We start from the raw sequence: 57,671 nt of genomic DNA, 5'->3' as shown, positions 1-57,671 counted from the left end.
GGTACCGCTAACCGAAATTGCGCTTACTCCCTGCGCTGCCCCGTTCAGTTTCACGACAAACTGGGATGCAGCGCCAGAGGAAATCGCTGCAAGAGACTTATTGAACGTCAGAGTGAGCGTCGTACCGGTAAGAAGTCCGCTAACCGGGCGGGCAAGGGTCGTATCGGAAGTGTTGGTTACGTCCTTCGCAGTTAATGCCGCCGCTGTATTTCCGGATAAATCCTGAAGCAAGCGAAGCGGGTCGGAATCCCTTGTATAGGAAACCTTAACGCTCTGGCCAACTGCTACCCCTGATTGCAGCGTTAATCTAACATTCTTGCCGCTAATGACAATCCCGTTCACTTGCCTTGGCACATCATTCACCGTTACATAGAAGTTCGACGGATGCGGAACGATTGCTTCATCCAAATCTTCGTTATAAGTCAAGACTACCGCGCTGCCATCCATCGCCGCACTAGAGAACACGGGCGCAACGGAATCGGAACCGATTGTCTGGAATGTCCAACGGTAATCATTAAGTATACCCGGGAACGGGTTCAATGCCACATCCATGATCGCATTGCTAGGAACACGCACAACGTACGTAGAGGCTGTCGCTAGTCCCGCAGTTGTTAATGTGACTCTACGGGGATTCGAGATATCTACAGCAAGCGTAGCCGGAATACCCGTTCCAAGCGCACCCGATACCATCGGATATAACGTTGCATCGATACCCGGATTCAACTGAACCGGCTCGTCGAACAGCATGGATAGTACAGCGTTTGTTTTTACGCTGTTCGTTCCCGTAGCAGGCGTAGTGCTAAGCAATTCCGGGATAGTGGAATCCGATGTGATCTTGAACCACCATGTCGAATAGTCATTCGGGAGGATACCCGCGTATGGATTACCAGACATGTCCGTTATTGCCAAGCTACCTATCTGAACCGCATAAGAAGTATTTTTGACAAAATTACCACATGAACCGTATGCCGACGGAGTAATCGTAATCGTATCCGTCCCTCCACCCGTCACCGAGCTATGGGTAACGGGAATCGAACAGAATACGCCCGTCGTTGCTATGTTTCGAATGACGATCGTTCCGCTGCCCGGTTTGACGGGTTCATTAAATTTAATGCTTAGTCCGCCATTAACAGGGGCCGACGTACTTGCATTTGCGGGAGTTAAGGCCGTTGCAAGCGGTGCGATATTATCTGCACCCGCAATCGTCGTGAAGTTCCAAGACACCGCATCTACGATACCCTCGTAAGAATTAACCCCCGTATCTTTAAGCACGCCTGGATCCATCATAATGTAATAGCCTGTGTTTGCGAGCAATACGCTATTAAAGGCGATACTTATTGTCGTTGTTCCGCTCCCAGTAATCCTGGCAGCATCGCTTGTTATCGCCATATTAAGCGTCTCTACCGTTTCATTCGTAAGTACCTTTTTCAGATAAATGTTGCCATTGGATCCCATAAGCATAGCGGACCCGAATGTCATGGAAGCCGTGAAGGCGCCCGTGTTCACATTCATGCTATTGTCTGCCGGAACCGATGCATTCAGCACGATTGGCGATGTAGTGGTGGAGAAACTCCAAACTGGAGACGGGTACCCATTTCCAACAACGTCCACGAAAGCCGTACTATCTATCTGTACCTGATAGGATTTCCCTGATACTAATCGAATCGGAGGCTGAATGGTGATTACCGTTTTTCCGCTGCCATCCACGATACCGCTTCCTGTAACAGCTGGAGATAGAACGGAAATTAATTGCGTATCTCCCGTATCGTTACGTACGATCCGAATATTACCCGCGGATGCCAAGACCTTCTCGTCGAACGCGATCTTCAAAGCATCCGTAGAAGCAGCAGTCCCTCCGTTAACAGGAGACAAAGCAGCCGTTGGCGCAGTAGTATCGCTTGGTATAACCCCGAAATTCCACGCTGTCGCGCTGTTGATCCCGCCAAATCCTTCGCCTGAACCATTCACGAACGTGTTAGGACTGATCTCAACATAGTAATTCTGTCCAGCTGCAAGCGAGCTTGCAGGATCGATCAAGATGGTACTTGAGCTAGTCGGGTCAATCGTGATATAAGGGCTGCTAATGACATCATAGCTAGCAACAGCGGCATTGGTGTTAGAGTTCTTGATATACACCATGCCACCGCTGCCTTTTAGTATGTTTTCATCGAATCTTATTTTAAGTTTAGCGTTCGCCGGAACTGTCGCGTCGTTATCCGTCGGATAAGTCGACACTGTCAACGGCCCCCCAGGTGCCGCAAAAGATGCCCCGGCAACCCAAAGTTGGGCGAATAGTGCAAGAATGAGAGCGAGTGAAAGAATTCGTTTAAGCTGCAAAAGAAAATACCTCCCGATGAACACACGTAGTAACTTATATTTCGGCGAACAGACCTTAGAAATTAAGGGGCTTGCTTCCTAATCTATGGGATTATTTTCTCTGTTTAAATAAAAACAAGACCCCTGCGTAAGGTTTCCCATTACGGTAAGGGCCTTGTTCAACACTTAATTAAGGGGCAGCAGTTAACGTTACCCATACGATGTGACCATTCCAAGCCTGTATTTTATATTTCCCCGGTACCAGGTTAGCTGTGTTAAATTCAATAATATCGTTAAGATTCGCCTCAGGTACAATCGCCTTTAATCCTCTTCCATCCGCAACTTCATCTTCATAAGCATCAATGCCGCCCCACGTATTTTCCAAAACAAAATAGACGGTAGTCTCCATGTTGACCTTAAACTTTAACACCGTGCCGGCAGGAACGGTTAGGGAATTGTTCGTAACGACAGGATCGATCATCTCGACTTTAACAAAAGAGTTTTTGAGTTGACTGATGAACTCCATATTCTGATATTCGCCATCCAAGGTTTCTACATTGTCTGCGAGAAGCTTGAACTGAAAGCTTTTCCCTAGATATCCGTTGGCAGGCTTGATCACGAGCTTATTCCGCACAATCGTGAGTTGATCCTCATCGATCATAGGAGAAAAACCCGTGCTTCCATAGGTAGACAGCGTTACAGAAGTTTTCAAGTCTTTTCCTTCTACTAATTTAAGGTCTCTATTAAACTCAATTTCGAAGTATTCTTTTTCCGTACCGTAATGAACAAATGAAGTCTGACTTAACGCCACAGATTCACCATCAAGAATCGTAATTTCCCGTCCGTATGAGAACTTCCCATTCGCGTCGATAATGACGATCCGATAATAATAGTAATAGTCGAATCCAGTTAAGGACATTGGAGTTCGAACATTAGCCTGCACTTCCACCTTCTTGGCTTGTCCTGCTTGAACAGCAGCTTCTATCAGGGTTACATCATCATTAATACTCCCCCGTAGAATATAGGCCGTGCCGTTACGCGGACTCGTAACATATACCGTTTGACTTACTGAGAACACTTCGTCATTCAAACCAAAGGTGTACCAAGTTCCTCCGTCATATGGCTGGTGCAGATCTCCGTTGTTTTCTTCGTTACCGTCGTTATTTTCTCCGCTATTATTATTTCCATTAGATGGGGATGGTGCTTGCGGAGCCGTGATCGTTCCCGCAGGCTTGTCCAATCCTCCAATATTAACCGAAACATCTTTAGGCACATTCTCTCCCGTAACGACTTTCTGAGGAGCTTGCTCCATCGATATCCCCGTACTGTTGATCGTAGCATTCTGAATCGTACCCTTGCCGATCAGGCTTGCCGCTGCATTTAAAATCAGATTCAGGATCGAAGCTTCTTTGCTCGTATCGATTGTCGTCCCCGTCGCCGTGGAGCCCAAATTCAAGTTATCCACGGATCCTTGCGGGATCTGAACCAGCAAGCTTTTTGCTTCGATATTTACCGTATCGAAATGTCCGGCCAAGATCACGCGCGATTTCTCCGGCAACGCACTATCCAGGTTCACGCGGTTGATATCCGCATTCCCTTCCGTCTCCACGTTCGCGCCTGTTTGAAGCGTTACTTCTTGGATAACGCTGGTACCTTTGGCAACCAAGCGAACCGTACCGTCTAACTTGTTAACGATAACCGTCACCATGACGACATTCTCTAAATGTATGCTGTGTTCGCCGCCGCCGTAGACGAATGTCTTACCTCGGACGGTAACATTTTTGAGATATACATCTCCATCGCCTACGCCTTTGCCAATAATGAGATCGCCGGCAATATCGAGATTCTGAAGAGAAACTCCCGGTTTATCAATAATGACGCTGCCTTTAACAGCTTCCGTCCCATCCTCCGGACCGAAGGTTCCTTGCTCTCCGTACCAAGTACCGTAAAGATTAAATGCGCGGTTCAAGATACTGATCGCTTCTGCACGAGTTAAGGCTTTAGCAGGCTGGAAGGTACCGTCGACATACCCTTTCATTAAACCTTCTTTCACTAAAGCACCGACGGAGCTTTTAGCCCATGTGGCTACATCCGTAGAATCCTTTAAGGAAAGACCCTCGCTGCCTTGAAGCGACAACAATTGGGCAATCGTTACCGCAGCCTCTTGACGGGTAATCGGTTTCTTCGGATTAAAATTACCTTCTGCGTTGCCTTTCATATATCCCGCTGACACGCTTACTTGTATATCCTTGTAGAACCAGTCCGAAGAAAGAACATCCGAAAATGAAATGTCTTTAACGGATTGATATTGGAAAATTCGGTTGATCAGCGCCGCCCACTCGCCGCGAGTGATTTCCCGCTCCGGTTGAAACTGGCCGGACGTGCCTTTAACGACACCTCTATTGCCCCAAAGGTCGATATCCGTTTTCGCCCAATGCTTGGACACGTCAGAGAATGGAGCGGATTGTTGCTGTTCCACGTCCATCGCATTTTCCGCCGCCGCAACGCCAGAGAACAGGGTCGTGAATAAAACCAGAGTTGCTAATCCTACGCTAAATAGTTTTCTCAATTCCGCTTACCTCCTGAAATTTATTAGTAAAGGGAAATTTTCCCTCCCCGTTCCTACGAAAATACCATATAAATCGACAAACTTCTATACCTTTAGACATATTTAAAGAATGCAAAAAGACCTAAACACCAATTGGGTTTAGGTCTTCGCTATTATTTAGATGAGTTGAACTTATGCCTGAGCGCCTTGTTTAAGGGCTTCTACTCTGTCCAGACGCTCCCACGGAAGATCAACGTCCGTGCGGCCGAAGTGGCCGTAAGCAGCTGTCTGGCGGTAGATCGGACGACGCAGATCAAGCATCTTGATGATGCCTGCCGGACGAAGGTCGAAGTTGTTGACGATCAGTTCAACAAGCTTCTCTTCTTCAACCTTACCCGTTCCGTAAGTATCTACGTTGATGGATACCGGGCTAGCTACGCCGATCGCGTAAGCCAATTGGATTTCGCATTTGTCAGCTAAACCAGCAGCTACGATATTCTTCGCTACGTAACGAGCCGCATAAGCTGCGGAACGGTCAACCTTCGTTGGATCCTTACCGGAGAAAGCGCCGCCGCCGTGACGTGCATATCCACCGTAAGTATCTACGATGATCTTACGACCAGTCAATCCGGCATCTCCTTGAGGTCCACCAATAACGAAACGGCCCGTCGGGTTGATGAAGAATTTGGTATCGGCATCCAGCCATTCGGAAGAAACTTCCGGATAGATGACGTGCTCGCGAATATCGTTTTGGATTTGCTCCAGCGTAATATCCTCGGAATGTTGCGTCGATATAACGATTGTATCCACGCGAACCGGCTTACCGTCTTCGTATTGAACCGTTACTTGAGTCTTGCCGTCCGGACGCAAGTAGTCAAGCTTACCGTTCTTACGCACCTCGGACAAGCGACGAGACAAACGATGAGCTAGAGCAATCGGGAGAGGCATGAACTCAGGTGTCTCGTTCGATGCGAAACCGAACATCAATCCTTGGTCGCCTGCACCGATATCTTCGTTCTCTTGTTGAATATCTTTGCCGTCACGGCTCTCAAGAGCAGCGTTAACGCCTTGCGCGATGTCCGCTGACTGTTCGTTAAGGGAAGTCAACACAGCGCACGTGCTGGAGTCGAAGCCGTACTTAGCACGGGTATACCCGATTTCCTTAATCGTGCGACGCGCAATCGCGGAGATATCGACATAATCCGCTTTACTGCTGATTTCACCGATAACAAGTACAAGTCCAGTTGCTACCGATACTTCGCATGCTACGCGGGCATAAGGGTCCGCTTCCAAGAACGCGTCCAAAACCGCGTCCGATATTTGATCGCATATTTTATCCGGATGGCCCTCAGTGACCGATTCGGATGTGAAGAGATGCCGTCCTTTAATCGACAAAGTCTCCAACCTCCACATATAAAAATCAGCCTATTCCCATTGGAAAAGGCTGTTAAGATAAACCTTCGATAAATAATAATACCGGAATTGTCGAGGGGTGTCAATGTACGGCAGCCTACCCACCAAGCTATATAATTGTTTGCTGCGCTTGGCTAACCAACCTTTTGGTAATGCCTCCGCCTAGAGCCCCTGTTTCCCTGGAAGTCAGATCTCCATAATATTGTTTCCCATAATTAGAGGATGATATGCTACCAAGCTCACCGGCAAATTCCGTATCGAATCCCTCGCCGCTGAAACCGCTAATCGGTACACCGAGTTCCGCAGCAATCTCAAATTTCATCTGCTTCAGTGCGTTTGCGCATTCCGGTACAATCAGCTTATTTCTTCTCGCCATAGTATGAAGAGCCTCCTTGAATTGTGATGGACCTAGTATGTGCCGGGTCACCCTAATCAAGGCGTATTACATTTTGGGACTTTGGGGAAAATGTAGGAGACATCAGCCGACATTGGATTGTTTAATTCAGCTATTTCACTTTCACGTCGAATTGGTAAAGAGCCATTCCTCAGCCCATAAAAATGCTGTGAGGAATGGCTCTCCAATTCGTAAATCATGTAATTAGATAAACTCTACGTAGGACAGGAAATGCGAAAGCATTACTGCAGCTTGCGCACGATTCGCAGTCTCTTCACCTGACAGTTCACCCTTAGAACCGCTAATAATACCTGCTTTTACTGCTACAGCCATATCAGCTTTTGCCCATCCTAATTCGCTTTTGTCAACAAAGGCGCCAAGCGCTTCATTAACTTCGGCATCGGTTAGAGAAAGCTTCTTGCCCGCTATTTGCAGCGCACGCGACAGCATTGAAGCGAATTCACTCCGGGTAGCGATTGCTTCCGGTTTGAATTGACCGTCTTTGTAACCTTTGATGATGCCTGCTTCGAATGCGGCATTGACTGATTCAGCGTACCATGCATCCGCAGCGACATCCGTCAAACCTGTTGCACTGACTGAAGACTTCAGGGCTAATGCACGAGTGATTAACGACGCAGCTTCCGCGCGAGTGATGTTACCTGACGGATCAAACTTACCGTTCGAACCTTCGACGATAAGTTTGTTAGCAAGTAACTCCACGTCCGCTTTAGCCCAATGCCCATTCAAGTCGGAGAACGTTACTTCGGATTCCAATACCGCATAAATGGAGTTCGAACGGCTCAGCATTATCGCTTCGCCATCTTTGAACACCGTCGGGATAAATTTCACCTTATTGGTGATTGGATCGAATAGTACGCCAACGGTTTTTGACGGGTTGATCGTCCCGCTCAGTTTCAATACGCGCTTGACGTATTGCCCGAAGTTGGAGATCGTTACGGACTTGCCGTCATTGCCCTCTACCTTAATCACAAATTCTACTGGCACACCCAGCAATTTCTTGCCAAGTGCTTTGGCGGAGTTTTCAAGGGAGGACTTGTCTCCGTTAGAAACATCCTTGATCTGTACGATTAGCTTCAAATCAGCTGCCGGGGTACCGAGTTCTTCCGCTAATTTGTCAAACGACAAAAGAGATACTGGAAGTTCGTAGTTGCCGAGAGTCGAAGAGAACGTGATCGTCGAACCCGCCTCTGCTTTAATCAGATCGGAAACGTTGATCAAAGCTTGTCCATCCTTTAGTTCCACTGCTACATTGCCTTTCAGTGGTGGCTTCTCCTCAACAGGAACCCCACCGCCTCCACCATAACTGCTAGTGAAGTTATAAGGCCCCGACTCTGATCCTCCGAAACGGTACAAAAGATCATCGTTAGTGTTGGCATTCACGATATGGTGGAAAAAGTAACGGTACGAACTAGTAGTGTACGTATCATTGTAAACCGTACCATATACATCGGTATACACTCCATGGTATACGCTGTCTACGACGGAATACGCATTAGACGTCACATTATCTACGAATCCGTTGTTGCCGTAAGCTTGAATGGTCACTGCATTTCCGAGATTGTGATCGGAATAGACCCAACCCGTTACGCCATCAGATGATTTCGTGACTCCCTTGAACTCCGTTGCGGCATAAGCTGCAATAGAAACGAGAAGCGACAAAGCCATAGTCAAGCTTACCAGTAAAGAAACTTTGCGGATCATTCTATTTATCATTGATTTCACCTCCTCTCTCTAACTGGAATATCCTTCTTGTATGAAAGCAAGTAATTCCTTCATCATTGGCCCACCATCAGGATCCGCTTTTCTTAGTTGTTTCACCGCATCCGGCGAGTTTCCTTGGGAAAACAAAACGGCTTCATACCATCGATTCGCGTTTAGCTCGTCTCGTGTCTTGGGAATTTGACTTACGAAGGGTTTCAATATTTTCTCCGCTGTAGCCCAATCATGGAGCATGGCATAGATTTGTCCGAGAGCCAACATGGATTTTTCCGCTAACTTGAACGGTAGACCTTTGGCTTGGCCCATCGGCAATTGGGAAAGCTTGTTCTTCTGCTTGTCAAAGCGATTGAAGATATCAACAGCAGAATGAAAATATTGTTCCGCTTTTGCCAAGTTATGTTCCTGTTTAGCAATAAAACCTTTTGTAAAGTAACCCAGGATCGCCTGATCGTAAAGAATTGTGTTCCACGGATAGACATCTAAGTTGTTCATAACGAGCTCTTGAGCTTCGTCAATGCGATTCTGTACCTTATATAAGGCTAATTCTGCTTCGATTAAAGTAATATTCTGTTTCTCGAAGAGTTTAATTTGTCCCAATGTCTTTACAGATTCTTCCAAATAAACTTCGTCAGGCTGCCCATCGTGGCGCATAAGCAATGCCATTACTTTAAACGCTGAATATTCTGGGTGATCTTTAGCGTGTTTTATCGCATCGTCGATCCAAGAAAAAGTAACGGATTCCGGCTTCTTTTGCAGCATCGCATTCTGCGCCGCATTAAAAGACGAGTGGCTTTGTATCAGATTCACGGATTGGTATAGGAGAAAGATAGCAAAGAGCAGATGGGCAATCGGCTTCGCAGCATTGGAAATTAACCTAACAGGAACTGGCTTGATCTTCGCAGAAGCTTGCCTTCCAATAGTGCTTACCATCCCCATGACTATAAACAACATACATATCAGATAACCAAAATTCATATTGAAATCAATGGCCGAAGTCATTATTAATACAGCCAAAATGATAATCATTACACCATATTCCGGACTCAATCGGCTCCTATTACGAAACACTCGTATCAATATCCAAACAAGTAAGAGCACAAACGATAAGATTCCGAACATCCCGGTCTCAACAAGAGTCTGGAAAATAAAGCTATGCGCCAAGATGCTTGCGTAGGGATTTGATTGATAAGTATATACCAATGTTTTCCAAGCGCTGCCTCCATAGCCGAATATCGGCTGATGTTGCCACATCTTAATCGAATCCCGGTAAAATGCGAATCTCTCAAGCATACTGTTTTCTTTTCCGTTGATTTTAAGTAACCGCTGCTCCAAGAGATCAGGGAGGAAAGAAATCCAATGAGGTTTTAAGACTAGAATTAAAACGCCAACTGTTGCCGTAAGAACAAAGATCGAAGGGATAATCCACCGATCTCTCGGCTCCCGTTTGCCCAAGTCGTACATCCAATCCGAGATCGAACGGATAATAAGTGTAGCTAGAGCCGCGTACACGATAGCGGAACCAAAAAGTATCGCCCACCCACGTAAACTCGACGACACATCCATGCTCATCTGCAGAGGGCCTCCGATCGTGACCATTAGTCTTGACAGAGGGATTGCCATTATCAAAGCCGATAATCCAAGGCAGCTTAATACCAACTGTTTACGAAAGGGCAATAATAGCAACGTGACTACCAGAACAGGAAAAGCCACGATAAATGCCCCCCTTGAGAGAGACATCACGAACGAGATTATCGTGGGAACTAACAGGAAAGTAACTGCCATTAGTAACCACTTGTTCCGATAGTTCACCCCGAGATAGAGACATAAGCAAATCATTACTAGAGCAAGTGCTCCATAAGCATTTGGATATTGAAAAACGGAGGCGAAACGAAAATCTCCCCATAATGCATCTAAATAGTGGAGATTACCAAACAAATTGGCGTACCCGAAGAATAAAATGAGAGTACCTGAGAGCAGAAACAATCCAATCATCCAATGGATCTTATTAGACAACTTTCTAGCGAGCAAATATACTGCTGTAAGACATAAATAGAAATAGAAATATGTTCGACCGGAATACGAAGAGGGACCGTCGAAAGAAGCTATATAGTATCCTATAGGCAATAACCAGACGATTATCGCTAACGGATCTTGTTGTATCCGATTGTTCCTATCTATCCATGAGGCTGCGGCAAGACAAGCAAACAACATGCCTCCCAGTAAGAAAATCTGGAACAGCCCGCCTTCGAAATTCGCGTTTCCTCCGTAGAACATTCCCTGGTTAAAAGGCATAATCAGGAGAATATAACCAACAATAGTCCAAGCGGCTCCCATAGGAAATAACCGAAGAGAGGATCTGGATGCAAATGCAGCTCGTTTTAGCTCCTTGAGAACTAACTTTGTTGTCACAATAGGGTGCCTACTCTCAACGTTGTCTCCTAGCAATATATCATTAGTCCCATTTTTTTCATAGGTATTTTTTGACATATAAGTTTACTTAATACTGAATAAAGCCGATTTATAGATAAATTTGTCGTATTAGCGAATCATAAAAACCACCGGCAAATATCGTGAAATGCTACAGAGGAGGGATGGCGTTATAGAAAGATTACAGAAGGAAGTATCGAAAAAGTGGAGTAGCCATATTCGAGGACGTGAACTTACAGAAAGTCTCTAGTTCAACTTATACAGTATGTACCGGACCTTCACGTTCAAGGCTTATTACATTATGGGGATATGGGGAAAATGTAACAGTGACGACATATCTCTTCGCTACAGACCTAGCTACTTCGTATACGTGAATGTATAATCTTCCTCTTGCGCCATGATTTTGGCAACAAATGAATAAGAGCTGGCCAACTGCCTGCAAGTACTTTGGGATCTCGAAGGAGGAGATATCCATTCATGGCAGCTTCGTAAGCAAGCAAGAGAGGTAACTTTAGCCACCATGAAAGATCGAAAATCTCATTCTTAACCATCATCAAATACCTGTTCTGATAAGAATGTCTTCGTATCTTAATGTTAATTTGTTTTCGGCTGTTATGGGATCCCCACTGGCGAACATGGAGGCCTTTGGCCGATGGCTCATACCAGGAATTCCACCCAAGTAACCGAGCTCGCCAAGCGACATCAACGTCTTCTTTATATGCGAAAAAATCCTCATCGAAAAACTGCCCTTCGATAGAGGCTTGGTTTATCATTTTCATGGAATATATGGCAGCAGCGCCTGATACTCCAAACACTTCGGATGGCTCAGAAAAATCAGAAGCTAATCTACCCGCTCCTCTTTCCACCGCTTTCCGTGCCCAGTTCATTTCTAATCCTGCTGAATCGATCTGTTGCGGGGAATCCGTTAGAGTCAAACAACCTGAGGCACTACCCGCTTTCGGATGTCTTTCCATACAGGCAACGAGATGTGCAACATAATTCGGATCCAGAACCACGTCTGGGTTTAACACTAGGACATACTCGGAATCTTTAGCCAATAAGATAGCCTGATTCTGAGCTGCAGCAAATCCTTTGTTTTCGTTATTTGCTATCAATCGTACATCGTAACCATTTTTCGTAATTGTTTCTACGGTATCATCCGACGATGCATTGTCGATAATAATGATTTCTAGCCGAGACCATATTTGGCTTATAACACCTTCTAAACAGTCCTTCATATACTTGGCGCTGTTGTAGGTTACTATGCAAATTGTTACTCGTGGCTGATCTTCCATCCGGTTCATATACTCATTTCCTTCAAGAAGGCTCTTAATCCTTCACGCCATGGCCTTAGATCCTGCAATCCATTCTGGCGAATAGCTGAATGATCCAGCACCGAATAGGCTGGTCGTGGAGCTGGACGTGGAAATTGCTCGGTCGTGCACGGCTCTACTTGCATGGATAACCCGCTCTCTTGGAATATCGCTTGAGCAAACTCGTACCAAGTGCAGGTTCCCGTATTTGAAGCGTGATAGATACCGTAAGCCTCCGTCTGTACTAGCTCGATGAGAAAACGGCCCAAATCGTAAGTATATGTAGGAGAGCCGACTTGATCATGAACAACGGATATAGAATCCCGCTCAGTCGCAAGTTTCATCATAGTTTTCACAAAATTATTGCCGTAATTACCGTATACCCATGACGTTCTCACGATAAAATAACGATGACCAATCGACTGGAGAAGTACTTCTCCTGCCCGTTTGGATTTACCGTAGACGGATTGAGGATTCGTATTGTCGTATTCGTTGTAAGGCTGTGACGCCGTTCCGTCGAACACATAGTCAGTGCTTAGGTAACAAAGCTTAGCACCAATCTCGTTAGCTGCAAGGGTAAGATTGCGGGTTCCGATCGCGTTCACGCGATAAGCTTCGTCTGAGTCAGACTCTGCTTTATCAACGGCAGTGTATGCACCTGTATGGATAATGGCGTCCGGACGCACCGCAGCAACCGTTTCGCGGCACTGGGACAAGCTTGTAAAATCAAGATGCTCCCGGCCATAACCGATTATATTTACACTGTCATTACCAAGTCTGACCAACTCTTGCCCTAGTTGACCGTTAGCTCCGGTTACTAACAAAGTAATCTTACCCTCGAACATCTGTTACCCTCCCAACCGTTCCCCATACTGTGTTTCATAATATTGTTGATAGGCTCCAGAACGGACTTGTTCCATCCACTCCAGGTTGTTCAAGTACCAGCGAATCGTTTCTCGAATTCCGGATTCATAATTGTGCTTTGGGTTCCAACCCAATTCATTTCGGATTTTTGTAGCATCGATTGCATATCGACGATCATGACCTAGACGATCCTGAACATAGGTGATTAGCGACTCGGGTTTATTCAGCTCATTAAGGATCGTTTTTACAACTTGGATATTGTTACGCTCGTTGTTGCCTCCGATATTATACGCTTCACCTGGACGGCCTTTTCTAACGACAAGATCGATCGCACTGCAATGATCATCGACATATAGCCAATCCCTGATATTCAGACCATCGCCGTATACAGGAAGTTGCTTGTCGGATAAGGCATTCTGGATCATGAGCGGAATTAGTTTCTCAGGAAACTGATAAGGTCCATAATTGTTAGAGCATCTGGTAATATTTATGTCGAGGCCGAAAGTCTCATGGTAAGCACGCACAAGCAAGTCCGCACCAGCTTTGCTAGCGGAATAGGGGCTATTCGGCTGCAAAGGAGTTTCTTCCGTGAAGAGACCAGTGTCCCCCAATGTACCATACACCTCATCGGTGGATACTTGAACATACTTAGCCACATTGTACTGTTTGGTCAGATCCAGTAAAGTCTGCGTACCCATGATATTTGTGCGAACGAAGACATCTGGTTCTAAGATACTTCTATCCACATGAGACTCTGCCGCAAAGTTTACGACTACGTCTATTCCTTCTTGGAATAGCGGTTCCAGAGCCATACGGTCCGTAATATCAACTTTAACGAATTTGTAGTTTGGATTCGAGTCCACCGTACTCAGGTTCTCCAAGTTACCCGCATACGTAAGAGAATCTATGTTAATAATCTGATCCTGGGGATGTTCCTTAAGAATATAATGCACAAAGTTGCTGCCTATGAAGCCGGCACCGCCCGTAACGAGTAGTTTCATTCTATTTTCACCCTTTATATACGAAATTGATTTCCGCATCGGCTAGTAACGGAAGTTTGGAATCTTTGTCAGAGAGAATAGGTTGAAGTAATGGCCAATCAATGCCGAGTACGGGGTCATTCCAAGCTATTCCTCGATCTTTATCCGGCGAATAGAATTCATCTACTTTATACAGCACTTCTGTTTGCGGAACTAATGTGCAGAAGCCGTGAGCAAACCCCTGCGGCACGAACAATTGGCGCTTGTTTGAGGAAGATAGAATAAACCCTTCCCACTGTCCGAACGTAGGTGATCCCTGCCTGATATCGACTACAACATCGTAAATAGCACCTGCAGCTACCCGCACTAGCTTGGATTGAGCCTTCGGATTCAACTGATAATGAAGCCCTCTTAGAACTCCCGCTTCCGCAGACAAGGAATGGTTGTCCTGTATAAATACACATTCAATGCCATGCTCAGAGAACTGACGAGAACTATAAGATTCCATGAAAAACCCTCGATGATCCCCGAATACTGTTGAGTCAATTAATATCACACCTGGTAATTTAGTAGTCGTAACCTTCATTTTATTACTCCTATCTACATGTTACAGTTTCAATTTGCCGAAATCTTCCCCGAAAATCAGGTCTTTCGCCAGCTCGTTCGCATGAGTAAGCGAGGCGTGTGTCCCCGCGTCCGTCCACCAGCCTTGCAGAATGTCATACTTTAACTGTCCAGCAGCGATATACGCATTGTTTACATCCGTTATTTCTAACTCTCCACGTCCAGATGGCTTCAATGTCTTAATGATTTCAAACACATTGTCATCAAACATGTATATGCCAGTAACCGCATAGTGACTCTTCGGATGACTAGGTTTCTCCTCAATAGATACGATTTGGTCACCTCGAAGTTCAGGCACTCCGTATCTCTTCGGATCGGGTACTTCTTGAATAAGGATCTTAGCCCCTTGGCCTTGTTGAGAGAAGCTCTCCACATAGAGAGCAATGCTATCGGAGAAAACATTATCACCCAAGATGACAACCATAGAATCGTTCCCAACAAAATGCTCGGCTAATCCCAAAGCTTGCGCAATACCTCCAGCCTCGTCCTGTACTTTGTATGTAAACGTAACGCCCATCTCGCGCCCGCTTCCGAGCAGATTGACGACATCTCCCATGTGGTCTTTACCTGTGACGATTAAGATGTCCGTAATGCTTGCTTCTTTCAATTTAGCTACCGAGTGGAAGATCATTGGGTATTTGCCTACGGGCAGCAAGTGCTTGTTGGTTACTTTGGTTAACGGGAACAAACGCGATCCGGTTCCTCCGGCTAGAATAATGCCTTTCATGTGGACACTCCTTATTATTTGCTAGGATTGTATTTTCCGAGAAATAGATTCTTTTGGATTTTAAGTATTAGGATATCCCCTCGTAATGGGCTTATTTTCTTTGGAATCTTTTATAGTGGGTAAGCACGACTTACAGAATTTTCAATTACTTTGGATTCTTTTTTCGGAACAATATATGATAAATGCAAGAACTTATAGGTATCAAATACCTCACTAAATCGTGGATTGCCTTGTTTTAATCCATATGACTATTAATTAAATAGTTTCTTAAGCTTCATACAACTTTTTTCAGCAGAATACTTCACAGTATAAATTGCCAACAATATTTCAATCAACAAATAGTTAGGAAGGTTTTTTTTATTAAATTTGACTTTTTGCACCGATTTTATTTTTCTAAACCCTGATAAAAGCCCCTCAACATAAGCGGCACGGTACCCTTTTCGCAAAAAGTATAAATATTTAATGCTTACACCAATTAATAAATATGGGGAATTAATCAAGATCTGCAATAACGGCATATTCTTATAAATTAGGAGAATATTATTCTGTGCTGACTGTTTGACTTTGAAGTTACTATATCCACCTCCTGTGCTTGCACTCCCGATATGATATATCAAGGCTGTAGAACAATACATATTTTTGTATCCCTCAATAGTAGCCCTATATCCGATATCTACATCCTCTAAGTAAGCAAAGAAAGTCTCATCGAAATATCCGATAATTTCGAGAATGCTTTTACGATAAACTGCTGCACCTGCACAACTGCTAAATATTTTTCTGTTTTTATTGAATTTGTCTATCGATTTACCGTGTCCCTCCTGGAATGCCCAACCAACTAAGCTATAAAAATCACCAGCATCATCAATTTTACTTTTATCATGATATTGAATCATTTTACTTGCACACGAAAATATATTCTCGTCGGATTTAATTAACTTTACCAACTGTTGCAACCAACTTGGAGTAGCGACTGTATCTGAATTCAATAATACTACATACTCTCCAGTAGCTCGACGAATTCCATCATTAACTGCTTTACAAAATCCTAAATTGGTTTCGTTACATATTATCGTGACTGGCATTTTAAAGCATAATTTAAAGTTCTCAATAATGCTCAAGCTATTATCTGAGGATGCATTATCTACTATAATCACTTCAAAATCTTTATATATCTGAATTGCCAAAGAATCAAGACATTCTTTAAGAAATGCTTCTCCATTATAATTAGGAATGATAACTGTAGTTTCAATCATGTAACACCAATACTTGAATCAATGAATTTTCTAAGCCCATTTGCAAAATTATAATACACTTCATATCCTAATTCTCTTTGAGCCTTTGTAATGTCAAGCACGTTATGTGAAACATCAATTGATCTTTCACCAATGTAGTTAATTATAGCTCTTTCACCCAAAACCGATTGAATTTCATTAATTATTTCATTCAAGGACGTGCCAACTCCTGTAGCAATGTTAAATACTGGTACACAATCCTTTTTCACCTTGTAATAAAGTGCCTGATAGATTGCTCTGATTACATCCGATATTTCAACATAGTCACGTGTAGTCTCTCCATCTCCATAAATCGAAATAGGGACTTTATTAATAATATTTGAATAAAACACTGATATTGCACCTACTTTTTTAGCAGGATCTTGCCCCACGCCATATGGATTAGCAACTCTTAATATTACATTCTCCATTCCATATACTTCGTTGTACATTAAACAAATTTTTTCAATTGTCAACTTTGCTATACCATAATTATTAATTGGATTTGTATTGGATTCTTCAATTAACTTTGTTTCTTTACTTGTACCGTAGACTGTACCGCCTGAAGAAATAAATATGACTTTTTTAATATCTAATTTTCTGCAAGCTTCTAATATCTCTATTGTTTTAATGACATCTACTTGGTACGGCGCTAAGAAATCTGACATGGATGATGCTGGGGAGACCGTACTAATCAAGTGAATTACGGCATCTTGCCCCATTAAGAGCACTTCAAAATCTTTTTGTTGAGAGAGCTCCCCCTGTATATAATGAATCCCATCAAACACTTTTGAATTTCCTCGTCCATATACTGTAACATTCAACTCATTTTCCAATAGGAATCTGGCTAGATTGGTTCCAATAAACCCTCCCCCACCTAATAAAAATACATTCTTCACCTACAAAACCTCCAATAATCAAAATAATTCAAAGTATTTTTTCGCGAAAACTTCCATGTCAAACTGCTTAAACAATAACTGTGTATTTTTCTTATATTGTTTGAACTCAACTTTATTGCTTATCATTGTCTCCATTGCATCATGGAGGACGTTAGTATCTACTACCCTATCACTATTTAATTCGATTAATATACCTGCATTATCATTTTCAGAATTCGTTATCATGTTCTTTATATCACCAATGTTTGTTGCAATAACAGGCTTATTATAGGCAAGGTATTCAATAATTGTATTAGGTAGACTTTCCGAAACGTAATAGCTTGGTAAAATACCTACATCAAAAGCTTTTACCCAGCCAATCCATTCAGAGGGTTCAGTAAATTCAGTTACAAAATGAATGTATGGAACAGCTTTATATTTTTCTTTCAACGCAAGAGAGTATGTGCTTTTTCCTACAAGAATAAGATGAATATTGGGATGTCTTTCATACAGCGTCATGCATGCTTGGATACTTTCTTCCCAACCCTTCTCTTTAATTGCCCTTGATACTAATCCGAAGATAAAGTCCCCATTCTTAATTCCAATATCTGGTGTTCTCTTAGTCGAAATTAGTTGTTTTTCATAGCCATAGTAAATTTGATGAAATTTCTCAGGTTCAATATTTCTAACTTTTTCCTCGAAAATTCTTTTGTTCTTGCTCGCAGCATAGACAATATGATTAGATCTTTCAAACATAGGATTAACTAAATTGTTAAATTCAACATCAATGTCTGTTTGATCTAGCATTGCTTCGTAACAACCATGCATGGAGATAACCCAACGAACCTTTGGATTATCACAAACAGCCTTATACGTAATTTTGTCTGACCACCATATGTGAGAGTTAACGACATCAATATCATATTGCGCTATATATCCAGCAAGTTCAACAGGAGATCCAGTACTTATAAGAATCTTTACTTTATTTGAAATCATACTGATCAGCTGCCGATCTGTTTGCCAAGGCCTAGCATTATAGATGTATACGTTTTGATAGTTCGAGAAGAAGTTAGCCAGCCGAACCACGAGCATTTGTCCGCCACCAACTTCAAAATCTGGAGCAACAAATATAATGTTTTTATTACTTTCAAGATAATTTATCTCGCTACTTTTAGTAACGACTGACTGTACCAGATTAGCAAATTTCTTAGCTAGTAAAGGATTATATAATATATTTTTTGATTCAAACCCCTTACAACCTAGCCTCTCATACTCAAGTTCGATTTGCTTCAAAAACTTTTCTCTCATATGGAAAGGGATTTGAAATGTGTTCGAAATAAACATTTTTATATCAATGAGTTCAGAGTACAGATCAGGAGATTGTTCTTTGCTGCTAATTATACTTTGAGTGTGTCTTCTATGAAAATTTAGAACATTAGGATTAAATCCAATTTTCCCTTCTTTTAATACATATACGTATGCGAACCAATCACCACAAATTTGATACTGATTTAATTGATCTTCAATACCACTTAAAGCTGATTTCCTAAACACCACGGCACTGGCATTAGGAATTGTATTTTTAATTCCCAAACCATCAACAATTTCATCTTGTCCTTTATTAATGTATGATTCTAACCATTTATGTTCGCTTAAGTCTTTAGTATATTCATTGTATGAGAATCCTACTTTATGTGAATATTCGTTAACGATCTCAGATTGAGCGTAAGCTAAATTTACGCTCTCATCACGAAAATAAGTAATCGTTTTTTCTAAGAAGTTATACTCACAAAAATCATCAGCTTCAGCTATCCAAACATAATCACCTTGTGCGGCATTTATACCTTTAATCCATTGTTTGAAACATCCGTTATTTTGTTGATTGCTGATTATTTTGTAAGGAATGTGAGTCTTAGATAAAATTTCATCAGCTAACTTCACGCTGTTATCCGTAGAGTTATCATCTAACAATATAATTTCGAAAGGTTCATAGGTTTGATTAATAATACTTACAATTCTCTCTTTTAAGTATTTTTCATAATTATAATTAGGGACAATTACCGATACTTTAAATGGTCTCTTTCTTAACACTTCTTTTTCTTCTTTATATAGAGTTAAGTCATCTCCATGTAATGCCAGCAAAGATTCAACATATTTTACATGGTTATAGGAGGCATCTATTAACTTCTTGCCCTCATTTATAACCTTTTTATATAATGATGGATTATTTAAGTAACGTAAAATCTCATCTGCCATATGATTAACATTAAGGTATGGAATACTGCTGACACCAATATTATTAAGTAGTTCTGGAACACCACCCGTATCTTGAAAGGCTAAGACAGGAGTGTAGTGACTCATAGCGTCAAGTACAACAGTAGGGAAAGGATCTTCTCTGGATGTTAGCAAGAAAAAATCGGCTGCCGCAAAATAAATCTGAGGGCTCTCATTATATCCGATTAAATGGAAATTATCTGAGATTCCTAATTTCTGTGCATCATGGACTAACCACTGAATCATTATGGGATCGCCATGTCCAATCCAAATAAAGTGATAATTCTTCAAATTCTTTTGATTACAAAATATATCCGCTACCTCTAAAAACTTATCCACACCTTTACGCATATCTGCGTAACCGCAACCCAAAATTATATTTGAGTCTTCGGACAGCCCCATTTCATTTAAGAGGTTTCCTTTAAGCTCCGATTTAGAAAAGCTAGTTAAAGATTTACTATATATGCCCTGTGACTGAGTAACCAACTTTATATCTGGGCATTCGAACTGTTCAATAAACTTTTCTCTTACAAAAGTATTAGGAAAAACGATCTTGTTAGCATATTCAATTATATTTTCTGCATTTTTAATAAAATCATAAGCTTTTATTGTTGTGGGAAGTTCATGAATTAATGTGATGTTTTTAATATTTGTTTTCTTTAAGCCCTCTGCTAGTGCACCTGATACAACCGTATTAGAGATTGCTTTATTTACGCCTCGATTGCGCAGCTCATGGAGTAAATCCATTACATTATCTTCATTTTCCAAATATGTCATAGAACTCTGGTTTAAGCAGTAGCAAGCCATAGCAAATCTACTAAATTCGCTTTCAAGAACACCGCTTTTCATAAGGATTACGTATACTTTTTTATTAAAATCCTGCGTTAGAGTTTTTACGATATTTAAAGCAAGCATAGGTGCCCCAACAGGTTGAGCATCGTGTGATATTACTAATATCGCATCCTTATCAATTGAATCCTGCACAGATCTTAGAATTGTAATATTATTCGTTCTATCGTCGAAATGCCTGATTTTTTCTCTCGTTTTTAGCAGAGTATTCTTTATTCCATACTGCCTAATTTCTTTGAAGAATTTCCGCACCAACAGCGGTTGGTTTTTACTAATTCGCTTAATTTTTTTATAATATTGTTTTGCTTTCTGAATTTGATATTCCAGTTTACTAATATGGATAAACTCAAGTTGATGAATTTGGAAACCATCTTTTGGTTTCAAAATAATTAGAATAGACTTTGATTTATTGCGTAACTTATAGAAAAACGCTGAATTGCTATGCTCAAATTTCAATAAAAAGGATTCGTTTCCGCTCTTTAAGTTAATATCTTCATTATTTGCACTACTTGTGATGTGGTAACAAAATTTAACAAATGTTGATTCCGTTGCAAGATCTAAAGAAATTTCAATTGGGTTATTTGAGTCCACTGCATAAAAGGCCTCATTGGTAAAATCATACTTTAGATTTGTTATGGAAGTCACTTTATAACTAGTAGATTTCCGTAATATATTTGATTTTATTTTGTTTTTAAGTAACAAATCGCTTATTTTCTGATTTACCAAACCACTTTGCACGAATCTCACCCTATCGGTTTTATTATTTCATGATTTTTTTCACTTTGGAGCTTAATAGTCTTAGGGGTTTAGTTAGCCCCCATGACTTTGACTTTAATATCGTGTTAAGCAACTCATTTTGTTCTCGTATTGTGGATTCTAGTGTACTAATATTTTCGTTCGCTTGATTTATTTCTCTTCTAAGAACAATATTTTTATCCTTCTCAATTTCAAATTTCTCACTGATTAGACCCAATTCTTTGGATAATGTGGAGGATTTCATTCTTTCATTTTGATGGGTAGCCGTTATTTGATTGAATTCTTTTAATAATGCGTTGTAGATCTCCCTTTCGCTGTTCCGGATAGAACTTTCTCTACTCAACATCTCCGTTGCCATCAATCGAGCAGCAGAATTTTCCTCATCCCTTGTCCTTAAAGCATTCAATTCTGTTTGTATCATCATTGCAGAAAATGGAGATATGATTTCCCCAAACCACATATCGATTACTAACTTATATTTCGCAAAGGATTCCACCACTGTGATATTATCTAAATAAATCTGAGGATCATTTCCACTTAATACTAAATAAGTGTTCCCTATTATTACTCCATTTGTTATATGCAAATTTGTATTACCCTTATCTAGTGAAAAAATGCCGATTTCTTCGCCCAACTCATCAATCCCATAAAGAATAATATCTCGTATTTCAAATATTGAATATCCAATCGATGGATCAATTCGTATCGAATGTTCTTTTGAAACAGGAAGTTCGAACTCATATTTATGAAAAAGAGGGCCACTGTAGATGGTATCCATATTTGAATTAGCTTCTTCAAATTCTTCGTCATTTCTTTTCCAAAAGATTTGTATGCTATCGTTAGTTGCGTATTTAGTATATTGCTCTTCAAGCCGTGCTTGATGCTGCGTTTTAATGTAATTTATTGTTTTATCATCATCAAATAGATCAATGTTGTTTAAGTAATAATTATATATTTCTTTAGTTTGTGAAGAAATCTCATTGCTTTGTAATAATTCTTCTTGAGTAGTGAAACTATGGCGAAGATCGGGTTTAATAAGCCCCTCTACTCCTTCTTTCTCTACGTTGCTAAAAGAGTTAATACGAAGCTTCTTCTGTATCTCTTTTAAATGCCCGAGTGCATCAGATATAAACTGATCATATTGGATGAAGATTCTTTGAGAATCTTGTTTGCTTATCAAGTCATATAATGATGTCAATGAATAGTTATACCAGATTTTCTCAGCATAATCTTGACTAATATCGTCTCTCTTTTGTAAAGATGCCATCACGTCTAATGGATTTCGAAAAACTACAACATAAGCAATATCAATATTCAATTCTTCTAATATTTCCTGCCATAATGGCAATAACAGGCATGAGCGCGGGTCTTTCCAGGCCCATAGTGGTTTGTCAGAAAATTTTTCAGATATTATTGTCTTAATTCTTTCGCGGAAAGGACGAATTAGAGGTGATTTAGTCCATCCTGTCGGTAATGGTTTATCAGTATCCCAGGTAAGCCCAAACTCTTTAAGTATTTTATCCTGTAGAACAACAAAGTCCCCATATTCCCAAAAGCCCTCGGGATTGTTTCCTTCCACTGGGGGCAACAAATCCTTTTCATCTCCCACATACGCGCCTAACAGATTTATCGCTTTTGTAATTACGGAAGTACCACTTCTATGCATTCCTAATATGCAAATCGCTTTAGACTTTGGACTATTCATTACCTAGTCCCCCTTTTAAATCAATTTCTTAGTAACTAATATTGGGCGTTACTCCAAAATCCACTGTAGAAGTAATCAAGCTTCCCTCTTGTTGTAGTATCTTAAATGCAGCTAAATCAATCCTACGGTCCAGATAAACTTCCCCATCATCCGTGATACCAAGAACTCCTCCATTTAAAAAATACATCCCAGCATTCAATCTTGGACTAAAAGTAAATTCTACCTTTATAGTCTGACCTGGTTGGACGAGAGGTATTCCCTCACTTGCCAATGATGTTGCAGCACCACCTAGATCTAATCCACTTATTGTTTTTATCATCATACCAAATCTCACATTGTAACATTCTTGGGTGAAATTTACGTAGTAGCGCCAAACATATCGGCTACCAGTTTTTAACAGATTTACTTTTTCACCACTTAATGTCGTTATTTCCGAATCAAATATCTGAGCACCTCTTGTTTCATACTGAACGGTTTCTATTGGATTTAAGTTTGAGTCGAACATTTCCTTATCATCAGCGGAGTTGCTTCTCTTCTCAATCACCATTACATTAGGTCTATCTTCTGTTACTACATTTCTTATCTCTTCTTTTAGTCGCTCACGTTTATCTGAAGGTGCATATATTAGCTTCTGATAGAGGTTCACGACTTTTTTCGAACGATCTACCAATAGCATCTCTCCAGAATCAATTAAAACAGCACGATCGCACAATTCAATTATGCTGGATGCAGAATGCGAAACAAATAATATGGTTCCGCCTTGGTTCTTAAACTCTTCAATTTTTGCATAACATTTCCTTTGGAACAATTCATCTCCAACAGCTAGAGCCTCATCTACAATCAATACCTCTTTGGGAACCATTGCCTGAACAGCAAATGCTAGTCGAACAGACATCCCACTGGAATAAGTTTTTACCGGTTGATCAATAAAATCACCTATATCCGCAAATTCTAATATTTTAGGATACAGATGGTCTATATGTTCTTTATCCAGTCCGAGAATGGAACCATTCATATATACGTTTTCTCGCCCGGTGAATTCTGGATTAAACCCACTACCTAGTTCAAGTAAAGCAGCGACCCTTCCGTTAACTTCCACAGTACCTTTAGAAGAGTTTAGCGTGCCTGCAATTATTTGAAGGAGTGTGCTTTTCCCTGAACCGTTTCGACCTATAATCCCAATGGTTTCTCCTTTGTATACGTCAAAAGAGATATCATTTAAAGCACTAAATTCTGTATAATAACGACGCTTACCTCTGAACAATGTTTGTTTCAACCGGTCCTGGGGCTTATTGTAGATTTTAAATATTTTAGAAACCCCTCTAACTGAAATTGCAGTTTGTCGTTCCATTTCTACACCGCCGCATCATAACTTAATATCTATAATACATCAGAAAAACCTTTGCGAGACTTATTGAACCAGATATATCCTGCATAAAAGATTAATATTCCGATTGCATATTCAATTATAAGAGAATAGAAATGTGGTAATTGTCCCTGCAGAACGATTAGTCTCATATCTTCTATTACATAACTAACGGGATTAAAAGCGAATAAAAGCTGATAAGTACTAGGAAGCGTTGAGACCGAATAAAAAATAGGGCTTAATAACATCATTGCCTGAAGAATAATCCCTACTATCTGTCCAATATCTCTAAGATAAACTCCCAACGAAGACAAAACCCATCCAATCCCTATTGACAAAAATATTAATGGTAAAAGTACAATAGGTATTAAGATTAATGTCCAATGTATTTCGCGAAACGCAATAAGATTACTAAATATTAATATCAGCAAACTTATTCCGCTATGAATTAGAGTAGAGCCCATAATTGAAACTGGTAATATTTCAAGCGGAAAAACAACTTTGGTAACATAACTCGAATGATTAATTATCAAACTTGGCGCCTTGCCGAGGAGTTCAGCAAATATATTAAAAGTAATTAGTCCACAAAAAATCATTAGAGCGTATTCCATCGTACTTCCATTGTCTGTTCCCCACTTAGCCTTAAAAATTTCACTGAAAACAAATGTATATACTACCAACATCAGTAGAGGATTAATAAATGACCACAATATACCTAAATAGGAACCTCTATATCTGGCAATAACATCCCTTATAATAAATTGAGAAATAAGATTCTTGTGGTACCATAAAGCTTTAATCAATTGAATCGGGTTAGCCACTTCGAACATTCCCTTATAAATAGAATTTGCATTACCTAACTTAGTCTAACTATCTACTTGATAATCTTCTTCTTCATTAGGTATTCAACGATCATCTGTACACTCTCTTCAATAGAGTATTTGTCCGTTTGTACTACAACTTCGGAATCATTGGGTTCTTCATAAGGCGAGCTAATTCCAGTAAATTCTTGCAATATGCCTTCTCTTGCCTTTTTGTAGAGGCCTTTGGGATCACGTTTTTCACATATATCTATAGGGCATTTAATATAGACTTCTATAAACTCTCCCTCTCCAAAAAGCCTTCTAACTTCATTTCGATCATCCATAAAAGGAGATATAAAAGCCGCAATCGAGATAGTACCTGCATCAACGAAAAGTTTCGAAACTTCTCCTACACGCCGAATATTTTCAGTTCGATCAGCTGAACTGAATCCCAGGTTTTTGTTAAGCCCTAGTCGAATATTATCCCCGTCTAAAACATATGACTTTATTTCATTTTCGTAAAAATACTTATCTAATGCATCAGCTACCGTAGATTTCCCTGAACCTGACAGTCCTGTAAGCCATAATACGCAACTCTTATGATTATTTTTATTTTGCCTCATAGCTTTCGAGACACGATAATGTTGTTTAGTAAGCATTGTTGGGCCTTCCATTATCACCAGCGCCCTTTCTGTAATTTTAAGATGTGCTAGTTTTCTAATATATATTCCCCACGAACCAACACAATCAAACCCTTAGTCTGCTTAGGATCCGCCTCAACGCCGCGGCCGCCTCTTGGGAATAGAATCAAATGATTAGCTGCAACCGGCTTACCAGGAGCAATATCCAATCCATCAGTCATATCTGACAAACCATTCTTGTCCGTGCTATAAGCAACAGCTTTACCGCTTCGCACGATTAATTCTCCGCCATCTTCCACGATAACCTTGCTTCCCCATGGAACAGTAACAACCTCTAACTTAGCTGACGCGCCTGATCCTCCTGAGCCTAACTTCTCTATCTCTTCCGCCACTAGCTTAGCAACATTCTGATCTACATAGCTTTTCGTTACTATTGGATCGTCGATATTTCCAGGAGTAGACGTGCTATCAGCCTCTACGGACTGATACCAGCCGATACCTCCCCCGATGATCATTACAATTACAATAAGTGCTGCTAATCTGAGATATTTTGGATTCATATCATCCATCATCCTTTCACATGGATTTAGTGATCTCTCTGTGCTCCCAGAAAAAAGGATGCATACTACACTTCGGACGAAGCTTCGGCGGAATAACGTGGAACATAAGCCCTAGGCGATATCCAAGATATTTAACAGCTGATTCAGCTATCCATCTAGGTATCCAACGCCACATCTTCGGCTTCATAAGTTGATGCATTTGCGTTTTCATAAGCCGAGTACCTTCACCCTCAGCCGTTGCATAAGTTAGAATCCATTTATTAAGTCTTAGAGAGCCGCCAATATCAAAATAGCGTCCAAATACTTCTTTAAGCGTGTAATCGTGTGAATGGTCTACGCGAGCTTCTGCGGCATAAGCAATGGAATAGCCTGCTAAAATGCACTTGGCAGCTAGTATCATGTCTTCGTTTGACATAATAGGAGCAGGGAATCCACCAATCTCCCGAAAAGTCTTACTTCGTATAGCGGAGCATACATTCGTGAAGAAGAATGTCTTTATCCCGAACCTCTTTACATTGGCTAGCGATTTGATCATGGATTCCAATGGGTAATTAACCTCTTTGGCAATCCTTTCGAGAATTGGTGTACCCGACACTGCAACTTGCCTGCCATATGCCGCGGCAATATCAGAACTTTCAAATGGTTTAATTAGATTCTCAAGAAAAACATTATCCGACGGCAACGCATCTTGCGTGATAAATACGAAGATATCGCCGGTTGCATGTGATGCTGCATAATTGCGAGTACCACCATGATCGAATGATTTGCGGCTAACCGTGAGCACAATCACTCCCATTTCTCTGGCGATCGCAACAGTATTATCGTCTGAAGTTGAATCTACGACGATAATCTCGTACGGCTGTTCTGTTTGACTTCTCAAGCTCTCTATTAACTTCTTAATATAGGAAGCTGCATTTAGAGTTGGTATGATGACTGAAATTCGAATATCCGTTCACCTCCCTTTAATTTACGTTCTAAGAACTTACTTTCTCAGATGCCAATCGCACTGTGTCACTAACTGCAAACTTTTTATTCAAGACTACTGTTTTAGGTAATTCTAAAATCATTTGTTCACGGCGTTTCATCTCTTCATATAACTCTACTATTTGCTTAGCAACTAAATCTGCATCACTAGAACCGGCAGCATGTTTCTCTTCCCATTTTTTTAATAACTCTGTAGCTGTTTTATCATATAGCGACTGTTCGAATGGATACATCCTCACACCTTCAAGTAGAATATTTATTGCCTTCTCCCTGTCACCCATTTTCAATTTAATGAGATAGTTCAGTTCAATATTTTGGCGATAATGAGGCTCTTTAATAGCTAGTTTGTTTATGTATCTATCGGCAATCTTTAAGTAATTGTCTTCTTTGGTTTGATCATAGGCTTGGTAATTCAGTGATGCCAATTGATATAACAACACAGGATGCCCGGGTGATTTTGATAACCCTGAGTCTAGATCCTTTACTATTTGATCAAAGGGTTGTTTATTAACTAGGGCACTTTCTGAATTTTTATATTTGCTATTCGCATACAATTGATTACCGTATGATATGGCCATTACGAGCACTAGGGCAGAAGTAAAAACGAATGAGACCCACTTAACTCTTAACATGGTTTGTTTTTTCAAACTAAGTTCAATAGGTTGACGCTGAGTACCCGTCATTACACCTAAGCACAGGAATACTAACACCAAGTACATAATGTAACTCATCTCGAAGTCGATCAGGGAGTGGATCAATATGGTGATGGGGACTATAAAGTAAAATATCCATCTTATCCTCTCCGACTCGCTTGACTTTCGATAAAATCGAATAAAAACATAGAAAATAGATACTATAAAACCTACATATATGATCAATCCCACTAAGCCCACTTCAACAAGTAGCTCGGTCAAGTAACCATGTGTTTGAGCACTAATATAAGAGTAAGACTGATTTTGTTCATAGAGGGCTTCCCATGAGCCTGCTCCTCCACCTATGATTGGGTTCTCTCTCCAAATCTCAATAGCATCCTTGTACATCGTCAATCGTTCATATACGGAATGTGTCTGTAAGTTAACATTCTCAACACGAGCCCGTATTGCATCAGGAAGTAGTTGAATAACCTTATTACTAGTCACCGCGATTGCGCCAACAAGAAATACGACCAACAACCCTACCGGAACTATTTTATCTACCCACACTGACTTATCTTTTCTCTCTTTATCCGCTAAACGAGGTACAAAGTAAACAACGATTAGTTGAACAAGCGCGCTCATAATTATTGATATGCCTATAAGATAAACCCATGAAGTTACTGAAGGCGATGAAAATACGAATTTCGTATCGAACGGAACTTGCTCTGCTCTTGCCTTTTGAATCAGTTTGAATACTTTTGCACCTGCTTTCTCCAGATGCGTATAGATTAGCAAGGATAAACCCATACCTAGGGCAGAATAGACGATGAACATGATTTGCTGTTTGAGCTTAAACATAAGCAAGATAACAATAGCTATAATAGGCAATACAATTAGTGCACCACGGGAAAGAGTAAGGAGAAAGGAAACACACACTGGCACTAACATGAACCCGTGTAATATACGTGCCCATCGATTAGGGGTTCTGATTAATTCGATTATAATGGCAATCCATAACGTCAATAACATTACAGCGTAGGCATTCGCATATTGAAAAATGGAAGTTATTCGAACACCGTCAATAAATGATAAAGAGTCCAATAGATAGGTATTACCTAATAAATTCATAAAACCGTAGATGACAATAATATACCCAAATATCAAATAGATTTTAGGGAGGAGGTTAACTATTCGATTGTACTGGGCTATAAATGCGCCAGCAATGAAAAAAACAACAACCATCAAACTAATAAATACGCCAAACTTTGCAAGGATTGGCGATTCCGCATTGAAACTACTTAGCACATAGGTAAGGCAAAGTAACGAGGCAACAAGCATATAAATCATTTTACGTTCCAGTTGGAAGTGTTTTTGATATACATGAATTGAGATCCAGATCATGACGGCAATTGTTATGAAGAATCCGTAGATCAATGGCCTTTCATATATAATAAACAAACTACCGCTATTCAGTCCAAGCCCTTGAAAGATTCCATTGTTCATAATGCTAAGCAGTAACAACAGACCTATCCAACCCCAAGCAAACCATTCCATAGCGCTTATCTCAATTTGTTTCTTCAACTGTGACACTCCTCATCAATATGCGCCTGAACCTTTGACAACTGCAGGTAACGTTTTAAGCAGAATTTTCATCTCAAGAGCTATACTCCATCTCTCAATATAATAGATATCAAGATCTATCCATTGCTCGAAATCTAGATCACTCCGCCCGCTTACTTGCCATAACCCGGTCATACCGGGGAGAACATCCATTCGTCGCCAATGATAATCCGTATATCTCTCTACTTCTTCAGGAAGGGGGGGCCTAGGCCCTATGAGACTCATATCCCCTTTCAGAACATTCCATAGCTGAGGCAATTCATCTAATGAGTACTTCCTAATAAACCGCCCGATATGTGTAACTCTCGGGTCATTACGCATCTTGAAGGCGGGTCCTGTCATCTCATTGTCATTAAGCAGAGAAGATTTGTTCCGTTCAGCACCATTAAACATTGATCTGAACTTAACCATTTGAAAGGGCAGCCCATTCTTACCGACGCGTTGTTGCTTAAAGAACACTCTCCCTTTTGACTCACACTTTATTAGTATGGCTATAATAAGAAAGAGAGGCGATAAAACCAACATAATAATAAGACTCCCACTAATATCTGAAATCCGTTTCAAATGCACATTCAATCCTCTTAACGGAGTCTTCACAATTTGCAAACATGGATAGTCAAGATCATTACGGAAAGCAAAGACGGTCGTCATTCGATCGAACATCTCTGGTATTATTCGAATATCAACATCATACTTGTATATCGTGCGGAGCATCGATTCTATAATATGTTTCTCCGATGGAATCGTAATATAAATTGTATCAATTCTTTGCTTCTGTAATATCATCTCCAATTCTGCTATTGTGCCTATTACGTCCTTATTGGATTTATAATCATCCAAATATCCAATAAAATGATTTTTGTTTGTTCGCGATACTATGACCTTATTGTATACATCTAAACCAACTCTTCCGGCACCGACAATAAGTATATTGCTTCTAAGTGTCCCCTTGTTATTCAGATGCTTCATTATGGAACGTCTTGTCACCAACCAAAACAATGATTCAACAAGCATTAAAATAGCGAATAATACTAATGTTATCCTGGAATATAGAAATGTCGTCTTCAACAAGAATGTGATTCCAACAGTAATTAAGAAAGAGAATATAATAGCTCGAAAATCAAATAAATACTCTTCTAAGATCGAGCGATCCGCCTTACCTGAAAAAAGCTGGTTCTGAATAAGTGTAAAAGCATGCAGCACTAACAAAATTGCTAGAAACAAAGCGTAATCTGTAAAAACAGAAATCTGGCTAGCCCAAGCAATTGGGTTGTAATGATCAACATGATCATAGTTGGGTAGCACTCTAACCATCATTAATATATAGAATGTAAGAATAAACCCTAAATATTCGGCCATTAGGATTACTCTTCGAACACTTAATGTAATTCTGTCCGCACGTACTCTTTGTTCTGCAATTGTCCCTACGGATTTATTCCGATCTTGGTAGGGCTGCTGTTTTATTGTTTCACTTAGGTCCATACATATTTCCCCAACTATATAGTATCAATATTATATAGTTTAACACTTATACCCTTACTTTGTCTTAATTTGTCGTAAAAGAAGTTAACTAAAAAAACCACACTCCCGAGCTAGCATGTAGGAGTGTGGTTGTTTAGTTATTATTTTTCTTTATCTTGGAATTCGAGCCATTGAATATAAAAGTATGGCATAGCTCTCTGAGCTAACAACACCTTCTGATCATTCGTAACGCAATAGATTGATAATTTGTATTCTTTAAAGAATTCAGCTTGGCTTGAAAGATTAGGATCCGTGAATTGAATTGTTTTTTTAATTGCCTGGCCTTCCTTAAACTCCTGACTCTTGCTATCCATCTCGATATCTTTTGCTAATGTTAGCTTATTCGAATTCTGATCTTCGATCTCTATTCTTAGCTTGTATGGACCTGCAATATCATCGAAACTTGAATCAATAAGCATACTGTATTCAAAGTCTAGATTTAGTCCTTGAATTCCTCCAGAACTATAATCTAAATAAGCATAGAACTTATCCATAGAGAGATTATAGTTACCGACATTAAGATTAAAGAACTGAGATTGAGGTATGCTTGCCGGCCACACTGTTGTCATGCTCACTACAGAACCTGGAATTGTTGTCGACGGCGTACTGCCTTCATTTACAGTTGGTATCAATTCTGCGATTAGGATATTCATTTTAGCAGTTTCAGATGACACAGGTACCTTCCCACTGAATGGAACTAGTATCTTACCATTCGTAATCACAGTCTTCGCATAATTACCAATTGTTAGTGGATAAATCAAGCCATCTTCACCGCGCAAGTATACCCCATACTTCTGCAGATTACTTGTGCGAGGCTCTAAATTCGTAATTGCAAGATCTCCACTAATATTAAATTGTCTACCTTCTACCGATGAACGTACCCTCAGTAACTCTAAACTGGTCTTAGCAGCCAATCGATCAAATTCTGCTATCTGGTTCGTTACATCTTTGAATTCATTTACTTTAATGGATTTAAATTGACCAACTACTTTTTCGGTTTGATCGTCTGCAATTTCTTTTAAGCTCACTCTTATATCGCTTAATGTTGCTGAATAGGGCACTTGTGTACTTGCAATCATTTGTATGGAAGCATTCGGTTCCAGCTGAACTCTTTGATCATAAGCTACTACTAACTCGTTTCCAGCTTTTTGAGCAATTCCATTAAAGGACCAAGATGCCTTTAATTGCGGGATTTTCAAACCAGTCTTACCTTTGTTGGTTATCTTAAAATTTGCAGTCAATGTATCTTGTGTACCTGTTGGAAGCCTTCCATAGCCTGTGATTTCAATGAGATAATTTCCGTAGGATAATTGGCTTACTTCCGCTGAGGATTGCGTTGCTCCCTTTGGTACTTGGTAGGATGCAATCGGTATATATATCCCATCTGCTTCGCTTAAATAACCGGTAAGAAGTTTAATTCCTTTTTCATTCGCTATCACAGGTAGCTTTACTTGCAGTGTGATTATCTTTCTCTCTTTCGGTTGAATAATTAAATCCTTCAACGTATCATTCTTTGCAGCGTAGACGGATCCATCAGTAGCAACCACATAGAATTGAGTTGTAGTTGCACGATATTCCCTTGTATTTAAGTTCTCCATCAAGAAGTTTATTTTTAGAATCCGCTCATCATTATCAATCGAGCTCTGAACCCCTTTAATGGCCGTTTTTAACTTGCTCTCTTTGGAAAATAGATATTTGGGAAGGAATGCTGCGGTTGTTGCGCCATAGCCCTTTGCTAAATTAAATGCTCCAATGTTTCGTGTATAATTCGGTACCGAGAAATCCCACTTCACGATACTTATTATGAGCTTTGATAGGGTTGCATTGTCATCAACAGGCGAGTAGTATGTGATATCCACGCTGGATTTACCACTCAACCTTGTTGTTTTCTTATCCTTATCCACGACACTTGTTGAGTAGATTTTCCCCGAGGTACTCTTAGCCTTAGACCAGAAATCATCTAATTGGAGCGTAGTGTTTCCATTGTTGGTATACGTTAATGTATAGATTAGATACAAGCCTTTCTCCTGAGTAAATAATTCAGCGGATTTTACTTGTACAGTCGCAGTACTTGTTATCCGAATAGGAGCAGGAGCATTAGTAACAGCTGCATAAGTGCGTTGACTAAACATTGACATGAAACCTAGCGACAAAACCATTGTTAAAATCATCATTACAGTTTTACTTAATAGAATTCTTGTTTGTACCAATTTAGTTCCTCCTCAAAGACTTCTCTACCTAATATAACGTCTATTATAGTCAATAAGTTTCGAGTGAGTAATAAATTTCGTAATCGATATTTTATTACAAAAAAAAAGAGCTTGGCATATGCCAAGCTCTTTTTCCTTAATTCTGTTTACATTACTCTGCATTCACAACGATGTTAGCGGAAAGACCGTTAACAGATACGTATGTGATTGTAACAGTACCAAGTTTCACGTACGATACAACACCGGTAGTAGCATCTACAGATGCAACAGTTGCATCAGAAGAGTACCAGTATCCGACATTTTTGTTGTAATCTTTGCCGTATTGGTCTTTAACTTCCAATTTGGCTTTTGCATCGAAAGGAGTAGCAGATGTTGCAGTTCCTTCAGCATCTGCAAATTTAACAGTTGTTGCAATTGGAGCAACATCAGATACTGTTACAGTTTGCTCACTCAGCTTAGTGCCGTTTTTCCAAACGGTTACAGTAGCAGTACCTTTAGCAACACCATTGACTTTCAATACACCGCTGTTTGGAACAGCAACGATTGCAGAATCAGAGGATGTTACAAGGTTGTAGAAGTCAGCTGCGCGGATTGCAACTTCAGTTCCGCTAGTTGTTTTACCCGTTAGGGTAAGATCAGCAGAGTGGGAAGTAACATATGCAGGAGTAGTAGCCGCATATACAGTTCCGACAGCACTAACTTCAACTGTTTTCACGTCTTCGTTTTTAATTACGTTGAACGCGATATCATAAGATACTTCTTCTGTACCTTTTGTAAGTTTTGCAGTTACTTTCTCAGCACCTACTGCATCTCCAGTAACTTTACCGGCAGCGATAGATGTGTTTGCATTGCCTTCTTCAGTGAACGTAAGAGCCCAACCAGTTGCGGAATCCATTGTACGACCGTAGTTGTCAAGGACTACCAACTTGTTGAAAGCAAGATCTTGTTGACCGTAAACTGTCAAAGTCGTTTTAAGATCTTTAGTTCCTGTGATACTTACTGGATACGCTACATCGTTAACTTCAACGTTGAATTGAGAAACGATTGCGCCTTTCAACCATACGATTACGTTCACGTTTCCTTTAGCTGGGAACGTCAATTGAAGATCGCCATTTGCTTTCCACTTAGTAGGAACTGTAAGACCGTTCGCTTGAACTGTGAAACCAGTGGAATCAGCAGCAAGACCAGCTACTTTAGAAGGAACATCTTTAGCAGCAATTGGAGCGCCGAAAGTGTCAGCAGCAACATAAGGGAACGTTACAGCTTCACCAACAACTACGATTGCGCCTGGCGCGCTAACTTGGAATGTTTTCAATGCTGCATCTGCTTCAACTTTAATAACTGTAGAAGCGGAAGCACCTGTTGCTGGGTTAACAGCAGTGATTACTACCGTGCCGTCTTTAGCACCTGTTTTGAAAGTCATTACGCCATCAGCATCAACAGCGAAAGAAGCTGCATCAACGATTGCTACATCGCTTACTACAAAATCAATTCCGCCGATTTGAACGGATGTTTTAGCTGAACCACTAGCGCTTGTTGTAGGAAGTTTGATGTTTGCGCCATATTGGTCAGCAAGCTTTACAGGAAGAACTAAGCCTGTTTCATTAACAGAGATACGAGTTTTGTCTTTCAATGGAGCTACTTGGCCAATTTGGATACTTGTAGCAGAGCTACCAGCTACCAACTTGTAAGTTTTCGAAGCGGAAAGACCTGTTTTGTAATGAGTTGCTGTTACAACTACAGTGTTATCCACTTTCTCTCCGGAGAGATTAAGTTTGCCCGCAGCCAGTTTACCAGCTGCAACAAGATCGCCGTTTTGGCTGCTGTAAGCTTGAACAGCAACCGATTCGTTCTTAACTTCTTCATTGAATTGGTTAAGAGCTTTAACTTGCAAGTCTTGGTTGTATGTTGCTTGAAGTGTAGATGCGCCGATTTCAATCTTTGTAACTACAGCAGCAACAACAGTTACTTTAATTGCATCGAATTTGTTAACAGTTACAGAGTACTCTCCAGCTGGTAGGAAAGTAGCTTCCAATACAGCGGATTTCTTGTCGTCAGCAACTTTGATCGTTACTGGGTAGTTGATCTGACCGTTTTTAACAGTTGCAGTCAATGCTTTTTCTTCATCGGCAGTAATTGCGCCTTTGAATTCAACAGTGAGTTTTTTAGCGCCTGTTTGGGAGATCTTGGAAACTGCCAATTCAGCTGGCACTGTCAATAATTGATATACAGTATAACCTACGTCGATCGTTTGACCGCGAGTAGCGGCTGCTTTGTAGTCAAGACCTGCTGCAATGATGCCAGCGTCAAGAGCAGCTTTAATGTAAGGACCAGCCCATGCGGACGATCCTTCAACAACAGCGCCCTCAACTGGTTTAATACCAGCAGTCAGAGCAGCAACTTTGATTACTGCCTCAACAGTTACGTCAGCTTTAGGCGAGAATTTACCTCCGCCTGAACCGTTAACCAGACCAGCTTTAGCAGCGGCTTCGATTGCACCGTACCACCATTGGCTTGCTTTAACGTCAGTGAACGTAGCGCCGGAAGTTGCAGGAGTAAGTCCTCCGATTGCAACTGCGATTGTAGCGAATTCAGCGCGAGTCAGTTTGGAGTCCAACATAGGATCTCCGGATGTAGTACCTTTCAAAACCTTAGCGTCAACCAACATCTTGTATTTCTCAGCAGTTGTTGGCGCTACAGCATCAGCAGCGGATGCCATGGAGGCAAACAGGCCGAACACTAATGTAAGAGCTAGTAAAAGGGATAAACTTTTTTTCATAACCTTTTTTTCTCCTCCTCGAGAATGTTTCTGTTTTGTTTGTGTGTAAGAATTATAGCTCGAATCTCTCATCGGTGTTTCACCCCCTTCCTTGAGTAGAGCATTGTCTATAATTGATGTCTGACGGCATGCCTAGTTAGTAGATCATGTCGCAGAAACTCGTAAACAAAAGAATAGAATCGAAAATCAGCACAAAGTGGGCAGGGTAAAATATGCCACTTTCCCCATTATACATGAGGCGCTTGTGCAGCGTAAAGAAGATTTTCATAGAGAGAGTAGAAGATTAGTTCTCGAGTCCCTCTCGAAAGACTCATCATGTTAAACGCATAGCACGGAGAAAAGTTGCGGATTATTTTAAAATCCTCTAACTTTTTTTAACCTTTCGGACAACGACCGAACCTTATTTATTATGTAAGGGCTTATCGCTTTTCTAGTATAGCTTGGACGTGAGAGATAGTCATTGGTAAATCATTTCCTGTAGAACCAATGAAAGAGAAAGAAGGGAACGCCGTTTGGCCCCCCTCCCCTCACTAATTATACTAGCTTAAGTTCTTAGGGAAAATGTTTGAACTCTTTTGCAGTAGAGCAACTGTAATCTTACCAGCTTCTGCACGAGTCATATATCCTTTAGGGTTGAAGTTATACATCGGTTTCTTCTGCCCTGGCACAGTCACGGCAGTACCTGTCATGATTTTTGCTTTATTGACGGCCTCGACAGATGGTCTAGCATAATAATGGACGAGTCCGGAGTCGACAAATGATTTCGCTAGACCGCTCTCAAGTTTGCTGTTATTCACGGAGAGCTTTAGCTTTAAGGCTCTAGCGATCATGACCGCAGCTTCCTGACGCGTTACCGGAATACCGGCTCCATAGAAACCTTCGTCAAGACCGGTTACGATACCCGCTCTAGCAGCCGTCTCGATATGCTCGTAATCCCATGTCGTCGTCTTCGTTCCCGGAGTTATATCGAAGAACGTTTGATTTCCTTCGTGATTTAGAGGGATGTTCAATCCCTTAACCAGTAGAGTAGCAAGCTCTCCCCGCGTCGTAAGATCATTAGCGCCGAACTCATCGAAGCGAACATTGTTCATGATGCCCTTGGAGTACAAGCCATTCAAAATATTTCTTGCCCATGTGTGATTCGTGATGTCCGTGAAGCCTTTTCTTAATTTCACTACCATATAATATCCGAAATCATCGAACGGAACGGTGATCGTGTGTTTCTTGGTGTCTACTTCTCCGCCGATGTTCTCCCAGTTCCCGTTATCCGTATAGCGGAATACCGTAACCGTGTATCCAACCTCGTCAACGACGTTCGTATCGTACTTCATCGTTAACTCTCCGCGATTGGTCGGTATGACTTTGCGCTCTAGCTCATACTCGGTAAACCTGCCTTCTACGGAATAGGGTGCAAGTCCATTGGTCGCAGGCTTATATCCGATCTCGCCTTTGTTGCCGAGTTCTCCTACACCCCCGCTAATCCAGTAGGTTGGAGAAATTCTTGTAAAGTTAGTCGTATTCGTGTTGTTGCCGAATCGAATGACGAGATAATCAGGAATGATTATCGGACTTGAACCTTGGTAGGTCCTATCGTCGTTGTTGACGTTGATGATGTTGCCGTAATCGTTCCTTTTCTCTACGACTCCGCTCACTGGATCCGCTATGCCGAACAAGAACATCGTATTGTTATAGAGCTTCGTGATACCAGTCACGTTAGCGTTAGCGGACTTCAGAACTGTTCCCTTAGGAAAGGTGAGTTGAAGACTCTTGTTGAACACGTCGAATTTATTCGTCAGTTTCTGCATGTACTGACTGTCCACTTGAACGGAACTCGTGTAAAACACTTGCACGGTATCGTTTAAAGTCGCATCAGCACGCTTGATTTGAATTTTAATCGCTGTCTGCTTATCAGGCTTGAGACCAACGAATTCGTAAGTAAAACGATTATTCAAGTCCGTACGCTTGGCCGCGATTTCACCGTCAACAAGAACCTCCGTCGCGCCCTCGGCTTCAATATCGAAGCGAACGAAGTTCTTATTTACGATAATTTGATCGCCGACGGTCGGTTGCGGAGACAAGATCCGATAGGGAGATACTTCACGCGTAACCTCCATTAGCTGATTCGTTCTAGCACCCGTACTATTGATAAGCTCCAGATTATATACGTGCGATTCTGGTGCAGCGAAAGCGATATCGCGGATCCTTAAAATAAAGTCCTTCTCGTCCCCCGCGAAATCATAAGTATAGGTTTTACCCGTGCTTGGATCCGTATAGATAACGCCCGTTTCCAGTGTTGGAGATCCTTCAATAGGAATGGTCTTCGTGAAGAATGAAATCGAGCCGAGTTTCAAATTCAACGACGAAGCTCCGCCGCCTCGAAGCACGAGATCATAGCCACTCTCGCTTGTAACGTATTTGTCCGTCTTGAAAAGAAACTCCGGCGACACATAAAAGATATTCGCCATTTGGGTCGTTGTGTAAGACGTTAGTATTGCAGATGTAAATGCTTCACGCGTAGCTACGCTAAGCGTAGGCTGGAAACGCGTGATCGTCGAGACGTTCGTATCGATCAAATAAATTTTGATCTCTTTAACAATCTCTTGGGTAATCCCTGTAGCGCTTGTGTTGACGCCTTTGAACACGATCCGGTTCTCGCCGAACACGAGAGGACCCGAGCCTCCGATAGCAAGCGACAAGCTAAAGCTTGGAGTCCCTGTAGCAACGCCGAGTGCCGGAGTGGTCATGGCTATTCCATTGATAAAGTATTGAGCGCCGCTGATTGCTTTGAATCCCATATATTGACCGGATATCGTCAATGAGTTGCCTGTTAAGCGTGAATCGAAAGTGTACGTCTGTCCATCGTACAAATTCGCTACATAAATGTAACTCTTGGATATATAAGAAATATCGGCGTTATACGTTGATGTAGAAGTACCCAACTTAAATTGTACTTTCTGTTGGCCGTTGGTGAAATCATCTACTCTGTATACTGCTTGTTTGGTCCCAACTCCTGGCGGTGTAATTAATGTAAGAGTTAGAGACGTAGTGCTAAGCGGGAGATACTTCCCCGATAATGGCGGTATCGTCGTATTATCTGCATCTAATAAGATATAAAAAGTGGAGTCGCTGACTTCAGCCCCATTTAATGGTTCCTTAGCCGCTCCCGTAATATTCGATATTCCATCATAACCAGGCAGGTACTGCATATCCGTAATAATTGTTTCTCCCGGCAAATACTTGAACTTCCCATTAAACGTCGTGCTGAATGTTCCGTAAGTAACCGTCAGATTGGCAACCTGATCCGGCAAATAAGCGGAACCGGACACTTGGAAATCGAACGACGCCGGAGTCACGAAGTTAATAAGCTTATACTGGGGCGTAATGCCGTCGCTGCCCGGAATGATGGTTTCGGTAGCAGTATACACGGTAGCCGTTACGCTGCCGTTAATCGAATAAGTAGCCGTACCGCCGAATGCCGCCGAGTTATAAGGAACTAACATCGTCACATCTAAGGTGGCATCTTCAAGAGGTACAGTATTCGCGCTTCCATTCGTAACTTGCGGTATTTTATTCAACAATTGATAATTCCCGGAGGTATGCACCAACTGAACGCTCGTATAGGGCTTATTCGGGTCAAAATAGTAAATATCGCGCGAAACGTTAATTGTATTGGTACCATTAGTAATGGATAGCTGAAGAGTGTTTAATCCTGGTACCAATGTTAACGCAGGCGAGAAAAACGTGCCGTCTTCCAATACGGAAGTAAGTACCGCAACCCCCCCATTCACGCTAACGGTTGCTTTATTTGCGTTCTTGGCAACCCCCTGCAGCGTAATGGTCTCCGATGGAACAACAGCTTGCGCTCCCTCGTTCAGATTAATGGTAGAAGAACCGCTAATGACTTTCAAGCTTTGTATGTATGGGATTTGGTCATACAAGACATAAAATACATCTGAACGTTGAATTGAACCTTGCGTCCCCGTGAACGTAATTCTATTCATCCCGGCAAACAAAGTAAGGTTGCTTGCGGTGAAACGATTCGTCGAACCTGTGTCTTCTTGAACGGAACCGGTCGTAAAGTGCGTCGAATCCGGTGTCCACGTGCCGTTCTGCTGAAGATTCAACTGATCGATTTTAACGCTCATCGTAGTTGAAGATACATAAGCAAACGTACCCTTAATAGTAAGGTTGCCGTTATTGGTCGTGTAGGCATTTGCCCGCGTAAGCAACGTTGATGCGGCAGGTACGTCGATTGTCAATAACGCCGTGTCTCGAAGACTCGTAGTGTCAGGAATAAAGTATGTCGCTGCGCTTGCAGCCGTCGCTTGTTTGACGAGACCGAAGGGTATTAAAGTAACGACTAGTGCGAGAGCCAAAAATGCTGATAATATTTTTCTCACGAAAGAATCCTCCTTATGTATAGCAAAAGTTCCGTACTTCTGTTATCGGGCATCCGGAGGGAAATGTTTAGACGAAACGACGAAAAAAAAGACTCGATTGCCCCACCTTATGGTGATAAGGAAGGACAATTGAGTCTTTGGTCACGAATAAGTGCTAATTTACTTTCCCCGAGAATCCGTCTGAGGCTTCATGCGAAGTCTAGCGAGGAAGTCGAGAACGGGACGGCGAGACTGGTCGACGATTCCGATAAGCTCGGCGCCTATCTGCAATAAGAATACGAGAGCAGCGATAACAATGAATGTAATCCAGTTGCCGAGCCCCGAGTTCGATACGGTGGACTGTACGACCGCGCAAGCGCCGAAGAAAGTGGCGATTCCGTAAATGATAAGCACCGTCTTGCGGTGGCTGAAGCCGAGCTGCTGCAAGCAGTGATGCAGATGCCCTTTGTCCGGGGCGAAGATCGGTTTCTTATGAATCCAACGACGGACGATGGCGAAGAAAGTATCCGACAACGGAACGCCGATGATGAGAAGCGGCGTTACGAAGGAAACGACCGTAATTTGTTTGAACCCGAGCATGGACAGAGTCGCCAGAGCGAAACCGAGGAATAGCGAGCCCGAGTCTCCCATGAATATTTTCGCGGGATGGAAGTTAAAGAATAGGAAACCAACAATGCTGCCGAGCAAAATCGCGGATAAAAGGATAACCGTGGTATTACCCATGATGATACCCATGACGAGGATGGTGGCAACGGCAATACCGGAAACCCCGGCTGCAAGCCCGTCCAAACCGTCGATCAAGTTAATCGCGTTGGTTACGCCGACGATCCAGAAGATCGTGAGCGGAATGCTGAGCCATTCGCCGAGCGGCTGCATCGCGGAGCCGAAAGGAATGTTCAACAAGTTGATCTTAACATCATATCCGAATACGACGATACACGCGGCGCCGATCTGCACGAGCAATTTTAGCTTCGCGGACAAATCGAATTTGTCATCCAATGCGCCCAGCAATACGATTACCGTGCCTCCAACGAGAAGCCCGCTGATCAAGTTGCGATCATAAGCGCTCAGAATGCCATCCGGCAACCAAGGCAATATAAGTAACAATCCCACCGTGAACGCCGAGTAAATCGCTACGCCACCTAGACGGGGCATGATTTTTGTATGAACTTTACGATGGTTCGGCATGTCGATCGCGCCGATGCGAACCGCCAGCTTCTTGACGAGCGGCGTTAGAACAAGCGCAAGCGCCATAGCCGCTATGAATGAAATAAGTCCAATTCCTAACATCCAACCAGACAACATCTACAACTCCCCTTTTTCTGTACCGGAATGAATTATACTCCCGCTACAGGGAATTCAACAAGGCTAACATTCCCTCGTTTTCAGCCGTTTTTCATGATTTACCTCATTTTCATGAAAGTTTTCACGATGGATTCTTAGGTTTGAGGACTTTATCTCCGTCTTTAATCACTTTAAGGGCAAATTGCGGCAGCACGAGCATCCGCCTGAATCTGGAAGGCTCTTGAAGCAACCGGTAAAACCACTCCATCCCCAACTTGCGGAAAAGTGCCGGAGCACGCTTAAGTTTACCTGAATCGACGTCAAAGCTGCCCCCGACTCCCATAATGACCGGAACGCCGAGCACGGATTGGTACTTTTCTATCCATGGCTCCTGATTCATCGTAGAACGGGCGACGAAGAGGAGGTCGGGGTTAGCCGCTCGAATGGCAGCGACTACTTCACCATCATCCCTATCTGTAAAATAACCATCCCGGTACCCGACGAAACGCACGCCAGGGTATTGCCGACGTAATTTCTCGTGTGCCGATTCTATAATATCCGCGGACGCTCCCAGCAAATACGCGCTCCAGCCGCGGTTATCCCCTTCGCTCAGCAGCTCGTGCATGAGGTCGAAGCCGGCGACCCGCTCCTGAACGGGTTGCTTGAGGCGGCGTGCCGCCCAGACGACGCCCGCTCCGTCGGGAACGACGAGATCGGCGGTGGACAAGGTGCGATGGAAAGAAGGATTGTCCAGACCGACCATCAGCATGATCGGATTGCCCGTGATCACCCGGTGGGGATTGCGCGATTCAATGGCTCTAGTGAGATAGTTCACGGTTTCTTTCATATTCATTTTGGAAAAGGGTACGCCGTACAGGGAAACCGTAGGAAACGGCTTCGTCTTGGGATTCAAATGCGGTCACTCTCCAGCTATCGAGTTTGATTATCGGCTGACAATTTTCAATCCCTACACTAAGTACGTATGTGCTCGACGATTTGTTGCGAGGGCCTCGCGGCTTCTTGCTTCAACCGGCTAATTGCCTCGTCGCAGGATTGATGCCATTGCTCCGGATTTCGCAGGATTTCGCTTGCTTGATGCGCCAAGTAGTCGGGGTCCAGCGATTCGGTTGTACCGACGACGCGTTGACCGAGACGCTGCACGAATTGGTCGATCTTGGGATCGTACGAGATCCCAAGCAGCGGCACGTTCTGATTCGCCGCATAGATGAGCGAATGCAGGCGCATCCCGATGAGCAGCGCGCATCGGCCGACCTCCCGCAGCATCAGCTGCGGGTCATCGTGCGCCGGGGCCATCTCGAGCTCCGCCGAGGCCCCGGAGCCCGCTAGCCGTTCCATCACGTAGCGCGACGCATCCTCGTCCGCGCCGCGATGGAACGGCAGGAAGCGCAGCCGGACGGCCTGGCGTCCGGCCAGCGCTTCAAGCGCTGCAGCCGCGCGGTCCAGGTCCGCGCGGTCGCTGCGCCAGAACCTGACGGACACGCCCACCACGGGTGGCGAGTCCTCGGCCCTTGCGGCGGCGTTGGCGTTCGCCGCCGCATCGGCGCCGCGATCGCTCGCGGCGCTGCCGCCGGCGACATCCCCCGCCGGCAAGCCCATCACCGGATCCGGCACCACTTCGATGCTGGCCGCCGGCACTCCGTAACGTCGCAGCAACGTCGCCGATTCCTCGTCGCGCACCGACACGTAAGCCGCTCGCTTGAACGCTCGGGCGATGAAAGGCTGAAACATTTTCCGGTTTACCGGCCCGATCCCCTGGGCATACACGAACGTGGGCTTGCCGCACCAGCGAGCCAAAGCCATAATCCCCAGATAATACGGGATGGAGCCGAGCCCCGTCGCATCTTGAAGGAGACTCCCCCCGCCGCTGATCAGACCATCGCTACTCTTAAGCGCCCGCCTAACCTCGCCGAGCTTCGTGCGATGCACGGCTTCCACTCCGTATTGCTTGCGAGTCCAGTCCGGATCCCCTGAAAGCACGACCGGCTCGATCTTGATTCCCGCTTTCCCCGCAGCCTCTTCAAGCGCCGTCAGAATGCTTTTGAGTACCGCCTCGTCCCCGCTATTGCGAAAACCATAATACCCCGACAGCACCAATCGGTGAGTTTTCCTGCCGTTTCCTGTTCGTCCTTCTGCAAGCTGTACGATTTTTCCCCGCCCCTATCGCCAAAGATCTTCGTCATAGGATGCTCCAAGAAGCCCGCTCCTACAAACTAACCATTTCTATTTCAAATATTACGACTCTGGCAATAAGTTTCCTCATCAGAGTAACATATTACGATTAACGATCGTCCTTAAAAAACTTTAATGGCACATTAAAAGGAATTTAGAAAATACCGCTCCATCAAGCCACATTTCTCCCCTTTGCGATTAGTCTGAGCGAAAGGGATACCGTGAAAGAGAACCCGCAACTTCACGACTCGCTGAAGCCCCGAACCAATCCCGCCATGTTACTCCTCGAACTAAATCCCCTACGCCGCATGATCTGAGCGAAGGGGATATCCTTAGTTTTTGATACTTCCTTACAAGTTACTGAGCGAAAGGGATAGCGGGAAAGCGACGAGAAAGCCGCAAGTGAGCTAAGCCGCCTGCCCCGAACTCTTCCATCTTCTCCATATTTTTTCGCAAATTTGCCATGCCGCGATGATGACGAGGCCGATGATTACGCCAATGCCAAGGCCCAGGAAGATACGGATGAGCGAGAGCAATAGCGGCGTGTGAATGTGAGCGAACGTATCCACCATCGACAACTGCGCGATCGTACCCGCGATAAGGAATACCATAGCCCAGCGATACCGCAGCGCTAGGAATATACCGACGAAGAACAGCGGGTGCCCGAGCAAAAACTCCTTCGTCCGCGGACGGACGCCGAACGTATTTTCAAGAATGGAACGGAACTGCAATTCCAGACCGGATACTTGTCCGGCGTTGCCCGTTCTCGTCAAGTAATACATCCCTGCCGCTCCGAGAATCCCGATACCGACGATCCATAGCACTGTAAGGGGCATGGAGAGAATTCTTCTCGCGTTCCCGAGGACCGAATTCCCCGCTCCATACAGAAACACGTATAAAGCAACCAACCCGATCGGTACCAAATGCAGAAGGCTTACGCCCCTAAATTGCTGCAAAACCAAACTATACGAAATGTGGTTCAGGAGCGCCACGATAAAAGGAACCCCCGCCAACGACAGGATAGTCGTCCTAACCAGCAGCAATATGGCGCCGCCCAATCTGCGGTAGCCCGATATCGGTTGATCCTCCGCGCTTTCTCTGAGCACCCGAATTCGCTTGATCAACAAGACAACCGAGGCTGTAGGCGCCGCGATAGCCGCGAACAAGGCCAAAGCCTGCACCATTAAAGTGGAGCTAAGCACGTACAATCCTGCTCCGCCGATGCCTCCGATCACGATGACCGGCAGCAGCAATGACGGAATGAACAAGCCGAACGTCAGCGCCACTAGAGCGATGGCTCCCAGAGCCGCTATTCCTCTCAGTATCATTTCCTGTGGAGCCTTATGTACCTCGAACGCCTTCGGAACCCCTAATTCGAATCCGAATTCCTTCAATTGCTGGACGGCGCCAACGGATTCGGATTCCTCGTCGCCTTTCAGCACGTCGACGATATTTTCCAGCGGATGAGAGATCTGACCCTTGGCCGAATCTTTCACGGCCGCCGCGTTCAAATATAATAAGCGAATGTTGCGGTCCTTTACAGCCAAAACGAGACGATCTTCCAGCACTGGCTTCTTGATTACGGTCATTTCCGCTTCTCCGACGGAGTGAGCCCTGATCGCATTGTATTTCAGCAGGTTGGCCAACCTGGCCATACCCTTCTGCGGAACCTTCAGATTTTCGAAAATAGCAACGCCGATCCCGTGTTTTTTCAGCTCGCTCGCAAACCTTTGAACGCCGCCGAACTTGATACCTTTGCCGTATCCGGTAACTGCTTCCCCGTCGAACAATACCCGAGTTACCCCGAGCTCCTTAAAGGACTGCAGCCACTTGTCCACCTCTTGGGCGTCGAACGGATCAAAGCGATCCGACAGCCTCGGCACGATCTGGAAGCCGGCATCCTTCAGCATCCCCATCGCGATCGGGTTAGGCTGCATGGCATGAATGTACGCATCGTCGTAGCCCATGTTCAGGCGTAAGCCGGAGTGATCCTTCACCGACCAGTTTGTCACCTCTGCGCCGTGATGGCGGAACGCCCACTCGATGATCGGACGAAGCGTTTGCTCATGCTCCGGCCTGTTAAAAACCACATAGGTCCCATTATCCTCGGGAGGCGGTACGCGCCCCTCAAGCAAAGCGGCTTGAGTCGAGTTATAGACAGTCACTTCCCCATCCCAGGACAACTCCTCAAGCGTGCTTTCGAACACGGCCATGCCGTTCACGCCCGCTTCCTTCAGAAGCTTAAGCTGCTCCTGAACGAAAGCTTGCGGGTTCGCTTGCGAATTCCCGACCTGCAGTAAATCGCGATAATCCATGACGATAGCGACTTCATTCGCGGAGGTTTCCGTCTGCACTCTCGCATACATGACGGGCAATGCCGCCACGATGCCAAGAAGTACGACCCACCAAAGCCATTTTGCCAACCTTGCATTCCAAGTATTCAGCCACTGGGGCACAACGGTCACTCCTTCATCTCTTCTAAGCCAGCGAATCTACCCGAGCCATGACGACGTCAACAAGCCGCTTTAAGGAAGCTGTTGCTCCATCCAACCCCGTACCGCGTACCGCAAAATAAACCTTAATCTTCGGTTCGGTGCCCGAAGGACGCAAGCAGAACCACGAGCCGTCCGCGAGCATGAACTTCAATACATTTTCCGCCGGCAGGCCGTCAAGACCCTTCGCGTAATCGAGCACTCTAGTCACGGCTACTCCCGCGATCTCTTCCGGAGGGCTTACGCGCCAATCGTTCATGATCGCACCGATTTGCGCAACGCCATCCTTGCCTTTGAGCGTACGGGATTCCAGCTTCTCTAAATAGGTTCCGTGCTTGGCATAGAGCTCAAGCAATTCTTCATATAAGGTCTTGCCTTGCGACTTATAATAAGCTGCTGCTTCGCAGATAAGCAGAGCAGCGACGACCGCGTCTTTATCTCGCGCGTAAGTTCCCGTTAAGTAACCATAGCTCTCCTCGTAACCGAAGAGGAATTCATGGGAGCCCGTCTCTTCGAACTTCGTCATCAGCTCGCCGATATATTTGAAGCCCGTCAACGTGCTGAATACTTCGCAACCATAGGATGCAGCGATATCCGCGCCCATTTCGCTAGTGACAATAGTCTTGATGACTGCCCCGTTAGCAGGCAGCTTGCCCTTTGCCTGAAGATTCGATAGCAAATAGTTTACCATCAACGCGCCGGATTGGTTGCCCGTCAGAACGACGAATTCTCCTTTATCGTTCCTTACGACAGCGCCCATCCGATCGCAATCCGGATCCGTCCCTACGATGATATCGGCATCGGATTCATTCGCTAGCTTAATCGCAAGAGCGAATGCTTCCTGCTCCTCCGGGTTCGGCGATTTGACCGTCGGGAACATCCCGTTCGGTTGCTCCTGCTCCCAAACGACCTTAACGTTCGAGAAACCAGCTTGCGCCAGCACCCGTTGAATCGGAATGTTGCCCGCGCCATGAAGCGGCGTGAACACGACGCCCAGCGCTTCTCCCGCGCCGTTCTTGAGCATGTCCGGTTGCACTGTCTGTGCCACTACCCGATCCACGAAGCGTTGATCATCGTCATCGTTCAGCCAGCAGAGAAGATCTTGCTCTTCGGCTTCCGCTTGCGTGAGCCTCTTTACTTGATCAAAGGAATCGATCAACCGGATATGGTTGATGACTTGCTCGGCTTGGTGCGGGACAAGCTGTCCGCCGTCCTCGCCATATACTTTGTATCCGTTATATTCAGGCGGATTATGGCTGGCCGTTACGACGATGCCTCCGGTCGCTTTCAAGTCGCGAACGGCAAACGATAGCTGAGGCGTTGGGCGAAGAGAGCGAAACAAGTACGTACGGATGCCGTTCGCGGCGAGTACGCATGCGGCCTCTATCGAATAAACGTCGGAGTTGCTGCGCGAATCGTGAGCGATAACAACCGACGGCGATTCGGATTGCTCCAGCAAGAAGTTGGCGAACCCTTGAGTCGCCTTACCGATGACATAACGGTTCATCCGATTGGTACCCGCGCCCATAACGCCGCGCAAGCCGCCTGTGCCGAACTCCAAATCCCGGTAGAAACGGTCTTCGATTTCCGCTGCTTGTCCCTCTATCGCCCGAAGCTCGTCCTTCGTCTGTTCATCGATGTTGGAATCATTCAACCACGCCTCGTAGAGTTGTTTCGGATTAGCCATAGTTATCTCTCCTTCTCTCTATCTTTAGCCCTTTGACGGGTCCGATAAAGCAAACATGAGCTCGCCTTCGGCCACGACAGTATCTCCGACGCGAGCGGTACCGCGTCCTTTGCCGATCGGGCCTTTCAGGCGAGTCACTTCCAGCTCCAAGATCAACGTATCGCCTGGTTTAACCTGTCCGCGGAATCTGAATTCGTCTATCCCCGCGAAGAAACCGAGCTTCCCTCTATTTTCTTCCAAAGCCAGCATAGCCACCGTTCCTACTTGGGCTAGCGCTTCAACGATAAGCACGCCAGGCATAACCGGATATCCGGGAAAATGTCCCACGAAGAAAGGCTCGTTCATGGTCACGTTCTTGAGTCCGACCGCGCGTTTGCCCGGCTCAAGCTCCAGAATACGATCGATGAGCAAGAACGGGGGGCGGTGCGGAATTAATTCCTGGATTTGTACGATGTCCAACATAATGATTTCCTCCTGTACGGTGCAATAAATTATGCCGCGTCGACGCAGCGATTTTTTGTCACAATGTTTCGGTTGCGCATAAGCCGCATAAATACGGAAATAATACAATCATCCCTGAGGCGAACTGCAGTCGCAGAGGTTGATATAAGAGAGCTTGCCGCCGCCAGCCGATCCTCCAGCCGGCGGCGGGCTCTTTTGTGGAGCGATAAAAACGCCCGCGCACATTCAGGCTACCCTATTCAAGCTTTTGAATTTCATAAAATATATAACCGAAGTAACAAAGGACAAAGCAATTCCGCACCACAACACGGCCACGCCGCCCGGTTGTTCGAGGAACATGAGCGTAATCGCCGCATAGTAGATGACTGTAGTCGCTTTGCCGAACACGTTAGCCGGCACTGTCTTCAAGCCTCTGAAATGATAAATAGCCGAACCGACGATCATGACCAGTTCCCTGAAAGCCATGACCACGAATGCGGTTAAAGGAAGTACGCTCTTGATTAAGAGAGCCAAGATGACGGATAGCATCATCAGCTTATCCGCAAGCGGGTCGAGCATACTGCCGGTTACCGTAACCTGCCCACTGCGACGCGCGATATAGCCATCCAGAAAATCAGTCAACCCCGCGACCAGCAGCGTGCACAGAGCAGCGATCGTCTGGTCGTTTAAGTATAAGAACAAAAACAAGGGGATTAACACGAATCGGGACATCGTCAGTGTATTAGGCACATTCATTCCCGGCTTTCCCCCATTTCTCTAAAGTTCCCCATCATTATAACTCTCGTTCTTACAAATGAAAACTCCCCGAGCAAAAGCCGGGGAGTTGTCGTCCCGGTTGCAAGACGCAGGCTAGGGTATTAGCCGCCTTCCGCGAACACGAGATCATACATATGCTTCCATGTGTTGGAATCGAATACATCCGACAGGGGTTTGTCTCCCAGAACGACATATCCGATCGCCAATCCAACGATTAACGCGGCAATACATAATACGGGAATAATCAACAATTTTATGCTCATCCAAACGATTCGGGCAATCGTCCTCCCGGAGGATCGGTTGCTGGTATCATTCGAACGGTTGGGTGCTGTCATGAAGATTTCGTCTCCTTCGACGCACAACGTTACGGATTCGGAATTATACCTTATCCGCTTATCAACTCAACCACGCAAGTTATTGGCCATCCCCATCATCTGTTCACTCGAGGTAAGAGCTCTTGCGCTCAGTTGATAAGCACGTTGTACGATCATTAGATCAGTCATTTCCTCCGCCATGTTTACATTGGATTGCTCCACGAAGCCTTGGCGAACGGCTATGCTGGATTCCCCGTTAGGGAGTAACGCCACATCTCGTACGATAGCGTCCGGATTAATATTCTCGGGGACTCCGTACAGATTATCTGCAATCGCCTGCAGCAGCTCGGGGTTGGTGACCTGCACCAGCTTTAGTCTGCCCAGATCGATCGGGTCTGTTCCTTCGCTGCCAACCGCCGTTAACGTTCCATCGGTCCCGATGCTTAAATTATATCCGGCCGGAACGCGGATAAAGTCTTCGCCCGCTCCCGTATCGCCGACAACCCGTTGCCCTGAATTGGTAACGAGTATCCGATCCCCATTCGCATCCGGCATTAACTGGAACGGACCGTGGCGCGTAAAGGCCCGAGCTCCGTTAATGTCTCCGTCCGTGCGAACTTCGAACAGTCCGTTGCCTTCAATTGCAACATCGGTCATGTTCCCCGTCTGCTGGAGAACGCCTTGGGACATGTCTGTCTGTATGGCTGACAATCTTGATCCCCAGCCTTGGGTAAACCCTAGCGGAGTCCTTCTGCCGGGCTGGTTGAAATCCTCTACCTGAGGATTAAGACTGGTCAATATATCTTCGAATACCGCGGATTTGCGTTTATAGCCCACGGTATTGGAGTTGGCGAAGTTATCTGCGAGTATGTCCAGCTTCTGCTGAAGCGCGCCCATGGAAACTGTCGCGGTAATCATCGAGTTATTCACTTAGGAGTTCCTCCTTTGGGCGTCTGTTATACTCGACCGATTTCATTAACGGCTTTGTCCAAGCTGCGATCATACGTTTGAATAACCTTCTGGTTCGCTTCATAAGCGCGCAAGGCAGCCATTAAATCAACCGCCGACTGCGCGGAATCCACGTTGGATCGCTCTAAGTATCCTTGGCGTACCTGTACCCGGTCGCCTGCCGCAATCTGCCGGATACCAGCAGGTTCTCCGGCATAACGGAATCGGCCATCCCCTTCGCGAACAAGAAGATTAGGGTTATCCACTCGCATGATGCGAAGCTGCGGCTCACCATCTAATGGCAATCCGGTAACAGCGTTAAGAAGTCTGCCATCGGCGGATATTCCGATTTCTTCCCATGGAACATTCACGACGATCGGCTGTCCGTTTGCCCCTGATACTTCGAGTCCGTCCGATGTAATCAATGTGCCGTCGGGAGCCGTCTTAAAGCTTCCGTCTCTCGTATAACGTTCCTCGCCAAACGCATTCGCAACCGTGAAAAACGCTTGAGGCTTATACGTCACTTCCCCGTTCTCGTCCACGTACTTGCCGGATTCGTCGAACGTTGCCCCGTCCACCAGAATGTCCGAGATCAAAGCCAAATCCTGAGAACGGTAAGTCTCCTTCAAATCGCCCTGAATCATACTCATCAGGTTTTCTTCCGTGAACACTCCCGTGCTCAGCTTACCTAAGCTGCCTTCGGGAGGATTGGCTCCGCCCATGGCGGATATCAGCATCTCGGGAAATGTGCGAGTGATTGCATTGCTTCCCTTGAATCCGGGTGTGTTAAGGTTAGCTATATTGTTCGTTATCGTATCGTGACGCCGCTGCTGGGCCAACATTCCGGATGCTGCCGTATACAATCCTCTTAACATGGAGCTGCCTCCTCGTTCGCGTCGGTTATCCCAGCTTGCGGGTCATTTTGTCCAGATGCTCCAGCATGATTCCTGTTCCCTTAACGACGCAATGCATAGGGTCCTCCGCGATGAGGACCGGTACCTTGATCTCGTCCGAGAGCAATGCGTCGAGTCCGTCGAGAAGCGCGCCGCCGCCGGTCAGAATAACGCCGCGGTCGATGATGTCCGCGGATAATTCCGGCGGCGTACGCTCCAAAACCGTCTTAGCCGAAGCAACGATGGACATTACGGGCTCCCACAATGCTTCGCGAACTTCATCCGAATGTATCGTAACCGTAAGAGGCAGACCCGTGACCATATCCCTGCCGCGAATATCCATCTCTTCCCTGCGGCCGCCGAGATGGACGGTTCCGATCTTGATCTTGATATCTTCGCTCGTACGTTCGCCGATTAACAGCTTATATTTGTTCTTTATGTATCTCATGATCGCGGCGTCGAACTTGTCCCCCGCGACTTTAAGAGAAGAGGCGGTTACGACGTCGCCCATGGAAAGAACGGCAACATCCGTCGTACCTCCGCCTATATCGACTACCATATTTCCGCTCGGTTGGAAAATATCCATCCCGGCGCCGATCGCAGCCGCCTTCGCTTCTTCCTCGAGGAAGACTTCCTTGGCGCCGCTTCTCTCGGCCGCTTCGCGGATCGCTTTCTGTTCCACTGACGTAATATTCGACGGAGCGCATATCAGAATTCGCGGACGGCTATACCAATTCCGGCCTCCAACGCGTTGAATGAACGCCTTAAGCATCATTTCCGTCACTTCGAAGTCGGCAATAACGCCGTCTCTAAGCGGACGGATAGCGATGATATTGCCCGGAGTACGCCCGACCATTCGATGGGCTTCCTCTCCTACAGCAAGTACCTTGCGGGTGTCGCTCTCGATGGCGACCACGGAAGGCTCGTCGAGCACGACTCCTTTGCCTTTTACGTGAATGGATACGTTAGCCGTACCCAGATCGATGCCAATGTCTTTGCTTAACATGCGTCTATTATCCCTCGCCAAATATGGAGTGTCTGATATCGTAATAGTATAATATTCGCTGCTAATGCGGTAAATCCTTCTTTCTTTTCGACATCATTAGCAAAATTATGCCTTCCCCGCTGTCATAACTTCCCGTTTTTTGACGGTCGTCTTCTTGTATTTGATTTTGGTCGCTTCCCCCCCCCTTAGGTGCCGGATCGACTTATGATACTCAAGAATGTGCTTTACCTGGTCTGCCAGGTCCGGATTAATTTCCGGCAAGCGCTCAGTTAGGTCTTTATGCACCGTGCTTTTGGAGACGCCGAATTCCTTGGCTATCGTACGCACCGTATTGCGCGTCTCCACTATGCTTCGGCCAATCTTGATCGTGCGTTCCTTGATGTAATCGTGCACGCTCCCGCCTCCCTGCTGAAATAGATTGGTACAGTATATGAGGGGCGCGGTCACTTATTCTAGGTTGCCAAGCCTGACAAGCTAGGAAAGTCCCTTTTTTGACGCGATTCATAGGTCTAGCGGGCTTTTTAGTGCTCCTTTAGCCCTAAGAAAAAAGACGGAAGGGAAATTCCCCGCTGTCTTCAAGGCATGTACATATGGTTATTTGTCGGCTTTTCCAACGATTACGATATTCGTATGGTGTTGCAAATCCAGCTTGTAAGGGTTAATTGCGGGCGTTCCGTCCGATTCGCAAAAAACTTGCACCGCTGGACGCTGAATGGGACGACCCTCCCAGAGCAAAAAGAAATAGGGAGACTCTATCGCATCGTCTGCGATGAAGTCTCCCTACATTCTTGCGATCTCTTTTACTTCGCGGATTTGATCAGCGTGCTCGGATTAACGGATTGACCGTTGTTCAGGACCTCGAAGTGTACGTGAATACCTTCTGCAGGTTCCAATTCGCTTTGTCCGGCGGATGCGATCACATCGCCTTGCTCGATTTCGTCACCGACTTGAACCTTCAGATCAGTTAAGCTTTGGTACACGGTAACCAATCCGTTCGGGTGCTCGATTTGCACCTCGTAGCCGTTGGTCGGAGTTTGTCCTGCTACCGTCACCTTACCGCTCAGAGCAGCCACGACTTCGAACGACGCGGCATCTTTGCGTGCCAAGTCGGTAGCCATGTGCGGAGAGAACGTGTTATCGTACTCTACCATAGCCGCTTCGCGTTCTTCCACGGACGCCGTTGCATCATAGAACGGAAGAATCGTGGTCATATCCTCGATCTTTTCTACCGGCCAACGAAGAGTTTCTCCGTTAACGATTACTGCTGTTGCTTCCTGACTGTTCTCTCCGTTAACCGTGGCTTCGCCCTCGACGCCTGTCAGACCGGGAACGGCTTGCTGCGGATCTTTCGGATCCGTCCCCGAATTCAGCCAGAGAATCGTAACGATGATTGCTGCCGCGGCCATGTAAGCTGCAGGGAATACCCAGCGCTTGGAAAGGAACTTTTTCCATCCGGTAGGCCTGACAGCGGGAGACGATCCCGCAACTGACTTGTAAGACTCTTCGACTTTTCTTGGTGTTTTGTTGTTGTTGTTTCCTTCATTCATTATTATCATCACCTCAGTAAGCCATTCTTACCAGGTGAAGAGGTTTTATACCTGTTTACTTTGAAAGATTACAATTTTTATAGTGAAAGTCTATTTAAGGGCGGATTTACGAGCCATTCGCAAGCTTTGAAACTTTCTCCGTTCGGGCACCGGTATAATAGTGAGCGATGATCTGATACGCCGATTTCCCCGCCTTCGCCATGCCTTCCGCCCCCCATTGGCTCATCCCTACTCCGTGTCCGCTTCCATAGACTTTGAGGGTAATCTTGTTTTTGCCGATCTTCCAATCGAAGGATGCGGAACGTAATCCTAGTTTATTGCGAACTTCCTCGCCGGTTAGCTTCTTGTTCCCCGCTACCATTAGCTTCACTCGCTTCCCGGCTGTCCATTCTAGTATGCGGATAGGCTTGGTTCCCGCGAGATTTATGCTAGCAGGACTTACTCCTACGCCTAATTTAGCATAAAAATCTTTCAAGGGCATCTCAATCGCCTCTTCCGCTCTTGGTGATTCCTGCTTGTCCCATGGACTTGCCACGGACCGCAGATAAGGAAGTTGATTCGGGAAAACCTCTTCGGAATTTTCCGTGCGTCCATTGCTCGTCGAGAAAAATAAAGCCTCTATCAGCTCACCGCCGTAGGTAATAACCTCGCCCGCCGTTTTCTCGACCGCATCGTTCACTTTGCTCCAGCCTGCTTTATTCTCCCTCTGAAGCATGCGCATGTCATTGAGCGAGCGGTATACCTGGTGAGATTGCGTATCCGTCACATCCGCGTTAATGACGGGCATACCTGAATGATCATTCAACCGCATTCTTCGTATGATATAAGTTCTGGCCGCGATAGCTTGCGCTTGAAGTGCCGCCGGCTCGAAATCTAGCGGCATCTCCGCCGCCACGACGCCTTTAACGTAAGTTTCCAAAGGAACGGTTTCAATGCTGCGAGACTTGGATAGATAAACTTTTATCAAAGACTGGTTCGATGTAAGCTCTTTTCCTTCTGCATTGTTCCGAACTTTTGGCGTTTCAGGCTTAACACCTGAATTGTGATGCGGAATAGTCTTCGCTTGCGGTTGTGAGATATCTTGCATTCCGTATTCTACGACTCCTGAGGTGTGCGAATTTTTTCTCCCATCTTCTTTTGCTGCACCGTGTACCGCAAACCATAGGATCGCGGAGATTAATATCCCTGCGGAGAATGCGTGCCAAAGATTGAATCTTGCGCGAGGCCGCTTCACTGCAAATCTCGACATCACCGGCCCACCTCTGCCTAAATGAATTTCGGAGGCATCGAATATAATAGCCAAACCGATGCTTTCAAAATATGCGAGATTCGGAGAAGGTAGAACCTGTCCGGGACTGACAGCCCTTTCACGATATCCCGGTCGCTCAGCAACTCTTTTCGCGTCCCACCGTCCTCACTCTCTTTTCACGATATCCCGGTCGCTCAGCAATATTTTCTGTACTCCCTGTCCCATACTCTCTTTCACGGTATCCCCGTCGCTCAGCATCTCCTTCGGCACTCCCCGTACCTCGTCTCTCTTTCACGGTATCCCCGTCGCTCAGCAATATTTTCTGTACTCCCTGTCTCATACTCTCTTTCACGGTATCCCCGTCACTCAGAATATTCGCATCCATTTCAGGAGAGGGTGTTTGGAATGAGCTTGCGACTTGATGCAGAAGCCTTCCAGGCATTCTGTAGCCGATATGACAGCGATAAGGATTGTATTGAAGCACTGTTCAACGCTAAGTGGCCGAACGGCTTTCGCTGCCCGCGCTGTCAGCATTCCGAAGCTTACCTGATCTCTACGCGCCGATTACCTTTATATCAATGTCATAGTTGCAAAACTCAGACCTCCGTAATAGTCGGCACAATCATGGAAGGCAGCCGAACACCCTTGCGCTTATGGTTTCAGGCTATTCACCTTCATGCTAGACCGAGCAGCGTTAATGCGCGTCAGCTGTCCGAACTAATCGGAGTTACATACAAAACCGCTTGGCTGATTTGCCACAAGATTCGCCATGCCATGAGTCATTCGGACTCCGCTCATTTATTGTCAGGGATCGTTCGTGTCAGCGATGCTTTATATTGCAGACGATTAACACCGACTTTTGAATTGGATAAGCAGGAACAATCAATTCTTATCGGTACTTCAGACAATAAAGAAGGGGACATTGGTTATATTAAAATAAAGCTCCAATCCAAAAAAGGGCTGCGGGATAAATACGACAGTCCCGATCCCAAACCGTTTATCCAGAAGCATGTGGAGCCATTGTTTGCAAAAAATACGATAATCACGCGACGATACGGCCGTGGGATGAACAAAACTTTGGTTTGGGAAAGTTATTATGTGACTTCGTGGCTGGGGAGATTGTTTCGCGGTATTGGCCCTAAGCATTTGCAAGCATACCTTGACCAATACTGCTATCATTCAAATCATAAAAACAGCTCGAGATTCAACGATTTGCTACAGGATTGTGCAATTACGCCTACCATAACTAATCCGATTCTTATTGGTCGCGCTGCTAACACAAGATCTTTACGGCTCACACGTAATACAGATAGGAAGGCTCAACAAGTAGGGTAACAAATTCACGTTGTTTATTCGGTCTCAAATACGATTGTTTTTCGAAGGCTACTCATGCCATCATTTTTAGCGGCTATGCTATATCACCTTCTCTTGCTGAGCCATGGGGATACCGCCAAATGGGAGTTAGTGATGGAAAACGAGTTTCTTGAGCATAATTTCATATCTGAGCAAAAGGGATATCGTCAAAGGTAGTCAAAAATGGAAGCTCGATACTTATGCGAATTTTTCAATTCTGAGCCAAAGGGATATCGTCAAAAGTAGTTAAAGATGGAAGCTTGATAATTATGCGAATTTTTCAATTCTGAGCCAAAGGGATATCGTCAAAAGGGAACCAATAATGGGAAGCCCGGCAGCTCTCCTTATTCTGAGCCAAGGGGATATCGTCAGAGAGAGAAAAAAGTCCCCCAAGCCTAGAAGGCTGGAGGACTTGGGGCATTCGATATTAGCTAAGTATAAGAACAGGCGATTAAGCGAGCGTCGGTTGAATGTTGCGAATCTTGACTTCCGAAGTCGCCGCCGCGCGTTGTTCCAACTGCTGAAGGAGCTTTTCCGGCTGCAAGGAAGCTTGCTCGGATTCCCGCAATACATCCTCCGGAGAAGGCGCACGGTAAATTTCGGCACCTAGAGCAGCCAATTTGTTCACTATGTCCATGTAGCCACGTTCGATATGATGAATGCCGCTTACTTCCGTGCTTCCATCCGCCACTAGCGCGGCGCAGATCAATGCAGCTCCCGCTCTGAGGTCAGTTGCACATACGCTGGCTCCCGACAGCTTGGTTCCGCCTGTCACGATAGCCGTACGTCCATCCACCTTGATCTCGGCGCCCATCTTGATCAATTCATCCACATGCATAAACCGATTCTCGAATACGGTTTCCGTAACGATGCTCGTTCCGTCCGCAACCAG

General features: G+C 44.4%; 41 protein-coding genes (2 of these 41 cut by a window edge). 1 reads left to right on the top strand and 40 read right to left on the bottom strand.

Annotated elements, in window-relative coordinates:
- The 39 genes from E2980_RS06435 to spoIID all read right to left on the bottom strand — a co-directional run.
- Positions 1 to 2,235, bottom strand: partial view of an Ig-like domain-containing protein gene (locus tag E2980_RS06435; protein WP_135151318.1) — the 5' portion only. 2,037 nt of this gene lie to the left of the window's left edge; the window shows 2,235 of its 4,272 coding nt (coding positions 1–2,235); its start codon is at positions 2,233 to 2,235; its stop codon lies off the left edge, out of view.
- Between the two features lie 271 nt (positions 2,236 to 2,506).
- Positions 2,507 to 4,885 (bottom strand): S-layer homology domain-containing protein, encoded by a 2,379-nt coding sequence (locus E2980_RS06430; protein ID WP_135151317.1) that lies wholly within the window; start codon positions 4,883 to 4,885, stop codon positions 2,507 to 2,509.
- A gap of 171 nt (positions 4,886 to 5,056) precedes the next feature.
- Complete coding sequence (gene metK / locus E2980_RS06425; protein WP_240702911.1) at positions 5,057 to 6,259, bottom strand: methionine adenosyltransferase; 1,203 nt, start codon at positions 6,257 to 6,259, stop codon at positions 5,057 to 5,059.
- A gap of 127 nt (positions 6,260 to 6,386) precedes the next feature.
- A complete protein-coding gene (locus E2980_RS06420; RefSeq protein ID WP_135151315.1) occupies positions 6,387 to 6,653 on the bottom strand; it encodes an alpha/beta-type small acid-soluble spore protein in 267 nt (88 codons plus the stop codon).
- 222 nt (positions 6,654 to 6,875) lie between these two features.
- Entirely contained in the window at positions 6,876 to 8,405 is a 1,530-nt protein-coding gene (locus E2980_RS06415; RefSeq protein ID WP_135151314.1) for an S-layer homology domain-containing protein, read from the bottom strand.
- 18 nt (positions 8,406 to 8,423) lie between these two features.
- Positions 8,424 to 9,980 (bottom strand): O-antigen ligase family protein, encoded by a 1,557-nt coding sequence (locus tag E2980_RS06410; RefSeq protein ID WP_338080634.1) that lies wholly within the window; start codon positions 9,978 to 9,980, stop codon positions 8,424 to 8,426.
- A 1,211-nt stretch (positions 9,981 to 11,191) separates the two neighbouring features.
- Positions 11,192 to 12,142 (bottom strand): glycosyltransferase family 2 protein, encoded by a 951-nt coding sequence (locus E2980_RS06405; protein ID WP_135151312.1) that lies wholly within the window; start codon positions 12,140 to 12,142, stop codon positions 11,192 to 11,194.
- The gene (gene rfbD, locus E2980_RS06400) at positions 12,139 to 12,981 is read right to left on the bottom strand and encodes a dTDP-4-dehydrorhamnose reductase (RefSeq protein WP_135151394.1); all 843 of its coding nucleotides are present in this window, start codon (positions 12,979 to 12,981) and stop codon (positions 12,139 to 12,141) included. Before rfbD ends, E2980_RS06405 begins: the two co-directional genes overlap by 4 nt.
- A gap of 18 nt (positions 12,982 to 12,999) precedes the next feature.
- A complete protein-coding gene (gene rfbB, locus E2980_RS06395) occupies positions 13,000 to 14,016 on the bottom strand; it encodes a dTDP-glucose 4,6-dehydratase (protein WP_135151311.1) in 1,017 nt (338 codons plus the stop codon).
- Positions 14,017 to 14,023: 7 nt separating this feature from the next.
- A complete protein-coding gene (gene rfbC, locus E2980_RS06390; RefSeq protein WP_135151310.1) occupies positions 14,024 to 14,581 on the bottom strand; it encodes a dTDP-4-dehydrorhamnose 3,5-epimerase in 558 nt (185 codons plus the stop codon).
- A gap of 21 nt (positions 14,582 to 14,602) precedes the next feature.
- Entirely contained in the window at positions 14,603 to 15,346 is a 744-nt protein-coding gene (locus E2980_RS06385) for a sugar phosphate nucleotidyltransferase (protein WP_135151309.1), read from the bottom strand.
- A 251-nt stretch (positions 15,347 to 15,597) separates the two neighbouring features.
- A complete protein-coding gene (locus E2980_RS06380; RefSeq protein ID WP_135151308.1) occupies positions 15,598 to 16,599 on the bottom strand; it encodes a glycosyltransferase family 2 protein in 1,002 nt (333 codons plus the stop codon).
- Positions 16,596 to 17,516 carry an NAD-dependent epimerase/dehydratase family protein gene (locus E2980_RS06375; RefSeq protein WP_135151307.1) on the bottom strand — a complete coding sequence of 307 codons (921 nt, stop codon included), beginning with the start codon at positions 17,514 to 17,516 and terminating at the stop codon, positions 16,596 to 16,598. The genes E2980_RS06380 and E2980_RS06375 overlap by 4 nt, the downstream gene beginning before the upstream one ends.
- A gap of 18 nt (positions 17,517 to 17,534) precedes the next feature.
- Complete coding sequence (locus tag E2980_RS06370) at positions 17,535 to 21,356, bottom strand: glycosyltransferase (protein ID WP_135151306.1); 3,822 nt, start codon at positions 21,354 to 21,356, stop codon at positions 17,535 to 17,537.
- Between the two features lie 22 nt (positions 21,357 to 21,378).
- The gene (locus E2980_RS06365; protein ID WP_135151305.1) at positions 21,379 to 23,079 is read right to left on the bottom strand and encodes a sulfotransferase family protein; all 1,701 of its coding nucleotides are present in this window, start codon (positions 23,077 to 23,079) and stop codon (positions 21,379 to 21,381) included.
- A gap of 28 nt (positions 23,080 to 23,107) precedes the next feature.
- Positions 23,108 to 24,430: an ABC transporter ATP-binding protein gene (locus E2980_RS06360; RefSeq protein ID WP_135151304.1), complete on the bottom strand. Its 1,323-nt coding sequence runs from the start codon at positions 24,428 to 24,430 to the stop codon at positions 23,108 to 23,110.
- 29 nt (positions 24,431 to 24,459) lie between these two features.
- Complete coding sequence (locus E2980_RS06355; RefSeq protein WP_240702910.1) at positions 24,460 to 25,266, bottom strand: ABC transporter permease; 807 nt, start codon at positions 25,264 to 25,266, stop codon at positions 24,460 to 24,462.
- Between the two features lie 53 nt (positions 25,267 to 25,319).
- Positions 25,320 to 25,907, bottom strand: a complete 588-nt coding sequence (cysC, locus tag E2980_RS06350; protein WP_240702909.1) for an adenylyl-sulfate kinase — start codon at positions 25,905 to 25,907, stop codon at positions 25,320 to 25,322.
- 50 nt (positions 25,908 to 25,957) lie between these two features.
- A complete protein-coding gene (locus tag E2980_RS06345) occupies positions 25,958 to 26,449 on the bottom strand; it encodes a hypothetical protein (protein WP_135151302.1) in 492 nt (163 codons plus the stop codon).
- Between the two features lie 16 nt (positions 26,450 to 26,465).
- A complete protein-coding gene (locus E2980_RS06340; protein WP_420808616.1) occupies positions 26,466 to 27,377 on the bottom strand; it encodes a glycosyltransferase family 2 protein in 912 nt (303 codons plus the stop codon).
- 46 nt (positions 27,378 to 27,423) lie between these two features.
- The gene (locus tag E2980_RS06335; protein WP_135151300.1) at positions 27,424 to 29,649 is read right to left on the bottom strand and encodes an O-antigen ligase family protein; all 2,226 of its coding nucleotides are present in this window, start codon (positions 29,647 to 29,649) and stop codon (positions 27,424 to 27,426) included.
- Positions 29,650 to 29,664: 15 nt separating this feature from the next.
- Positions 29,665 to 31,047, bottom strand: a complete 1,383-nt coding sequence (locus tag E2980_RS06330) for a sugar transferase (protein WP_167747006.1) — start codon at positions 31,045 to 31,047, stop codon at positions 29,665 to 29,667.
- A 263-nt stretch (positions 31,048 to 31,310) separates the two neighbouring features.
- Positions 31,311 to 33,419 (bottom strand): hypothetical protein, encoded by a 2,109-nt coding sequence (locus E2980_RS06325; protein WP_135151298.1) that lies wholly within the window; start codon positions 33,417 to 33,419, stop codon positions 31,311 to 31,313.
- A 151-nt stretch (positions 33,420 to 33,570) separates the two neighbouring features.
- Complete coding sequence (locus E2980_RS06320) at positions 33,571 to 36,198, bottom strand: S-layer homology domain-containing protein (RefSeq protein ID WP_167747005.1); 2,628 nt, start codon at positions 36,196 to 36,198, stop codon at positions 33,571 to 33,573.
- A gap of 539 nt (positions 36,199 to 36,737) precedes the next feature.
- On the bottom strand, positions 36,738 to 40,598 hold the full coding sequence (locus E2980_RS06315; RefSeq protein ID WP_135151296.1) for an S-layer homology domain-containing protein: 3,861 nt from the start codon (positions 40,596 to 40,598) through the stop codon (positions 36,738 to 36,740).
- Between the two features lie 159 nt (positions 40,599 to 40,757).
- Positions 40,758 to 41,888, bottom strand: coding sequence for a glycosyltransferase family 4 protein (locus E2980_RS06310; protein ID WP_135151392.1), 1,131 nt, complete (start codon positions 41,886 to 41,888; stop codon positions 40,758 to 40,760).
- 136 nt (positions 41,889 to 42,024) lie between these two features.
- Positions 42,025 to 42,795: a WecB/TagA/CpsF family glycosyltransferase gene (locus E2980_RS06305; RefSeq protein WP_240702908.1), complete on the bottom strand. Its 771-nt coding sequence runs from the start codon at positions 42,793 to 42,795 to the stop codon at positions 42,025 to 42,027.
- A 59-nt stretch (positions 42,796 to 42,854) separates the two neighbouring features.
- Positions 42,855 to 43,997: a polysaccharide pyruvyl transferase CsaB gene (gene csaB / locus E2980_RS06300; RefSeq protein WP_135151295.1), complete on the bottom strand. Its 1,143-nt coding sequence runs from the start codon at positions 43,995 to 43,997 to the stop codon at positions 42,855 to 42,857.
- A 482-nt stretch (positions 43,998 to 44,479) separates the two neighbouring features.
- On the bottom strand, positions 44,480 to 46,528 hold the full coding sequence (locus tag E2980_RS06295; RefSeq protein ID WP_135151294.1) for a DUF5693 family protein: 2,049 nt from the start codon (positions 46,526 to 46,528) through the stop codon (positions 44,480 to 44,482).
- Positions 46,529 to 46,550: 22 nt separating this feature from the next.
- Positions 46,551 to 48,251 carry a phospho-sugar mutase gene (locus E2980_RS06290; RefSeq protein ID WP_135151293.1) on the bottom strand — a complete coding sequence of 567 codons (1,701 nt, stop codon included), beginning with the start codon at positions 48,249 to 48,251 and terminating at the stop codon, positions 46,551 to 46,553.
- Between the two features lie 24 nt (positions 48,252 to 48,275).
- The gene (gene fabZ / locus E2980_RS06285; RefSeq protein ID WP_135151292.1) at positions 48,276 to 48,713 is read right to left on the bottom strand and encodes a 3-hydroxyacyl-ACP dehydratase FabZ; all 438 of its coding nucleotides are present in this window, start codon (positions 48,711 to 48,713) and stop codon (positions 48,276 to 48,278) included.
- Between the two features lie 225 nt (positions 48,714 to 48,938).
- A complete protein-coding gene (locus E2980_RS06280) occupies positions 48,939 to 49,448 on the bottom strand; it encodes a CDP-alcohol phosphatidyltransferase family protein (RefSeq protein ID WP_135151291.1) in 510 nt (169 codons plus the stop codon).
- A 122-nt stretch (positions 49,449 to 49,570) separates the two neighbouring features.
- Positions 49,571 to 49,804 (bottom strand): DNA-directed RNA polymerase subunit beta, encoded by a 234-nt coding sequence (locus E2980_RS06275; protein ID WP_240702907.1) that lies wholly within the window; start codon positions 49,802 to 49,804, stop codon positions 49,571 to 49,573.
- 66 nt (positions 49,805 to 49,870) lie between these two features.
- Entirely contained in the window at positions 49,871 to 50,713 is an 843-nt protein-coding gene (locus E2980_RS06270) for a flagellar hook-basal body protein (RefSeq protein ID WP_135151290.1), read from the bottom strand.
- Between the two features lie 26 nt (positions 50,714 to 50,739).
- Positions 50,740 to 51,606, bottom strand: a complete 867-nt coding sequence (locus E2980_RS06265; protein ID WP_135151289.1) for a flagellar hook-basal body protein — start codon at positions 51,604 to 51,606, stop codon at positions 50,740 to 50,742.
- 25 nt (positions 51,607 to 51,631) lie between these two features.
- Positions 51,632 to 52,630, bottom strand: coding sequence for a rod shape-determining protein MreB (gene mreB, locus E2980_RS06260; protein WP_135151288.1), 999 nt, complete (start codon positions 52,628 to 52,630; stop codon positions 51,632 to 51,634).
- Positions 52,631 to 52,735: 105 nt separating this feature from the next.
- On the bottom strand, positions 52,736 to 53,023 hold the full coding sequence (gene spoIIID, locus E2980_RS06255; protein WP_135151287.1) for a sporulation transcriptional regulator SpoIIID: 288 nt from the start codon (positions 53,021 to 53,023) through the stop codon (positions 52,736 to 52,738).
- 407 nt (positions 53,024 to 53,430) lie between these two features.
- Positions 53,431 to 54,177 carry a M23 family metallopeptidase gene (locus E2980_RS06250; protein ID WP_135151286.1) on the bottom strand — a complete coding sequence of 249 codons (747 nt, stop codon included), beginning with the start codon at positions 54,175 to 54,177 and terminating at the stop codon, positions 53,431 to 53,433.
- Between the two features lie 106 nt (positions 54,178 to 54,283).
- Positions 54,284 to 55,426 (bottom strand): stage II sporulation protein D, encoded by a 1,143-nt coding sequence (gene spoIID / locus E2980_RS06245; RefSeq protein WP_135151285.1) that lies wholly within the window; start codon positions 55,424 to 55,426, stop codon positions 54,284 to 54,286.
- A gap of 405 nt (positions 55,427 to 55,831) precedes the next feature.
- Between spoIID and E2980_RS06240 the strand changes: the two genes are divergently transcribed.
- Positions 55,832 to 56,761, top strand: a complete 930-nt coding sequence (locus tag E2980_RS06240; protein ID WP_135151284.1) for a transposase — start codon at positions 55,832 to 55,834, stop codon at positions 56,759 to 56,761.
- Between the two features lie 469 nt (positions 56,762 to 57,230).
- Here the strand turns inward: E2980_RS06240 and murA are convergent, their stop codons facing one another.
- Positions 57,231 to 57,671: the final stretch of a UDP-N-acetylglucosamine 1-carboxyvinyltransferase gene (gene murA, locus E2980_RS06235; RefSeq protein WP_135151283.1), read on the bottom strand. The gene runs 945 nt beyond the window's last position; only the last 441 of its 1,386 coding nucleotides appear in the window; the start codon falls outside the window, past its right edge; the stop codon is at positions 57,231 to 57,233.

This window comes from Cohnella luojiensis (assembly GCF_004564235.1).
GTDB classification, from domain to species: domain Bacteria; phylum Bacillota; class Bacilli; order Paenibacillales; family Paenibacillaceae; genus Cohnella; species Cohnella luojiensis.
This window is presented reverse-complemented; position numbering and strand designations above follow the sequence as displayed.

Bases quoted from the DNA above. Each gene is read 5' to 3' on its own strand.
- E2980_RS06420 (WP_135151315.1), bottom strand. From the start codon at position 6,653: ATGGCGAGAAGAAATAAGCTGATTGTACCGGAATGCGCAAACGCACTG.
- E2980_RS06415 (WP_135151314.1), bottom strand. From the start codon at position 8,405: ATGATAAATAGAATGATCCGCAAAGTTTCTTTACTGGTAAGCTTGACT.
- E2980_RS06410 (WP_338080634.1), bottom strand. From the start codon at position 9,980: ATGAGCATGGATGTGTCGTCGAGTTTACGTGGGTGGGCGATACTTTTT.
- E2980_RS06405 (WP_135151312.1), bottom strand. From the start codon at position 12,142: ATGAACCGGATGGAAGATCAGCCACGAGTAACAATTTGCATAGTAACC.
- rfbB (WP_135151311.1), bottom strand. From the start codon at position 14,016: ATGAAACTACTCGTTACGGGCGGTGCCGGCTTCATAGGCAGCAACTTT.
- rfbC (WP_135151310.1), bottom strand. From the start codon at position 14,581: ATGAAGGTTACGACTACTAAATTACCAGGTGTGATATTAATTGACTCA.
- E2980_RS06385 (WP_135151309.1), bottom strand. From the start codon at position 15,346: ATGAAAGGCATTATTCTAGCCGGAGGAACCGGATCGCGTTTGTTCCCG.
- E2980_RS06380 (WP_135151308.1), bottom strand. From the start codon at position 16,599: ATGATTGAAACTACAGTTATCATTCCTAATTATAATGGAGAAGCATTT.
- E2980_RS06365 (WP_135151305.1), bottom strand. From the start codon at position 23,079: ATGAATAGTCCAAAGTCTAAAGCGATTTGCATATTAGGAATGCATAGA.
- E2980_RS06360 (WP_135151304.1), bottom strand. From the start codon at position 24,430: ATGGAACGACAAACTGCAATTTCAGTTAGAGGGGTTTCTAAAATATTT.
- cysC (WP_240702909.1), bottom strand. From the start codon at position 25,907: ATGCTTACTAAACAACATTATCGTGTCTCGAAAGCTATGAGGCAAAAT.
- E2980_RS06345 (WP_135151302.1), bottom strand. From the start codon at position 26,449: ATGAATCCAAAATATCTCAGATTAGCAGCACTTATTGTAATTGTAATG.
- E2980_RS06330 (WP_167747006.1), bottom strand. From the start codon at position 31,047: ATGGCCGAATATTTAGGGTTTATTCTTACATTCTATATATTAATGATG.
- E2980_RS06320 (WP_167747005.1), bottom strand. From the start codon at position 36,198: ATGAAAAAAAGTTTATCCCTTTTACTAGCTCTTACATTAGTGTTCGGC.
- E2980_RS06310 (WP_135151392.1), bottom strand. From the start codon at position 41,888: ATGTTAGGAATTGGACTTATTTCATTCATAGCGGCTATGGCGCTTGCG.
- E2980_RS06290 (WP_135151293.1), bottom strand. From the start codon at position 48,251: ATGGCTAATCCGAAACAACTCTACGAGGCGTGGTTGAATGATTCCAAC.
- fabZ (WP_135151292.1), bottom strand. From the start codon at position 48,713: ATGTTGGACATCGTACAAATCCAGGAATTAATTCCGCACCGCCCCCCG.
- E2980_RS06280 (WP_135151291.1), bottom strand. From the start codon at position 49,448: ATGAATGTGCCTAATACACTGACGATGTCCCGATTCGTGTTAATCCCC.
- E2980_RS06275 (WP_240702907.1), bottom strand. From the start codon at position 49,804: ATGACAGCACCCAACCGTTCGAATGATACCAGCAACCGATCCTCCGGG.
- E2980_RS06265 (WP_135151289.1), bottom strand. From the start codon at position 51,606: ATGTTAAGAGGATTGTATACGGCAGCATCCGGAATGTTGGCCCAGCAG.
- mreB (WP_135151288.1), bottom strand. From the start codon at position 52,630: ATGTTAAGCAAAGACATTGGCATCGATCTGGGTACGGCTAACGTATCC.
- E2980_RS06250 (WP_135151286.1), bottom strand. From the start codon at position 54,177: ATGAATGAAGGAAACAACAACAACAAAACACCAAGAAAAGTCGAAGAG.
- spoIID (WP_135151285.1), bottom strand. From the start codon at position 55,426: ATGTCGAGATTTGCAGTGAAGCGGCCTCGCGCAAGATTCAATCTTTGG.
- E2980_RS06240 (WP_135151284.1), top strand. From the start codon at position 55,832: ATGAGCTTGCGACTTGATGCAGAAGCCTTCCAGGCATTCTGTAGCCGA.